44 protein-coding genes, 1 tRNA gene, 1 rRNA gene, 1 other RNA gene and 1 pseudogene are annotated in these 54532 nt (G+C 67.8%); 28 read left to right on the forward strand and 20 right to left on the reverse strand.

Going from position 1 to position 54532, the window contains the following annotated elements; all coding sequences use genetic code 11:
• Positions 1 to 114: 114 nt before the first annotated feature.
• Positions 115 to 2502: a TonB-dependent receptor gene (locus ABIC44_RS15775; RefSeq protein ID WP_354296497.1), complete on the reverse strand. Its 2388-nt coding sequence runs from the start codon at positions 2500 to 2502 to the stop codon at positions 115 to 117.
• Between the two features lie 329 nt (positions 2503 to 2831).
• On the reverse strand, positions 2832 to 5090 hold the full coding sequence (locus ABIC44_RS15780) for an NADP-dependent malic enzyme (protein ID WP_307100826.1): 2259 nt from the start codon (positions 5088 to 5090) through the stop codon (positions 2832 to 2834).
• A 133-nt stretch (positions 5091 to 5223) separates the two neighbouring features.
• Here ABIC44_RS15780 and ABIC44_RS15785 point away from each other — a divergent pair, with 133 nt between their 5' ends.
• Genes ABIC44_RS15785 through mutS form a run of 3 tightly spaced genes read left to right on the forward strand, consistent with a single transcriptional unit; the run spans position 5224 to position 8257 of the window.
• Positions 5224 to 5409, forward strand: coding sequence for an antitoxin (locus ABIC44_RS15785; protein ID WP_309700884.1), 186 nt, complete (start codon positions 5224 to 5226; stop codon positions 5407 to 5409).
• On the forward strand, positions 5388 to 5672 hold the full coding sequence (locus tag ABIC44_RS15790; RefSeq protein ID WP_307100830.1) for a type II toxin-antitoxin system RelE/ParE family toxin: 285 nt from the start codon (positions 5388 to 5390) through the stop codon (positions 5670 to 5672). Before ABIC44_RS15785 ends, ABIC44_RS15790 begins: the two co-directional genes overlap by 22 nt.
• A gap of 14 nt (positions 5673 to 5686) precedes the next feature.
• Positions 5687 to 8257, forward strand: coding sequence for a DNA mismatch repair protein MutS (gene mutS, locus ABIC44_RS15795; RefSeq protein WP_354296526.1), 2571 nt, complete (start codon positions 5687 to 5689; stop codon positions 8255 to 8257).
• Between the two features lie 374 nt (positions 8258 to 8631).
• On the opposite strand, the gene ssrA is transcribed toward mutS, so the two are convergent.
• Positions 8632 to 8980: a transfer-messenger RNA gene (gene ssrA / locus ABIC44_RS15800) on the reverse strand.
• Positions 8981 to 9016: 36 nt separating this feature from the next.
• On the opposite strand from ssrA, the gene ABIC44_RS15805 reads away from it, so the two are divergent.
• Positions 9017 to 9448, forward strand: a complete 432-nt coding sequence (locus tag ABIC44_RS15805; RefSeq protein WP_309700882.1) for an RrF2 family transcriptional regulator — start codon at positions 9017 to 9019, stop codon at positions 9446 to 9448.
• 152 nt (positions 9449 to 9600) lie between these two features.
• Here the strand turns inward: ABIC44_RS15805 and mscL are convergent, their stop codons facing one another.
• On the reverse strand, positions 9601 to 10053 hold the full coding sequence (gene mscL / locus ABIC44_RS15810; protein ID WP_307100834.1) for a large conductance mechanosensitive channel protein MscL: 453 nt from the start codon (positions 10051 to 10053) through the stop codon (positions 9601 to 9603).
• Positions 10054 to 10161: 108 nt separating this feature from the next.
• Between mscL and ABIC44_RS15815 the strand changes: the two genes are divergently transcribed.
• Genes ABIC44_RS15815 through ABIC44_RS15830 form a run of 4 tightly spaced genes read left to right on the forward strand, consistent with a single transcriptional unit; the run spans position 10162 to position 12862 of the window.
• The gene (locus ABIC44_RS15815) at positions 10162 to 10755 is read left to right on the forward strand and encodes a LemA family protein (RefSeq protein WP_307100835.1); all 594 of its coding nucleotides are present in this window, start codon (positions 10162 to 10164) and stop codon (positions 10753 to 10755) included.
• A gap of 10 nt (positions 10756 to 10765) precedes the next feature.
• A complete protein-coding gene (locus tag ABIC44_RS15820) occupies positions 10766 to 11665 on the forward strand; it encodes a TPM domain-containing protein (RefSeq protein ID WP_354296498.1) in 900 nt (299 codons plus the stop codon).
• 1 nt (position 11666) lies between these two features.
• Positions 11667 to 12332: a TPM domain-containing protein gene (locus ABIC44_RS15825; protein WP_354296499.1), complete on the forward strand. Its 666-nt coding sequence runs from the start codon at positions 11667 to 11669 to the stop codon at positions 12330 to 12332.
• Positions 12329 to 12862, forward strand: a complete 534-nt coding sequence (locus tag ABIC44_RS15830) for an NUDIX hydrolase (protein ID WP_354296500.1) — start codon at positions 12329 to 12331, stop codon at positions 12860 to 12862. The genes ABIC44_RS15825 and ABIC44_RS15830 overlap by 4 nt, the downstream gene beginning before the upstream one ends.
• A gap of 440 nt (positions 12863 to 13302) precedes the next feature.
• Here ABIC44_RS15830 and ABIC44_RS15835 read toward each other — a convergent pair whose 3' ends face one another.
• The 3 genes from ABIC44_RS15835 to ABIC44_RS15845 form a co-directional block, all read right to left on the reverse strand.
• The gene (locus ABIC44_RS15835) at positions 13303 to 13584 is read right to left on the reverse strand and encodes an ETC complex I subunit (protein ID WP_261269007.1); all 282 of its coding nucleotides are present in this window, start codon (positions 13582 to 13584) and stop codon (positions 13303 to 13305) included.
• A 12-nt stretch (positions 13585 to 13596) separates the two neighbouring features.
• On the reverse strand, positions 13597 to 16047 hold the full coding sequence (hrpB, locus tag ABIC44_RS15840; protein WP_354296501.1) for an ATP-dependent helicase HrpB: 2451 nt from the start codon (positions 16045 to 16047) through the stop codon (positions 13597 to 13599).
• Positions 16048 to 16361: 314 nt separating this feature from the next.
• A complete protein-coding gene (locus ABIC44_RS15845) occupies positions 16362 to 17372 on the reverse strand; it encodes a polyprenyl synthetase family protein (RefSeq protein WP_309700871.1) in 1011 nt (336 codons plus the stop codon).
• Positions 17373 to 17480: 108 nt separating this feature from the next.
• Between ABIC44_RS15845 and ABIC44_RS15850 the strand changes: the two genes are divergently transcribed.
• Both ABIC44_RS15850 and ABIC44_RS15855 read left to right on the forward strand, forming a co-directional pair.
• Positions 17481 to 17759: a chorismate mutase gene (locus ABIC44_RS15850; RefSeq protein WP_307100847.1), complete on the forward strand. Its 279-nt coding sequence runs from the start codon at positions 17481 to 17483 to the stop codon at positions 17757 to 17759.
• A 1-nt stretch (position 17760) separates the two neighbouring features.
• On the forward strand, positions 17761 to 18432 hold the full coding sequence (locus ABIC44_RS15855; RefSeq protein WP_354296502.1) for a nucleoside/nucleotide kinase family protein: 672 nt from the start codon (positions 17761 to 17763) through the stop codon (positions 18430 to 18432).
• A gap of 232 nt (positions 18433 to 18664) precedes the next feature.
• On the opposite strand, the gene ABIC44_RS15860 is transcribed toward ABIC44_RS15855, so the two are convergent.
• Entirely contained in the window at positions 18665 to 19258 is a 594-nt protein-coding gene (locus ABIC44_RS15860; protein ID WP_354296503.1) for an NADPH-dependent FMN reductase, read from the reverse strand.
• A gap of 371 nt (positions 19259 to 19629) precedes the next feature.
• Positions 19630 to 20553, reverse strand: a complete 924-nt coding sequence (locus ABIC44_RS15865; protein ID WP_354296504.1) for a hypothetical protein — start codon at positions 20551 to 20553, stop codon at positions 19630 to 19632.
• Between the two features lie 143 nt (positions 20554 to 20696).
• On the opposite strand from ABIC44_RS15865, the gene ABIC44_RS15870 reads away from it, so the two are divergent.
• From ABIC44_RS15870 to ABIC44_RS15900, 7 genes are all read left to right on the forward strand, one after another.
• Positions 20697 to 22742: a carbon starvation CstA family protein gene (locus ABIC44_RS15870; RefSeq protein ID WP_354296505.1), complete on the forward strand. Its 2046-nt coding sequence runs from the start codon at positions 20697 to 20699 to the stop codon at positions 22740 to 22742.
• Positions 22739 to 22921 (forward strand): YbdD/YjiX family protein, encoded by a 183-nt coding sequence (locus ABIC44_RS15875; protein WP_354296506.1) that lies wholly within the window; start codon positions 22739 to 22741, stop codon positions 22919 to 22921. Before ABIC44_RS15870 ends, ABIC44_RS15875 begins: the two co-directional genes overlap by 4 nt.
• A gap of 541 nt (positions 22922 to 23462) precedes the next feature.
• The gene (gene secE, locus ABIC44_RS15880; protein ID WP_007407051.1) at positions 23463 to 23660 is read left to right on the forward strand and encodes a preprotein translocase subunit SecE; all 198 of its coding nucleotides are present in this window, start codon (positions 23463 to 23465) and stop codon (positions 23658 to 23660) included.
• A gap of 10 nt (positions 23661 to 23670) precedes the next feature.
• The gene (gene nusG, locus ABIC44_RS15885) at positions 23671 to 24207 is read left to right on the forward strand and encodes a transcription termination/antitermination protein NusG (RefSeq protein WP_007407052.1); all 537 of its coding nucleotides are present in this window, start codon (positions 23671 to 23673) and stop codon (positions 24205 to 24207) included.
• A 327-nt stretch (positions 24208 to 24534) separates the two neighbouring features.
• Positions 24535 to 24966, forward strand: coding sequence for a 50S ribosomal protein L11 (gene rplK, locus ABIC44_RS15890; protein ID WP_007407063.1), 432 nt, complete (start codon positions 24535 to 24537; stop codon positions 24964 to 24966).
• 4 nt (positions 24967 to 24970) lie between these two features.
• A complete protein-coding gene (gene rplA, locus ABIC44_RS15895; protein ID WP_261268994.1) occupies positions 24971 to 25663 on the forward strand; it encodes a 50S ribosomal protein L1 in 693 nt (230 codons plus the stop codon).
• 138 nt (positions 25664 to 25801) lie between these two features.
• Positions 25802 to 26542 carry a FadR/GntR family transcriptional regulator gene (locus ABIC44_RS15900; RefSeq protein ID WP_354296507.1) on the forward strand — a complete coding sequence of 247 codons (741 nt, stop codon included), beginning with the start codon at positions 25802 to 25804 and terminating at the stop codon, positions 26540 to 26542.
• 148 nt (positions 26543 to 26690) lie between these two features.
• On the opposite strand, the gene ABIC44_RS15905 is transcribed toward ABIC44_RS15900, so the two are convergent.
• Positions 26691 to 27587 (reverse strand): sugar kinase, encoded by an 897-nt coding sequence (locus ABIC44_RS15905; RefSeq protein ID WP_354296508.1) that lies wholly within the window; start codon positions 27585 to 27587, stop codon positions 26691 to 26693.
• Positions 27588 to 27730: 143 nt separating this feature from the next.
• Here ABIC44_RS15905 and uxuA point away from each other — a divergent pair, with 143 nt between their 5' ends.
• The 3 genes from uxuA to ABIC44_RS15920 are packed head-to-tail and all read left to right on the forward strand — an operon-like array spanning position 27731 to position 31772.
• The gene (gene uxuA, locus ABIC44_RS15910; RefSeq protein WP_354296509.1) at positions 27731 to 28924 is read left to right on the forward strand and encodes a mannonate dehydratase; all 1194 of its coding nucleotides are present in this window, start codon (positions 27731 to 27733) and stop codon (positions 28922 to 28924) included.
• Entirely contained in the window at positions 28921 to 30333 is a 1413-nt protein-coding gene (gene uxaC, locus ABIC44_RS15915) for a glucuronate isomerase (protein WP_354296510.1), read from the forward strand. Before uxuA ends, uxaC begins: the two co-directional genes overlap by 4 nt.
• Entirely contained in the window at positions 30330 to 31772 is a 1443-nt protein-coding gene (locus ABIC44_RS15920) for a mannitol dehydrogenase family protein (RefSeq protein ID WP_354296511.1), read from the forward strand. The genes uxaC and ABIC44_RS15920 overlap by 4 nt, the downstream gene beginning before the upstream one ends.
• Here the strand turns inward: ABIC44_RS15920 and ABIC44_RS15925 are convergent.
• The 5 genes from ABIC44_RS15925 to ABIC44_RS15945 form a co-directional block, all read right to left on the reverse strand.
• The gene (locus ABIC44_RS15925) at positions 31706 to 33502 is read right to left on the reverse strand and encodes a family 43 glycosylhydrolase (protein ID WP_354296512.1); all 1797 of its coding nucleotides are present in this window, start codon (positions 33500 to 33502) and stop codon (positions 31706 to 31708) included. The genes ABIC44_RS15920 and ABIC44_RS15925 overlap by 67 nt on opposite strands.
• On the reverse strand, positions 33499 to 34179 hold the full coding sequence (locus ABIC44_RS15930) for a DUF6445 family protein (protein ID WP_354296513.1): 681 nt from the start codon (positions 34177 to 34179) through the stop codon (positions 33499 to 33501). The genes ABIC44_RS15925 and ABIC44_RS15930 overlap by 4 nt, the downstream gene beginning before the upstream one ends.
• Before the next feature lie 26 nt (positions 34180 to 34205).
• A complete protein-coding gene (locus tag ABIC44_RS15935) occupies positions 34206 to 37211 on the reverse strand; it encodes a TonB-dependent receptor domain-containing protein (protein ID WP_354296514.1) in 3006 nt (1001 codons plus the stop codon).
• Positions 37212 to 37385: 174 nt separating this feature from the next.
• A complete protein-coding gene (locus tag ABIC44_RS15940) occupies positions 37386 to 38930 on the reverse strand; it encodes a tryptophan halogenase family protein (protein WP_354296515.1) in 1545 nt (514 codons plus the stop codon).
• The gene (locus ABIC44_RS15945) at positions 38927 to 39928 is read right to left on the reverse strand and encodes a LacI family DNA-binding transcriptional regulator (protein ID WP_354296516.1); all 1002 of its coding nucleotides are present in this window, start codon (positions 39926 to 39928) and stop codon (positions 38927 to 38929) included. The genes ABIC44_RS15940 and ABIC44_RS15945 overlap by 4 nt, the downstream gene beginning before the upstream one ends.
• Before the next feature lie 177 nt (positions 39929 to 40105).
• Here ABIC44_RS15945 and ABIC44_RS15950 point away from each other — a divergent pair, with 177 nt between their 5' ends.
• Complete coding sequence (locus tag ABIC44_RS15950) at positions 40106 to 42394, forward strand: glycoside hydrolase family 3 N-terminal domain-containing protein (protein WP_354296517.1); 2289 nt, start codon at positions 40106 to 40108, stop codon at positions 42392 to 42394.
• A 183-nt stretch (positions 42395 to 42577) separates the two neighbouring features.
• A pseudogene (locus ABIC44_RS15955) lies at positions 42578 to 43695 on the forward strand (DUF2252 family protein).
• A gap of 66 nt (positions 43696 to 43761) precedes the next feature.
• Here ABIC44_RS15955 and ABIC44_RS15960 read toward each other — a convergent pair.
• On the reverse strand, positions 43762 to 44361 hold the full coding sequence (locus ABIC44_RS15960) for a DUF2076 domain-containing protein (RefSeq protein ID WP_354296518.1): 600 nt from the start codon (positions 44359 to 44361) through the stop codon (positions 43762 to 43764).
• A gap of 179 nt (positions 44362 to 44540) precedes the next feature.
• Between ABIC44_RS15960 and ABIC44_RS15965 the strand changes: the two genes are divergently transcribed.
• Together ABIC44_RS15965 and ABIC44_RS15970 are read left to right on the forward strand one after the other, a co-directional pair.
• Positions 44541 to 45029, forward strand: coding sequence for a cupin domain-containing protein (locus ABIC44_RS15965; protein WP_354296519.1), 489 nt, complete (start codon positions 44541 to 44543; stop codon positions 45027 to 45029).
• Complete coding sequence (locus ABIC44_RS15970; protein ID WP_354296520.1) at positions 45026 to 45961, forward strand: SMP-30/gluconolactonase/LRE family protein; 936 nt, start codon at positions 45026 to 45028, stop codon at positions 45959 to 45961. The genes ABIC44_RS15965 and ABIC44_RS15970 overlap by 4 nt, the downstream gene beginning before the upstream one ends.
• Positions 45962 to 45968: 7 nt before the next feature.
• On the opposite strand, the gene ABIC44_RS15975 is transcribed toward ABIC44_RS15970, so the two are convergent.
• Both ABIC44_RS15975 and ABIC44_RS15980 read right to left on the reverse strand, forming a co-directional pair.
• Positions 45969 to 47474 carry an FAD-dependent oxidoreductase gene (locus tag ABIC44_RS15975; RefSeq protein ID WP_354296521.1) on the reverse strand — a complete coding sequence of 502 codons (1506 nt, stop codon included), beginning with the start codon at positions 47472 to 47474 and terminating at the stop codon, positions 45969 to 45971.
• A 31-nt stretch (positions 47475 to 47505) separates the two neighbouring features.
• Positions 47506 to 48075: a Dps family protein gene (locus ABIC44_RS15980; RefSeq protein ID WP_307100895.1), complete on the reverse strand. Its 570-nt coding sequence runs from the start codon at positions 48073 to 48075 to the stop codon at positions 47506 to 47508.
• A 195-nt stretch (positions 48076 to 48270) separates the two neighbouring features.
• On the opposite strand from ABIC44_RS15980, the gene ABIC44_RS15985 reads away from it, so the two are divergent.
• The 4 genes from ABIC44_RS15985 to ABIC44_RS16000 all read left to right on the forward strand — a co-directional run bounded on the left by ABIC44_RS15985 (position 48271) and on the right by ABIC44_RS16000 (position 53993).
• Complete coding sequence (locus tag ABIC44_RS15985) at positions 48271 to 49623, forward strand: alpha/beta hydrolase (protein WP_354296522.1); 1353 nt, start codon at positions 48271 to 48273, stop codon at positions 49621 to 49623.
• Positions 49620 to 51167: a GMC family oxidoreductase gene (locus ABIC44_RS15990; protein ID WP_354296523.1), complete on the forward strand. Its 1548-nt coding sequence runs from the start codon at positions 49620 to 49622 to the stop codon at positions 51165 to 51167. The genes ABIC44_RS15985 and ABIC44_RS15990 overlap by 4 nt, the downstream gene beginning before the upstream one ends.
• A gap of 117 nt (positions 51168 to 51284) precedes the next feature.
• Entirely contained in the window at positions 51285 to 53330 is a 2046-nt protein-coding gene (locus ABIC44_RS15995; RefSeq protein ID WP_354296524.1) for a M13 family metallopeptidase, read from the forward strand.
• A gap of 66 nt (positions 53331 to 53396) precedes the next feature.
• Positions 53397 to 53993, forward strand: coding sequence for an antibiotic biosynthesis monooxygenase (locus tag ABIC44_RS16000; protein ID WP_354296525.1), 597 nt, complete (start codon positions 53397 to 53399; stop codon positions 53991 to 53993).
• A 150-nt stretch (positions 53994 to 54143) separates the two neighbouring features.
• Here ABIC44_RS16000 and ABIC44_RS16005 read toward each other — a convergent pair.
• A tRNA-Met gene (locus ABIC44_RS16005) sits at positions 54144 to 54220 on the reverse strand.
• A 58-nt stretch (positions 54221 to 54278) separates the two neighbouring features.
• A 5S ribosomal RNA gene (gene rrf, locus ABIC44_RS16010) occupies positions 54279 to 54393 on the reverse strand.
• Positions 54394 to 54532 lie beyond the last annotated feature (139 nt).

Consider the following 54532-nt stretch of genomic DNA (forward strand, 5'->3'; position numbering starts at 1 on the left):
CTGACCGGCCTCCTGTCGCCGGTGACGATCTTGAATCAGACTTCAAGCCGCTTGGGAATCCCCCATCGATTCAAGACGCTCGGAATTTGCTCTAGAGGCTAGAGCGGGGTTCTATCAGAATCCCTTCTTCAGCGTCACGAACCACTGGCGCGGCGCGCCGGCGAGCAGCGTCTGGTTGTCGCCGCTGGCGGTGAAGCCGTTGGTGCCGATAGTCGAGATATAGCGCTTGTCGGTCAGGTTGGTCACGCTGCCCTCGATCGATAAGCCGCCCCAGGCCTCGGGGAAGCGATAACCGATGCTGGCATCGACCAGCACGCGACCCGCCACCGACTGGTCGTTCAGATAGGTGAAGTAACGCTTCGACATATAATCCGCGCCGACCCGGCCGAAGAACCGGCTGTCGTCATAGACCAGCTCGCCCTTGACCATGTTCTGCGGCGTGTCGACGACATAGCGGCCCTTTTCGGCCAGCAGGTTGCCCGAACCGTCGCGCACCGTCTGCTGATAGGTCGCATGATTGTACGAATAGCTGGCCAGCGCCGAGAAGGCCGGGGTCAGGCGGTAGAAGGCCGAAACCTCCGCGCCATAGCTTTCCACGCCGCCGACATTGTTCAGCGTCGGCGGAATGCCCTGGATCGCGGTGCCGACCGAATAGGTCAGCAGGCGATCGGAGAAGTCGATATAATAGCCGACCGCCGACAGTTGCAGCCCGCCGGTGCGATAACGGAGGCCACCCTCGGCCGTCTTGGACTTTTCGGGGCGCACCGTGTTGGCGACCGCATTGAACGCCGCCTGGCTGATCGAGAAGGGCGGCGCGGTCGCGGCGGCGACGAAGGCGCGCATATTCTCGGTATAGCTGGCGAAGACCTCCGCCTGGTTGCCCAGGTGCAGCACCGCGCCGATCTGCGGCAGGAACCAGTCCTGGCTCTTGATCCGGCCGCGCGCCAGCGTACCCGCCAGCACATTGGCCTGGTTGCGCACGCGCATCCCCTTCCAGCCGCCATTGATGGTCAGCTGGCCGATGTCGAGTGTGTCGCCGACCGAATATTGCAGCGTCTCGGTGTCGTACTTGCCGTTCCACGCGGTCGACATCGGATTGCTCTGATAGTCCAGCGCGTTGCGGTTCGGCGTTGCGGTATCGGTCATGCCATAGAGGCGACGCGCCTGGTGCAGCGTGTTGCTCTCATACCAGCCGGTCAGCGCCAGCGTGTTGGCGCCGGTGGCCAGCGCCAGCTTGGCGATGGTCCCTGCACGGTCGAGGCTGTACTGGGTCGTGCGGAAGGACAGCGGCGCGGGGTTGGTGATCGGCGTGCCGTCGGCATTGGGCGCGCCCAGCGTGGTCGGGCTGTAGGGCGTGATCCACGACCCCTGCCCCTTGTTATGATGATAATAGCTGGTCGAGGTCAGCGACAGGCTGTCGGTCAGCTTCGCGTCGAAGGTCACGCCGCCCAGATAGTCGCGACGCAGACCCGCCGCGTCATAATAGCCGTCGTCCAGCGTGATGCCGCTCGGCAGGCCGATCCCGACCCCGGCATAGGGCGCGGAAAAGCCGTTCAGCGATCCGTTCGCCTTCTGATAGGCCGCCGCCGCCGCGCCGTTGGTCGCCTGCTTGGCATAGAGAATGGCCAGCGGATAGTTGTTGCTGATATTGTCGTTGAAATAGCCGCGACGCTTGATGATATCGAGGCTCAGGTCCTGATAGTCGTTCTCGCGACGGTCGGAGAAGTTGAAGAAGCCGGTGATCGAGCCGCGATCGCCGAAATCCTTGACGATCTTGGCGTTGGCCTGATGCTGACGCTGGCTGCCATAGCCCTTCCACTTGTCGGTGGTCAGATAGGCATAGCTCAGATAGCCCTTCAAGCCGCCGCCCAGGTCGCCGCTGTCGACACGGATGAAGGCGCGCGCGGTATCGTTGCTGCCATAGGTGCCCGACGCGGCGATCCCGGCGGTGTCCGACGGGGTGCGGCTGGTGAACTGGATGGTGCCGCCCAGATTGCTGGTCGAGGCGGTGCCCAGCGCGCCCGCGCCCTGCGCGACGCTGGTCGAGGCGATATTCTCCGAGATGATCGCGCGGCTGATATGCAGGCCGTTGGTCGGGCCATAGCTCATATCGCCCAGCGGCACGCCGTCGAGGGTGAAGCCCAGCTGGTTCTGGTTGAACCCGCGCAGCGAGATCTTGGTCGACCATTCATAGGCGCCGAAGGGATCGGCCGACTGGAAGTTCACGCCCGGCAGCTTGGAGATCGCCTTGAGCGGCGACGTGCCGGGGGTCAACCGATCGAGGTCGGCGGCGGTGACGGTCTGGACCTGGCGGCTCTGGCCGAAGCCCAGCACCACGACATCGCCCGAGGCGGCGGTCTGGTCGTCGGCCGGGGTGGTGGAATTGGCGGCGACGGGATCGCTGGCCGCGCCGGTGACGACGGCCTGTGCGGGCAGGGTCTGCGCGGATACCGCAGGCGCGATCAGGGCGATCGGCGCGACGCTCGCCAGCAACTTCAACATATATTCTTGCCCCCAATGGCATTGTTAACCGATGGGGCGGGCGCATGGGGCCGGGGCGTGACAGTGTAACGACAGCGTAATGACCGGAATGTGACGGCCTGCCGTTGTGGCTTTGCAGTCACGTACTTTTCCTCCCCTGCAAGGGGAGGGGGACCAGCGAAGCTGGTGGAGGGGTGTCACCACTTGCGAGGATGGCGGAACCTCGCACAGCGGGACACCCCTCCGTCAGGGCTTCGCCCTGCCACCTCCCCTTGCAGGGGAGGAAAAAAGGGGGCCGGACAACCCGCGTTGCCCAGCCCCCCTTTCCTGCCCTCAAGCCGAAGCGAAGATCAGCGCGCGATGCCGCCCGCCGCCAGCACCGCCAGCGTGACCAGGTCACCTGCGGTCGAGGTCATCGGCGCGATCTGCACCGGCTTTTCCATGCCGATCAGCATCGGGCCGATCATGCTGTCGCCGCCCAGTTCGCGCAGCAGCTTGGCCGAGATATTGGCCGATTGCAGACCCGGCATGATGAGGACGTTCGCCGGGCCCGAGAGGCGCGAGAAGGGGAAGTTCGCCATCTGCTTGGGATTCAGCGCGACGTCGGGGGCCATGTCGCCTTCATATTCGAAACCGACCTGCCGCTTGTCGAGCTCCGCCACGCCGTCGCGGATATTGTCGATCCACTGGCCCTCGGGATTGCCGAAGGTCGAATAGGACAGGAAGGCCACGCGCGGCTCATGCCCCATGCGGCGCGCCACCGCCGCAGTGCGCTCGGCGATGTCGGCCAGTTCCTCGGCGGAGGGGCGTTCGTTGACCGTGGTGTCGGCGATGAAGACGGTGTGGCTCTGTCCGACGAGCAGGTGGATGCCGAACGGCACCTTGCCGTCGACCGGATCGATGACCCGGCGGATCTCGCGGAAGCTCTGCGCATAGGTGCGGGTGATGCCGGTGATCATCGCATCCGCCATGCCCAGTTGCAGCATGACCGAACCGAAGATGTTGCGGTCCTGGTTGATCAACCGCTCGGCATCGCGCTTCAGGTAACCGCGCCGCTGGAGCCGCTCATAGAGGAAGTCGACCATCTGCGGCACCATCTCCGAGGTGCGGCTGTTATGGACTTCATATTCCTTGGGGTTGGTGACGCCCAGCGCGGCCAGACGGTCATAGACGTCGTCGCGCCCGACCAGCACCGGAATGCCGTAGCCACCCTCCTTGAACGCGATGGCGGCGCGCAGCACGACTTCCTCTTCGCCCTCGGCGAACAGCACGCGCTTGGGGTGCGCCTTGGCACCCTCATAGGCCAGCGTCAGGACCGAGGTGGTCGGGTTGAGACGCGCGCGCAGCTTCTGGCGATAGGCGTCCATGTCGAGGATCGGCCGCGTCGCCACGCCCGAATCCATCGCCGCCTTGGCCACTGCCGAGGGGACCAGCTCCATCAGGCGCGGATCGAACGGCGCGGGGATGATATATTCGGGGCCGAAGCTGTGCTGCGTGCCATAGGCCAGCGCCACTTCCTCCGGCACGCGCTGCCGCGCCAGTTCGGCGATGGCGTTGGCGGCGGCGATCTTCATCTCGTCATTGATGCCGGTCGCGCGCACGTCGAGCGCGCCGCGGAAGATGAAGGGGAAGCCGATGACGTTGTTGACCTGGTTCGGATAGTCCGACCGCCCGGTCGCCACGATCGCGTCGGGACGCGCGGCCTTGGCGAGTTCGGGGCGGATTTCCGGCTCCGGATTGGCCATCGCGAAGATGATCGGCGAGGGCGCCATGTCCTTGACCATCTCGGGCTTGAGCGCACCCGCCGCCGACAGCCCCAGGAACACGTCGGCACCGTGCAGCGCTTCGGTCAGGGTGCGGCGGTCGGTGACGGCGGCGTGCGCCGACTGCCACTGGTTGATGTCGTCGCGGCCCTGATAGATGACGCCGGTGCGGTCGCACATGATGACATTGTCGTGGCGGACGCCCATCGCCTTCATCAGCTCGGTACAGGCGATCGCCGCCGCGCCCGCGCCGTTGACCACGACCTTGATCTCGTCCAGCCGCCGCTTGGTCAGCAGGCAGGCGTTGATCAGCCCCGCCGCGCAGATGATCGCGGTGCCGTGCTGGTCATCATGGAAGACCGGGATGTTCATCCGCTCGCGCAGCGTCTGCTCGATGATGAAGCATTCGGGCGCCTTGATGTCTTCCAGGTTGATGCCGCCGAAGCTCGGCTCCATCAACTCGATCGCGTCGATGATCCGGTCGACATCCTCGGTCTTCAGCTCGATATCGATCGAGTCGACATCGGCGAAGCGTTTGAAGAGCACCGCCTTGCCCTCCATCACCGGCTTGGAGGCCAGGGCACCCAGATTGCCGAGGCCCAGGATCGCGGTGCCGTTGGAGATGACCGCGACCAGATTGCCCTTGGCGGTATAGTCGTACGCCGTGGCGGGATCGTCGGCGATGGCCAGCACCGGCACCGCGACGCCGGGCGAATAGGCCAGCGCCAGGTCGCGCTGCGTCGCCATCGGCTTGGACGCGATGATCTCGATCTTGCCGGGCCGCCCCTCGGAATGGAACAGCAGGGCCTCGCGCTCGGAGAACTGATCGGTGGGTTCGTCGGTCATGCGCGCGGCCTTCGATGCTGTGGATACTAAGGACGCTACGGCTCTTGAAGGTTTCGGACACGGCTGACAACCCTGTCACGCAGCCCTTTCGCCGCCCTAGGCAAGTCCGGGCATCAGCCTTATACGTTCATCCATGGAGCATGAGCCGGGCATTTTCGAGCAGCGTGACGAGGCGGCGGAAGCGCTGTCGCTGGAACGCGCTCGGGCGGATTACGCCGCCGGGCGCTATCATGACCACGCCACCGTTTCCGCCTGGCTCCGCACCTGGGGAACCCCGAACCGCAAATCGTTTCGCGAATGGCTCAAGTCGTCTGGCTGAACGAGGCCCTCGACCAGCTCGATCTCATCGTCGCCTATCTGGAAGCCTTTGATCCCGAGGCCGCCGCTCGAATCGCGCAGCGACTCGTGGATCTCGGCGAAAGCCTGCGAGACTTTCCTCGCCGTGGCCGTCCCGCGGCGGATGGCACCCGCGAGCTGGTGACGGTTCCCCCTTACATTCTCAGCTATGACGTGAACGGCGACATCGTATCGATCGTCGGCATCCGCCATGGTGCACGCAATCTGGATTCTCGCCCCCAATGACCACCCCCACCCCGATGATGGCCCAGTATCTGACGCTGAAGGCCGAGGCCGAGGATTGCCTGCTCTTCTATCGCATGGGCGATTTTTTCGAGCTGTTCTTCGACGATGCGCGGATCGCCTCGGGCGTGCTCGACATCGCGCTGACGTCGCGCGGGGAGCATGGCGGTGAGAAGATCCCGATGTGCGGCGTGCCGGTCCATGCCGCGACCGCCTATCTGCAACGGCTGATCAAGGCCGGGCACCGCGTCGCCATCGCCGAGCAGACCGAGACCCCCGCCGAGGCCAAGGCGCGCGGCGGGTCCAAGGCGCTGGTCGCGCGCGGCATCGTGCGCGTCGTCACGGCGGGCACGCTGACCGAGGAAGCGCTGCTCGACGCCAAGTGCGACAATTGGTGCGTCGCGATCGGCGAGGCGGGCGGCGCGGTGGCGCTGGCCGCCGCCGACATCTCGACCGGGCGGTTCGTGGTGATCGACGTGAAGGCGGATGCGCTGGGCGCCGAACTCGCCCGGCTGGCCGCCGCCGAGGTGGTCGCGGCCGAGAATGCGACCCATGCCGAGGCTGCCACCACGCTACGCCCTTCCGCCACGTTCGACAGCGGCCAGGGCGAGGATCGGCTCAAGCGGCTCTACGGCGTCGCGACTCTGGACGGGTTCGGGCAGTTCAGCCGCGCGGGGCTGTCGGCGGCGGGCGGGCTGGTCGCCTATCTCGACCACACCGCCAAGGGCGCGCTGCCCTTCCTGCGCCCGCCGGTACTGATGCAGGCGGCCGGGGCGATGGCGATCGATGCGGCGACGCGCGAGAGCCTGGAGCTGACCCAGACCGCGAACGGCCAGCGCAAGGGCTCGCTGCTCGACGCGGTGGACCGGACGGTGACGGGCGCAGGCGCTCGCGCGCTGGCCGGCGATATCGGCGCGCCGCTGATGGACCGCGACGCGATCGAGGCCCGGCTCGACCTCGTGCAGCATTTCCATGACGATGCCGCGCTTCGCGAGCGGCTGCGCGCGGCGCTGCGGGCGCTGCCCGATATCGGTCGTGCGATCGGGCGGATCGCGGCGGGGCGCGGCTCTCCGCGCGATCTGGGGCAGTTGCGCGACGGACTCGACGGGGCCTGGGCATTGTCCGAACAGTTGAGCGACGGCCCTCCCCTGTTGCGCGAGACGACGCCGCGCCTGCGCGGGCATGGCGAATTGATCGACCTGCTGCGCCGCGCGCTCGTCCCCTCGCCCCCCATCGAGGCCAGCGAAGGGGGCTATATCGCGGCGGGTTATGACGTCGCGCTCGACGATCTGCGCGACGCGGGGGCAGGCGGCCGCCGCGCCATCGCCGCGCTGGAGGCGGAGTTCCGCCAGAAGACCGGCATCACCGCGCTCAAGATCCGCCATAACGGCGTGCTCGGCTATCATGTCGAGGTGCCCGCGCGGTCGGCCGATGCGCTGATGAAGCCGGATTCGGGCTTCACCCACCGCCAGACGCTGGCGGGCGTGGTCCGCTTCAACACGCCCGAGCTGCACGAGGTCGCCAGCAAGGTCGCGCAGGCCGGTGCTCATGCGCTGGCCGCCGAGGCCGCGCATCTGGAGGAGCTGACCGCCGCCGCGCTGGCCTCGCGCGAAGCCATCGCCGCGACGGCGGACGCACTCGCCCGGCTCGACGTGGCGAGCGGGCTGGCCGAACGCGCGGTCGAGGGCGGCTGGGTGCGGCCCGAACTGGTCGACCATAGCTGCTTCGACGTGACGGGCGGCCGCCATCCGGTGGTCGAGGCGGCGGTGGCGCGCTCGGGCGAGCGGTTCGTGGCCAATGACTGTTCACTGTCGGAGGCTTCGCGGCTCTGGCTGGTGACGGGCCCGAACATGGGCGGCAAGTCGACCTTCCTGCGCCAGAACGCATTGATCGCGGTGCTGGCGCAGGCCGGCTCCTATGTCCCGGCCACCCAGGCGAAGATCGGGCTGGTCGACCGGCTGTTCAGCCGGGTCGGCGCGTCGGACAATCTCGCGCGCGGACGCTCCACCTTCATGGTCGAGATGGTCGAGACCGCCGCGATCCTGGCGCAGGCGACCCCGCGCAGCTTCGTCATCCTGGACGAGGTCGGGCGCGGCACCTCCACCTATGACGGCCTCGCCATCGCCTGGGCGGTGGTGGAGGCGATCCACGAGGATAATCGCTGCCGGTGCCTGTTCGCGACCCATTATCACGAATTGACCCGGCTGGCCGAACGCTGCGAGGCGCTGTCGCTGCACCATGTCCGCGCGCGCGAGTGGAAGGGCGAGCTGGTCCTGCTGCACGAGGTGTCCGAAGGCCCGGCGGATCGCTCCTATGGCTTGGCCGTCGCACGCCTTGCGGGCATGCCGCCGATGACGGTCGCGCGGGCGAAGGCGGTGCTTGCCAAGCTGGAGGCGGGCCGCGCCAAGACCGGCGGGCTGGCGGCGGGGCTGGACGACCTCCCCCTCTTCGCCGCCGCCGCGCAGGCCGAAGAGGAACAATGCGACGCGATCCGGGCCGAGGTGGAGAAGCTGGACGTCGACAGCCTGTCGCCGCGCGAGGCGCTGGATGCGCTGTACAAGTTGAAGGCCCTGGCGCGGGAGGGGTAAGCCTTCTTCCCGTGCCCCGGCGGAGGCCGGGGCCCAGTTGCGGTGCATTTCCGAAGGCGCAAATGGGTCTGCCTCCCCCGCACCGTCTGGCGCACCATCGACTGGGTGGAACCTGGGCCCCGGCCTCCGCCGGGGTGCGGGAATGGAGGCATTCCCACCCCCGTTCAGCCTGAGCGAAGTCGAAGGCCACGCCCCATCGCCTCACCGCGAGCGTCGCCCGTGCACTTCGACTTCGCTCAGTGCGAACGGACGTTGGGAGGGCAGCCGACCAGCAAGCATCCACCCGCCGCCTACCCCAAGGCCCAGGAAGATTCGGCTCACCCGAAAATTCGGAAAGTGGGGAGCTTCTGTTGCCCGGTGCTCCCCGTACCGCTGGAATCCGATTCTGTTGCCCGGTTCGGTCCAACCGCGCTATTTTGGAGTAATCTCAGGCCGTGAGGCCCTCAATTACGCCGCAATCGCGAGTGCTTCGTTATCGTTGGCACTTGTGTGTATGGGCCGTTGCGGTGGTCCCATTCCGAACGAAAACAGCGCTTTTCAACACACGTCGATCCTGGTTCGGCCCCGTCAGAAACGGTGTCCAAGTACACCACCTTTTATGGTGGAGCCGCCGGGTACTGCCCCCGGGTCCGCTGCGTCTATTACTCGCCGCAGTTTATCGTCATAGCCGGGTGAAACCCGGCACGAAGAGATATAGTTAGCCATGCGCGTTTACGCAAATGCCTTTCGCTCGCCCCATTTTGGGTCCATGGAAGCGCCATGTTGACCCAGCGGTCCCGTTATGCGTTGCGCGCGATGCTGTTCCTTGCGGAAATGCCCGTCGAAGGGCCGCCGACCTCGATGACGCGCATCGCGGCCGAGGCGAATGTGCCGCGCAAGTTCCTGGAACTGATCCTCGCCGATCTGAAGGGCGCGAACCTGCTCGACAGCCAGCGGGGCAAGATGGGCGGATACCGCCTTGCGCGCCCGGCGCATCTGATCTCGCTGGGCGACATCATCCGCACGATCGAGGGCCCGCTGGCGCTGGTCCCCTGCGTCAGCCGGACCGCCTATCGCCCCTGCAACGACTGCAAGAGCGAGGCGGACTGCGCCATCCGCCATGCTATGATGCGCGTGCGCGACGAGACGGCGCGGATTCTCGACGGTACCAGCCTGGCGGATGCCACCGCCAGGAAGCTGGCGGCGGCGTAAGGCCCCCTAACCGCGCCACCCCGGCGAAGGCCGGGGTCCAGTTGCGGTAGAAATCGCGACGATGGGACGCCTTTGCCTCCCATGCAACGGCGTCCCGCACCACGAACGTGGTGGCACCTGGGCCCCGGCCTTCGCCGGGGTGAGGTGGTAGATCAGGAACGCCGCGCGCGCAGTTCGTCGCGGATCTCGCGCAGCAGCGCGATATCGGTCGGCTCGGCCTTGGGCTCTTCGGCCGCCTTGGCCTTTTCCTTCTCGAAGAGCGTCGTCGCGCGGTTCACCGTGCGGACCAGCAGGAAGATGATGAAGGCGACGATGACGAAATTGACCGCCTGGGTCACGAACGCGCCGTAACCGAGCAGCGGCACCCCCGCCTTCTTCAGCGCGGCATAATCGGTCAGCGAGCCCGTATAGCTGGCGGGGATCGGCCCCATGCGCAGGAAATAGCTGGAGAAATCCAGCCCTCCGAAAATCTTGCCGATCACCGGCATCAGCACGTCGTCGGTCAGCGAGGTCACGATCTTGCTGAACGCCGCCCCGATGATGACCGCCACCGCCAGGTCGAGGACATTGCCCCGCGCGATGAAGGCGCGAAATTCTTTTAGCATCGCCAACTCCCTCCGTTCGATGAGCGTTACGCCTATCGTCGCTTTTCCCCTTCGCCAAGCGGGGTCGGCGTCTTATATGGATCGGACAGTTGACGGAGGAATATTCGAATGCGTCGTCCCGTTCTTGCCCTGACCCCGGTCGTGATGGCCGTCGCCCTGTCCGGCTGCGGCATGAACAGCGTGCCCACGGCGGAGGAAAATGCGAAGGCGAAATGGGCCGACGTCCAGGCCGCCTATCAGCGCCGCGCCAACCTGATCCCCAACCTCGAAGCGACCGTGAAGGGCGCCGCCGCGTCCGAAAAGGCGATCCTGACCGATGTGGTCAACGCCCGCGCCAAGGCGACCTCGGTCCAGGTCAGCGCCGACGACCTGTCCGACCCCGCCAAGATGCAGCAGTTCGCACAGGCCCAGGGCCAGCTCAGCGGTTCGCTCGGCCGGCTGCTCGCCAATGTCGAGGCCTATCCGAACCTGAAGAGCCAGGACAATTTCCAGACCTTCATGAGCCAGCTCGAGGGCACCGAGAACCGCATCAACATCGCGATCCGCGACTATAACGGCGCGGTGCAGGAATATAACACCCGCATCCGCACCTTCCCCGACGCGATCGGCGCGAAGGTCTTCTACGGCGCCAAGCCGATCACCCCCTATCAGGCGACGACGCCGGGGGCGGAGAATGCGCCCAAGGTGAATTTCGGCAGCTGATCGGGCACTCATGACCCGGTTCACCCGGTTGCTTCGCCCGGTCCTCGGGCTCTGGCTGATCCTCTGCGCCGTCCCCGTGATGGCGCAGAGCTTTCCCAAGTTGGACGGCCTGGTCGTCGATGCGGCGAACAAGATCGACCCCACCACCAAGGCGCAGCTCGAACAGAAGCTGGAGGCGCTGCAAAAGGATACCGGCCGCCAGCTGGTGGTCGCCACCATCCCCGATCTTCAGGGTTATCCGCTCGAGGATTATGGCTATCGGCTGGGCCGGGCCTGGGGCGTCGGGCTGAAGGATGCGGACAATGGCGCGATCCTGTTCGTCGCGCCCAATGAGGGCAAGGGCCAGCGCGGCCCCCGGCTGGAGGTCGGACGCGGGCTGGAGCCGATCCTGACCGACGCCTGGTCGTCGCAGATGATCCGCACCCTGATGATCCCGCGCCTACGCGAGTCGAGCGACATATCGGGCGCGCTGAATGCGGGCGCGGACGCGGTGATCGCGCAGCTTCGCGCCTCGCCCGAGGAAGCCCAGGCCAAGGTGGCCGAGGCGGCGAAGCAATTCGACCGCCAGCACCGACGCGGCGGCGGCGATTCCAACGGCTTTCCGATCCTGATCGTCCTGGTCATCTTCATCGGTGGCTTCGTCCTGCTGTCCATCCTGCGCCGCAAGCAGGGCCAGCGTTTCCACGATGACGATGACGACGATCGTGGCGGCGGCGGCGGACGACGCGGTGGAGGCGGCTGGCCGATCATTCTCTGGGGTCCCGGCTGGGGCAGCGGTGGCGGATCGGGCGGCGGCTGGAGCTCGGGCGGATCGTCGGGCGGCGGCAGCGACGGATCGTGGTTCGGCGGCGGCTTTACCGGCGGCGGCGGCGGGGATTTCGGCGGCGGCGGCGCTTCGGGGGATTGGTGAGATGTTGAGCGAAGCCGATAGCGATCTGGTCACCGCCGCCGTGGCGCGCGCCGAGGCCGCGACCGATGCGGAGATCGTGACCATCGTCGCCCCCCGATCGGACGAGTATCGCGACGTGGCGCTGTGGTTCGCCGCCGCCGCGATGCTGCTGGTGCCGCTGTTCGCCGCGCTGTTTCCGGGCCTGGGCCTGAAACTGCTCGCGCTGGTGCATGACGGATGGAGCGAAGCGGGCGAAGATCTGGTCCTGGGCGTGCTGATGATCGCGCAGATCCTGGTCTTCGCGGTCGTCGTCGCGGCGCTGGGGCCGGTGAAGCGCCGGATCGCGCTGGTCCCGAAAGGCATCCGCCATGCCCGCGTCCGGGCCCGCGCCGTCCTGCTCTTCCGCGTCTCGGCCGAGCGGCGGACCGACAGCCGCTACGGCGTGCTGCTCTATCTTTCCGAAGACGAGCATATGGCGGAGATCGTCGCCGACTCCGGCCTGACCGGCAAGGTGGGACCGGAAACCTGGGGCCGCGCCATGGCGGTGATGCTGCCCCATGTCGCGAAGGGCCATGTCGGTGAGGGGCTGGGCGCGGCGGTCGAGCGGATCGGGCTTGTGCTCGCCGAGCATTTCCCCAAGACGGCGGCCGATACCAACGAATTGCCGGACAGACCGATTTCGCTATGACCGATCCCCGTATGGACGCCCCCCTCGAAACCATGGCCGAGGGACGGTTCCTGGCGCTGCGCAAGCGCGGCACATGGGAATATGCCGACCGCCCCCGCGACATCCGCGCCGCCGTCATCCTCGCGATCGACGGCGACCATATCCTGCTGGTCGAACAGTTCCGCGTGCCCCTGGGCGCGCCCTGCCTGGAAATGCCCGCCGGGCTGATCGGTGACGAAACCGAAGGCGAGGCGGTGCTGGACGGTGCGGCGCGCGAGCTGGAAGAGGAAACCGGCTATCGCCCTTCGCGGATCGAGGCGCTGGGCGAATTCTGCTCTTCCCCCGGCATGACGTCGGAACGCTTCACCCTGGTCCGCGCGAGCGGCTTGGTGAAGGTCGGCGAAGGTGGCGGCGATTCGGACGAGCAAATCGTCGTCCACCGGGTAAAGCTGTCGGAGGTTCCGGCCTTCATCGCCGAACGCCGTGCGGCGGGCGTGGTGATGGATGCCAAGCTGCTCTTGCTGCTGGGGGGCGGCATCCTGGGTTTTTGATTTCACGCGAAGCCGCGAAGGCGCGAAGAGAAGAAGGTTGGTTCGCGCGGAGACGCGGGGATGTCGTATTCGCGGCAGCGAAATATCTCTTCAACCAGCCGTTTGTGGTGCGCATCCGATGCCGCCGGACACGTCACCTCCGCGCTCTCTGCGCCTCTGCGCGAACCCATTCCGACAATCTTCGCGTCATCGCGGCTTCGCGAGAACTCATCGCGACACGCCGCAACGGACGGGAAGGCGCCAAGAAATTTGTTCGCGCAGAGGCGCGGAGGGCGCAGAGAGGGATTGCTCGCGGAAGCGACACGCCGCTCCAACAGATCGGTCGTGATGCGATCCCGATGCCGCCGGGCGCAACACCTCCGCGTCTCCGCGCGAACCAACCTTCTCAAGCGCTGCGCGCGAAAGAAAAGCGCCCCGGCCTTGACCGGAGCGCTCGAACCTCAACGGAAATTGTCGGCGTAGCTTTGGAGCTTCAGCGTCTTTTGCGGCGTCGGCACGACATGATGGTCGAGCCCCTCGCGCTGGCAATAGGCGATCGCCTCTTCCAGCGTCGCGAAGGTCAGGCGAACCTGCTCCCGCGTATCGCCGCTTCCGGCCCAGCCGGTCAGGGGATCGGGCTTTTTCGCCTCGGTGGATTCGAATTCGAGTTGCCAGCGATCGGTCCGGTACTTGCCGGATTGCATCGCGTTCTTGGGGCGCTGGAAGATGCGAGCAGTGGCCATAATCCACGTCCCTTATCGCGAACCGGCGGCTCTTGCATCCGCCTTTTTCGTGCGCAGCGTCGCGGAGGCCGCTGCGGGGTCATCGGGCCAGGGATGGCGGGGGTAGCGGCCGCGCATTTCCTTGGCCACCGCGCTCCAGCTTCCCGCCCAGAAACCGGGCAGGTCGCGCGTCGTCTGGATCGGGCGACCGGCGGGCGAGGTCAGGCTGAGGACCAGCGGCACCCGCTCGGTGCCGATCACCGGATGCTCGGCCAGGCCGAACAACGCCTGGACGCGCAGCTCCACCCTGGGGCCACCTTCCGCCGCATAATCAATCGCATGGCTGCTGCCCGCCGGGCTGGTGAACTGGGCGGGCGCCATCGAATCGATCCGCCGCTGGTCGTTCCAGTCGATCAGGTTGCGGATCGCCTCGGTCAGCGCGCCGGGGGCGACCGCATCCAGCCGCCTCTTGCCCGCCACCAGCGCGGGCAGCCAGTCGTCCAGCCGCGCGATCAGCGTCGCATCGTCCAGCGCCACCCCGGCATAGGCCGCCCGCGCGCGGTAAGCCCCCGCCCCGTCGCTCCACGGCAACAGCGACAGGCCGTGCGTCCGCACCCCCTCGACCAGCGCCTCGGCGATCGCCTCGGGGGAAGCGCCCGAATCAGGTCCGCTCGACAGGCGAAGCCCGCCCAGCCGCCGTTCGCGCAACGCCTCGACGCCGCCGGTCGCGGGGTTGAAGGTGACGGTGCGCCGGGTCTCGATCCGATCGGCGAACAGCGCCTCGACGGTGGCGAGATCGAGCGGCGCGGCGGACAGGATACGCGCGCCCGACGCCGCGCCCTGCGTCTCGCCGACCGCTAGCCATTCCGAACTCGCCAGCCCCGAGGCAGGATCGAGCCGAAAGCCCCTGCCCCCGACGCTCGCCCAATTCTCGCCGGTCGAGTCGCGCCGCCGCGCGACCCGGTCGGGATAAGCCAGCGCCAGACAGACGCCCGCAGGATGGTCCCACGCCTCGCGCTCGACCGGGCTGGGGGCCAGGCTGGTCCAGCGCTTCGCCATCTGGCGCGCCGCCTCCGCCTTGGGACCGCGTTCGGTCCGCCAGCGGCGCAGGCGTTGTTCGACATCGACATCCTGCCCCCCGATGCCCCGCTCGCCCAGCAGCACCGCGACCTCGGCGGCGACGGAGGCCAGCCCGCGTTCGCCGCTGCGGATCAGCATATGCGCCAGGCGCGGCGGCATCGGCAGCGCGGCGATCGCCTTGCCATGCGCGGTCGGGCGGCCGGTATCGTCCAGCGCCTCCAGCACGGTCAGCCGTGCGCGCGCCTCGGCGACGGCGGCCTCGGGCGGCGGGTCGAGCCAGGGGAGCGCGCGCGGGTCGCCCACCCCCCAGAGCGCGGTGCCGAGCAGCAGCGCCGACAGGTCCGCCTCCAGGATTTCGGGCGGGTCGAAGCGCGGCAGCCCCGCCGTGGCCGCCTCTTCCCACAGGCGATAGGCGACGCCGGGCGACTGGCGCGCGGCGCGGCCCGCACGCTGGGTGACGGCGGCCTGGCTGGCGCGCTCGGTGACCAGCCGGGTCATCCCCGCCGCGCGGTCGTAGCGCGGGCGGCGCGCCAGCCCTGAATCGACCACGATCCGTACCCCGTCGAGCGTCAGGCTGGTCTCGGCGATCGAGGTGGCGAGGACGATGCGCCGCCGCCCCTCCGGATCGCGCCGGATCGCCGCACGCTGCGCCGCCGGGTCGAGCGAGCCGTGGAGTTCATGGACCGCGATTCCGGCGGGCAGGCTCGCCAGCCGCTCGGCGGTGCGCGCGATCTCGGCGGTGCCGGGCAGGAAGGCCAGGATGTCGCCCTCCGCCTCATCCGCCAGCGCGCGGCGGATGGCGGCGGCGACCGAATCCTCGATCCGCGCCTCCGCCGCCCGGCCGAGATGGCGAAGCGTCAGCGGATGGCTTCGTCCGTCACTCTCGATGACGGGCGCGTCGCCCATCAGGCTGGAGAAGCGGCGGCCATCGAGCGTCGCCGACATCGCGACCAGCCGCAGGTCGGGACGCAGGCCCGCTTGCGCATCCAGCGCCAGCGCCAAGCCGAAATCACCGTCGAGGCTGCGTTCGTGGACCTCGTCGAACAGCACCGCCGAGACGCCCGCCAGCTCGGGATCGGCCTGGATGCGCGCGACGAAGATGCCCTCGGTCACCACGGTCACGCGGGTCGCGGCGCTGACCCTAGTATCCATGCGGGTGGCATAGCCGAAGGTGCGGCCGACCGGCTCCCCGGCCAGCGCGGCCATGCGTTCGGCGGCGGCACGGGCGGCAAGGCGGCGGGGGGAGAGGAGCAGGACCTCCCCGGTGCACCAGGGCTGGTCGAGGAGAGCGGGCGCGACGGCGGTGGTCTTGCCCGCGCCCGGCGGCGCGACGAGGACGGCGTTGGGAGCGGCCGCAAGCGCGGTCAGCAGGTCGGGCAGGACGGCGGTGACGGGTAAGGTCATGGCGGTCGCGATACGGGGTTTGGAGGGCGGGGTGAAGGACTTCGACCCTTCTAGCCCCACCTTCCGTTCAGGCTGAGCGAAGTCGAAGCCCATGCCTGGGCATTTGCCTAGCGGACAGGCTTTCCCTTGGCCTTCGACTACGCTCAGGCTGAACGGGGGGTGGGATGCCTTATCCGCAAAGCCGTTCCCCGGCGAAGGCCGGGGCCCAGGCTCCACCAAGCCGGAGGCGCGCCACGCAACGCGGGGGAGGCAAACCGCCCCGCGCCCTTAGGAATCCACCGCGACTGGGCCCCGGCCTCCGCCGGGGAACGGCCTCAATATGCCCGCGCGACCGCGAACTCGACCGCTTCGATCATCGCCGCCTTGGCGGGGCTATCGGCAAAGCCCTTGATCGCCTCGATCGCCAGCCCGCCATAATGGCGCGCGCGCGCCATCGTGTCGTCGACCGCACGGCTCTTGCGGACCAGCGCGATGGCATGGGCGAAGTCCTCGTCCGAGGTGCGCCGCCCCTCGACCGCGTCCTTCCAGAACTGGCGCTCCTCGTCATTGGCGCGGGCATAGGCCAGGATCACCGGCAGGGTCATCTTGCCCTCGCGGAAATCGTCGCCCGCATCCTTGCCCATGGTTCCGGCGTCGGAGACATAGTCGATCGCATCGTCGATCAGCTGGAACGCGATGCCCAGATTGCGGCCATAGGCCTCCAGCGCCAGCTCCTCCGCCTCGGGCCGCTCGGCGACGACCGCCGCGATGCGGCAGGCGGCGGCGAACAGCGCGGCGGTCTTGGCATCGATGATCGAGAGGTAACGCTCTTCGGGCAGGCCCACCTGCCGCACCGCGGTCAGCTGGTTCACCTCGCCCTCGGCGATCACCGCGGAGGCGCCCGACAGGATGTTCAGCACCTTCAGGCTGCCCGCATCGACCATCAGCTGGAAGGAGCGGCTGAACAGGAAGTCGCCGACCAGCACGCTCGCCGGATTGCCCCAGATGATGTTGGCCGTCCGCCGCCCGCGCCGCAGGTCGGAGCCGTCGACCACGTCGTCGTGCAGCAGCGTCGCGGTGTGGATGAACTCCACCGCCGCGGCCAGCACATGGTGGCTGGTCCCCTGATAGCCGAGCAGCTGCGCGCTCGCGAGCGTCAGCATCGGGCGCATCCGCTTGCCCCCGCCCGCGATCAGATGACCGGCCAGTTGCGGGATCAGCGGAATCTCCGACCGCATCCGGTCGATGATCACCTGATTGACCTGATTCATGTCGTCGGCCACCAGCCGGATCATCGTGTCCAGCGAGGGCGCGGGCTTGGCGAGGCGGGTGGCGGTTACGGTCATGGGCAGGTAAGAGCCTCTGGCGACAACGCTTGCCGAACGCAAGCCTAAGCGCGAAAGGACGCGCGCGAAATTGCGCGAGCCCACGCGCCAGAGGGAGACACGTCCACCATGTCCGACACCGTGCTGACCGGCTATCGCCAGTCGATCGACAATATCGATGCCGCGCTCGTCTTCATGCTGGCCGAACGGTTCAAGGTGACTCAGGCGGTCGGCGAATATAAGGCGAAGAACGGCCTGCCCCCCGCCGATCCCGGTCGCGAGGAAGCGCAGATCGCCCGGCTTCGGCAACTGGCGATCGATGCGCAGCTGGACCCTGAATTTTCCGAGAAATTCCTGCGCTTCATCATCGACGAGGTGATCCGCCACCACGAACGCCTGCGCGGCTGACATGGCCTTTCTCCTGGCGATCGAAGGGGCCGATGGCGCCGGCAAGGCGACCGCGACGGCGGCCGTCACCGAGCGGCTGAACGCGGCGGGCCTGTCGGCGGCGGCGCTGTCCTTTCCGCGTTACGGCGACACGATCGGCGGCTGGGCGCTGGGCGAATATCTGGCAGGGCGCCTGCCCCATGCCGCCGCCCCCGAGACGGCGGCGACGCTCTATGCGCTCGACCGATTCGAATCGCGCCCGCACCTGATCGCACTGGCCGAGCGCCACGACGTCATCGTCTTCGACCGCTATATCGCGTCCAACATGGCCTATCAGGCGGCGCAGGTGCCCCCCGAACAGGCCGAGGCGCTGTTGCAATGGATCGAACGGCTGGAAACGGTGCAGTTCCGCCTGCCCGCGCCGCATCTGTCGGTCTATCTCGACACGCCGCTGACCGTCGCGCGCGACCTGATCGCCCGCAAGCGCAAGCGCAGCTACACCGACGAGACCTATGATGCCTATGAGGCCGATCTGGGGCTCCAGGCGCGGGTCCGGGCCAACTATGCCGCGATGGCGGACGGCGCGATGCTGGGCGAATGGGCGACGGTGTCGACCGTGGCGCATGGGAATTTGCGCGATCCGGCGGAGATCGCCGACGAGATTACCGCGCTGGTGACGGGACGGCTGGGGTAAGCTCTCATTGCGCGCGAAGGCGCGAGGAGAAAGAGGAGGGTTCGCGCGGAGGCGCAGAGAACGCGGAGATGTCGTACGCTTCGGGTGACGCAGCCCTTCTTCCTCATATGATCGAAAAGAGGATTGCGCGCGGGCGCACGCGATCGATCTATCTCGGCGTCCTCCGCGCCTCCGCGCGAAATCAAAATCTTTGCGGCTTCGCGTGACCAAAATTTGTGTGCGCTAGCGCCCCTCAATTCGACGCGCGAATCGTCCCTGCCAGCGGTGCGAAGCGAGCGACCTGCTGGCCGACCAACCGCAATTGCCCCTCCACCGAGGCATCGTTGATCCGGCCCTCCTCATCGAACCGCGTCTGTTGCGAATTCACCGCCGCCGCAAAGGGCGTCGGCCAGCCGCGCAGCGCATGGACGATCGAGCGCAGCGCCGCGATGGTCGAACCCGTCGCCTGCCAGCCATAGGCGGTCGCGATCAGCCCGACCGGCAGATCGGCCAGATAGGGGCGTTCGTCCTTCGCCGTCTCTTCGAGCAGGTCGAGCGCGTTCTTCACCAGCCCCGAGATGCTGCCATGATAGCCCGGACTGGCGATGATGATCGCCGAGGCCTGGCGCACCGTCTCGACAAACACCTGCTCCGCCTCGGTCCGCTCCGCCGCGCGCGGATTGTAGAGCGGCAGGCGCGCCAGGTCCTCGCCGCCGAAGACATGGGTGCGGAACCCCTCGTCGGCGGCGGCCGTCATCGCGATGCGAAGCGCACGCTCGGTCGAGGAGACGCTGCCGATCGTGCCGCCGATGCCGACGACGAGCGGGGAGGAGGAAGGACTGACCATGTCCGCCTTTCACCCCGGACCGGGCGGCTGGGCAAGGGGTAAGTTTGACCACGCCTTGCCGATCGCGATGGGCGAGGTGTCGCCCTATCCCGAGCGACCGGGGACAGAGCATCGCGATCGGCTCCGTCCCCGGGCTCAACCTCGCCTGGCATAGATCGCACGGGAGGGCACTGTCGCCTTTCCAAAATGCGGGGGAATTACGGCGAAACGCTTTTCGCTTCGATGCGCGAAAGGATCGGGGGAACGCGATTTGCCGCGACGGCTGGCGCGCCGGGCCGCGCATGACCCCATTTACCGGCCTGGGGCGACTGGGCGGATTCGCCCGTGATCTACGAACGGGAACGGTGGACGCGGGCGGCGCTGGACCTGGGTTAGGGCTTCCGCTTTAGGTTCTGAACCGGAACGGCGGGCGGCGAGGCGGTGACGGGGCCGAGCCAGTAGACACCGTCATAGTCCGGGTCCGGCTGCTCCCCCGGCAAAGCGCCCAGCGCAACGAAGGGTTTGCGCTTTAGATCGGCGTCGGCCCCAACAGAATGAGCGGCACATTCGGAGTCCTCGGCATTGTTTCCGTTCGCCCGCAGTTCGCATGTCCAGGTCGTCCCACCGGCCACTTTCATATTCAGCGTGAGGAGGGGAACCGACCTGCCCAGCCGCATTGCCATGGGTTCGTAGGCGGGGGATGAATAGGTGACGGGTTGTTTACGGGCATGGATGTTGCCTGCCAAAACCAAGACATGGTCGTAGGGGTGGCGGGCTGCGGCTTCACGGATATTCTCCGCCTGCGAAGCATCGTGTTGTCCCTGCAGACTGGGCAGATTCGCCAGTTTGCGGGCTTGCGCCTTATCCTTCACACCGCTGAACGCCACGATATCGATCTTGCGGCCCGCCTGAGACAGGCTGTGAAGCTGCACGAGCATGGCCAGCATCGCTTCGCTAGCGACACCGTCCTCCCGCCCGGCCCATCCCGATTTGGTCAGCGCCGGGACAAAGGCCGTATCGGGCAAATCCCAGGCCTTTTGATAGTCGCCATCCACGAGCGAGAAATGCTCGACCGCGACCAGAATCCGTTCACCCTTTGCCGCCAGCGCGCAGGCCAGACTGCCGACGAAGGCAGGCGACTCGCGCGTGCCGTGCACCTCGCCGAACACCACGATCCGTGCGCCCCGCGCCGCCACTTGGTCCCATCCCGGTGGCAATTGGCAAGAAGTGGCGTCGGGGGCGGAACGCGTCTGCCCCGGCGTCCATGCCGCCAGCGCGACTCCCAGCCCCAGCATCATGACCGCCTTGCGCATCATCCCTCCCCCGGTCGGTGCATGGCGAATGTGGCACGATGCAGCACAAGCCACAATCAGCCTTGGCCGCGAACTTTTTCAGGGGTGGCGCCCCCATGCCAGCCGGTTAGAAGGGAATTAAAATCATAAAGAGGATCGGACAGGGCATGACGAAACACCTCCCCTGGATCGCGCTGGCGATCGTCGGAGCGGGCGCGCTGGGCGTGGTGGCGACGGTGCGCGGCGAGCCGATCAACGCGCTGTGGATCGTCGCGGCGGCGGTGTCGGTCTATCTGATCGCCTATCGTTATTATGCGCTGTTCATCGCGCGGGTGATCGGCATCGACCCCAGCCGCCCCACCCCCGCCATTCGCCGCGCCGACGGGCTGGACTATGTCGCGACCGACCGGACGGTGCTGTTCGGCCACCACTTCGCCGCGATCGCGGGCGCGGGACCACTGGTGGGGCCGGTGCTGGCGGCGCAGATGGGCTATCTGCCGGGCACGCTGTGGATTCTCGCGGGCGTCGTGCTGGCCGGGGCGGTGCAGGATTTCCTCGTGCTGTTCCTGTCGATGCGGCGCGACGGGCGCTCGCTGGGCGAGCTGATCCGCATGGAGATGGGGCCGGTCGCGGGCACCATCGCGCTGTTCGGCGCCTTCATGATCATGGTCATCATCCTGGCCGTGCTGGCGCTGATCGTCGTGCGTGCGCTGGCGGAAAGTCCCTGGGGGCTGTTCACCGTGGCGGCGACCGTGCCGCTGGCGATGCTGATGGGCGGCTATACCCGCTGGGTGCGGCCGGGGAAGATCGGCGAGGTGTCGATCATCGGCTTCATCGGCCTGATCCTCGCCATCGTCTATGGCCAGTCGATCGCCGAGTCGGCCGTCCTCGCGCCGCTGTTCACCTTCACGCCGGTCCAGCTCTGCTTCCTGCTGATCGGCTATGGCGCGGTCGCCTCGATCCTGCCGGTGTGGCTGCTGCTGGCGCCGCGCGATTACCTCTCGACCTTCCTCAAGATCGGCGCGATCGTGGCGCTGGCCATCGGCATCGTCATCATGGCGCCGCCGCTGAAGATGCCTGCCCTCACCAAGTTCATCGACGGCAGCGGGCCGGTCTGGGCGGGGCCGCTCTTCCCCTTCCTGTTCATCACCATCGCGTGCGGCGCGGTGTCGGGCTTCCACGCGCTGATCGCCAGCGGCACCACCCCCAAGCTGATCGCCAGCGAGAAGGACGCGCCGTTCATCGGCTATGGCGCGATGCTGATGGAGAGCGCGGTGGCGATCATGGCCTTGGTCGCCGCCTCGATCCTCGATCCGGGCGTCTATTTCGCGATGAACGCGCCTGCCGCCGTGCTGGGCACCGACCCGGCCAGCGCCGCCGCCGCCGTGACCGCGATGGGCTTCCCAATCTCGGCCGATACGCTGGCGCAGGTCGCGCGTGACGTGGGCGAGCATACGATCATTTCCCGCGCAGGGGGAGCACCGACCCTGGCCGTGGCGATGGCGGAAATCTTCAGCCACCTGTTCGGCGGACAGGCGATGAAGGCCTTCTGGTATCACTTCGCCATTTTGTTCGAGGCGCTGTTCATCCTGACCGCCGTCGACGCAGGGACCCGCGCCGGGCGGTTCATGCTCCAGGACCTGATCGGGCTGGCCGTCCCCAGCTTCCGGGGATCGAGCAAGGTCGCGCCGGGCCTGATCGCGACGGCCCTGTGCGTCGCGGCCTGGGGCTTCTTCCTCTATCAGGGCGTCACCGATCCGCTGGGCGGGGTGAACACGCTGTGGCCGCTGTTCGGCATCTCCAACCAGATGCTCGCCGCCGTGGCGCTGATGCTGGCGACGGTCGTGCTGTTCCGCATGAAGAAGGACCGTTACGCCTGGATCACGGTGGTGCCGACCGTCTGGCTGCTCGCCTGCACGTTGACCGCCGGGTGGCTGAAGATCTTCTCCGCCGACCCGCGCGTCGGCTTCCTGGCGCATGCCGACAAGTTCGCGAGTGCGGCAGCGGAGGGCAAGGTCCTGCCCCCCGCCAAGACCATGGCGGAGATGGGGCGGATCGTCTTCAACGACCGGATCGACGCGGGGCTGTGCGCGATCTTTCTGGGCGTGGTGCTGGCGATCCTGGTCTATGCGATCCGCACCTGCCTGATCGCGCGGCGGATCGACCGGCCGAGCATCAGCGAAATCCCGCCCGAAATGGCGGCGGCCGAATGAGCTGGCTCGCCCGCCTGCGCGAGATCGGCAATGCCATGGTCGGGATGCCTAGCTATGAGGCCTATCGGGCGCATATGGCGGCCAGGCATCCCGACCGCGAGCCGATGGACGAGGTGACGTTCTTCCGCGAGCGGCAACAGGCGCGCTACGGCGGCAAGAATGGTGGGCGGTGTTGCTGATTCACGCGAAGGCGCGACGGCGCGAAGAGGAAAGAAGGTTGGTTCGCGCGGAGGCGCGGAGACGCGGAGAGAAAGAGTGGGGCATTCCCCCCCTCCGTTCAGCCTGAGCGTAGTCGAAGGCCATGGGATGATGCCCGTCACGCGGGCGGAACGCGCCAGCGTTCGTTGAGCCTGCGGCTCGAAGTCCTTAGGCGTATCCTTCCCTTGGCCTTCGACTACGCTCAGGCCGAACGGAGGTTCGAGAGAGAGGTAACAAGAGCCTGCCGCTGCCCCCTCTGCACCTCCACGCCTCTGCGCGAACCACAAAAATCTCCGCGTCTCCGCGTCTCCGCGCGAACAAGAAACCCTCGCGCCATCGCGGCTTCGCGTGAACCCGAAAGCCCCGATCCGCCGCTACCCTTGCCTTTTGACCAAGCCACGGCTACATCGCGTTCCCATCCGAACAGCGCGGACGGACCTTTCGTCGCAGGCCCCTTGGGTCAGCGACGGCGGCCCCATGCCTCGCTGACAGTATTTCAACGCAGGTGCGGGAACGGCACGAGTGGCGAAGACGACCCCCATCGAATTCTTCAACCAGGTCAAGACCGAGACCAAGAAGGTCGTCTGGCCGACGCGGCGCGAGACGGTGATGACCGGCGTGATGGTGGTCGTGATGACCACGATCCTGGCCATCTTCTTCCTGGCGGTCGACTCGTTCTTCGAGACGCTGGTCCGCACCCTGCTGTCGCTCGCGAAGTAAAAGGGTTCCCATGGCGCGCTGGTACATCATCCACGCTTATTCCGGTTTCGAGGGCAAGGTCCGCGATTCGATCATGGCCGAGGCGACCCGTCTGGGCCTCGACCATCTCGTCGCGCAGATCGAGGTGCCGACCGAGACCGTGACCGAGGCCCGTCGCGGCAAGAAGATCGCGGTCGAGCGCAAGTTCATGCCTGGTTACGTGCTGGCCAAGCTCGACATGAACGACCAGGTCTATCACTTGGTCAAGAACACGCCGAAGGTGACCGGCTTCCTGGGCGCGATGGGCAAGCCGCAGGCGATCAGCGAAAGCGAAGCCACGCGGATGCTGAACTCCAAGGAAGAAGCCGCCGCCGCCCCGAAGCACAAGGTCAAGGTCGATTACGAGATCGGCGACGCGGTCAAGGTGCTGGAAGGCCCCTTCGCCAGCTTCAACGGCGTGGTCGAGGAACTGGATTTCGACAAGTCCAAGGTCAAGGTGTCGGTGTCGATCTTCGGTCGCGCGACCCCGGTGGAACTGGATTTCGAGCAGGTCGAACGCTCGAAGTAAGTTCGGACCATCCGACGAAAACGGGGCCGGGGCGGCGACGCCACCGGCCCTTTTCGTATCCGGGCCCCCATTCCCCGCCCCTCCCAAACCGCCGTTCAGGCTGAGCGAAGTCGAAGCCCACGCACAGCCCTTTCGGCAGGCGGAGTCCCGTGCACTTCGACTTCGCTCAGTGCGAACGGAGGGTGGGACAGAGTCGCCTTGCCTTTTCTACCACTTTTCCCTATGAACCCGCGCTTCCCTAGCATCATGCGACGGAACCCTTGCGGGAGGGTGCGCTGGCGTACGCCACGTGCCCGTCACGACCGCTAGACTCGAAAAGAGAGTGACATGGCAAAGAAGATTACCGGCTATATCAAGCTGCAGGTCCCTGCAGGCGCCGCCAACCCCTCGCCGCCGATCGGCCCGGCGCTGGGTCAGCGCGGTGTGAACATCATGGAATTCTGCAAGGCGTTCAACGCGCAGACCGGCGAAGTCGAGAAGGGCACCCCGCTGCCCACCGTCATCACCGTCTATGCCGACCGTTCGTTCTCGTTCGAGACGAAGACCGCGCCTGCGACCTACCTCATCAAGAAGGCGGCCAACCTGAAGTCGGGCTCGAAGGAGCCGGGCAAGGTGTCGGCGGGCAAGATCGCGCGCTCGAAGCTCGCAGAAATCGCCCAGGTCAAGATGAAGGACCTGAACGCCAACGATATCGAGGCTGCGACCAAGATCATCGAAGGCTCCGCCCGCGCGATGGGCCTCGAAGTGGTGGAGGGCTAAGATCATGGCGAAGCTGACCAAGAAGCAGAAGGCCGTCCAGATCGACTCCGAGAAGCTGCACGGCATCGACGAAGCGATCACGCTGGCTCGTACCAACGCGACCTCGAAGTTCGACGAGACGATCGAAGTCGCCGTCAACCTGGGCGTTGACCCGCGTCACGCCGACCAGATGGTGCGCGGCGTCGTCACCCTGCCCAAGGGCACCGGCAAGACCGTTCGCGTCGGCGTGTTCGCCAAGGGCGCGAAGGCCGACGAAGCGCGCGCCGCTGGCGCCGACGTCGTGGGCGCCGAGGACCTGATGGAAACCATCCAGGGCGGCACCATCGACTTCGACCGCTGCATCGCGACCCCGGACATGATGGGCGTCGTCGGCCGCCTCGGTAAGGTGCTGGGCCCCAAGGGCCTGATGCCGAACCCGAAGCTGGGCACCGTGACCATGAACGTCGCCGAAGCCGTCAAGGCGGCCAAGGGCGGCCAGGTCGAGTACCGCGTCGAAAAGGCCGGCATCATCCACTCGGGTATCGGCAAGGCGTCGTTCCCGGCGGAGGACCTGCGCGCCAACTTCGACGCGCTGGTCGACGCTCTCATCAAGGCCAAGCCGTCGGGCGCGAAGGGCAAGTATGTCCGCAAGATCGCCGTCTCGTCGACGATGGGCCGCGGCATCAAGGTGAACGTCTCGGAAGTTCCGGGCGCGTAATCCTCGCCGCAGCCGTCAGGCTGACGGATCAGGGGGTCGGGACTTCGGTTCCGGCCCCTTTTCGTTGGATCGGCAACCACTTGTGCGGAACCCACACCGCCGGCTTGCAGCGGGCGGTCAGGCCGCATAGGCTTGGCCATGGCAAAAAAGCCCGACAATGGCCGCTTGTACGAGCGGATCGCGCGCGAGATCGGCGCGCAAATCACGGCCGGCGACTATGCGGTGGGCCAGCGCCTGCCGTCCGAGCGCGACCTGGCGCAGGCGCATGCGGTGTCCCGCCCGACGGTGCGGGAGGCGATCATCGCGCTCGAACTCGACGGGCTGGTCGAGGTGCGGATGGGATCGGGCGTCTATGTGACCGCCGCCACCCCGCATGGCGGCGAACCGGGCCAGACCGATATCGGCCCCTTCGAGCTGCTGGAGGCGCGCCGCACGATCGAGAGCGAGGTCTGCGCGCTGGCGGCCACCCGCATCGACGATGCGACGCTGGCCGAATTGCGCACGCTGACCGACGCGCTGCACGATCCCGATCTGGAGCGCGCCGAGCTGGCCGACCGGCGGTTCCACGAAACGATCGCCCGCGCGACGCAGAACAGCGCGATGGTGGCGATGGTCGAGCTGCTGTGGAACGCCCGCGAACGCTCGCCGCAATATCGGCTGCTCAGCGACAAGGCGCATGGTGCGGGCGTCGTCCCCCGGCTGGAGGACCATGTCGCGATCCTCGATGCGCTGATCGCGCGCGATCCGGACGCCGCGCGGGCGGCGATGCGCCAGCATCTGACCAATGTGCTCGACGCGATCCTGGCTGCGACCGAAGTGCACGAGATGGAACAGGCCCGCGCCCGCATCGCCGCGCACCGGGAACGCTACGCAGTCTGATTCCTGATCGCCGCCCCAGCGCAGGCTGGGGCCTTTGGCGCGGGAAGGGAATGCGCCGCCAGAGATCCCAGCCTGCGCTGGGATGACGGAGGGATGGCCGCTATTTGGCACGCGCCACCCCCGACCAGGGCCGACCAGCCCGAAGGCGTCAGCCCGGCATGTCGGCATCGCGCGGCGGGATCGCGCCGGGGCGCATCACCGTCCATCCCGCCAGCCGGTGCCCGCGCAGCGCCGCCTCGGCCGGGTCCAGCCCGTCGAGCCGCGCCGCCAGATACCCGGCATTGAACGCATCGCCCGCGCCGCTGGTATCGCGCGGCGACAGCCGTTCGGGCGGCGGCACCAGTCCGCTCGCCAGCAGGCACCCCTCGGCCCCCAGCTTGACCACGACCTCGCGCGCGCCCAGCCCCTGCCAGCGCGCCTGCACCGCCTCGGCCGAGGTCGTGCCCTCCAGCATCGTCTCGTCCTCCAGCGTCGGCAGGCCGATGTCGCACACCGCGACCGCGCGGCGGCACGCGGCTTGCGCAGTCGGCTGGTCGGGGAACAGCCGGGGGCGGTAATTGCCGTCGAAGGCCACCCGGCCACCCCGCGCGCGCACCCGCTCGGCCAGCGCGATCAGCCGGTCCTGCCCCTCGGGCTCCAGGATCGCCATGGTGATGAGCGAAAAGAGCAGCAGGTCCGCTCCTTCCGCCTCGGCCAGCACCTGGTCGCTGCCGGGCAGCGACAAGGTACGCCGCGCCGCGCTCTGCCCGCGCCAATAGGCGAAGCTCCGCTCGCCCGCCGCGTCGGTGGTGATCGCATACAGGCCCGGCATCCGCGTCGGATCGCTCTGGATCAGCGAAGTGTCGATCCCCTCGCCCGCCCAGTCGTGGCGCAGCGTCGCGCTGAACGGATCGTCGCCCAGCGCGGTGACGTACCGCACGTCGCGCCCCATGCGCGCCAGATGGATCGCGGTGTTCAGCGTGTCGCCGCCATGGCCCAGCCGCCAGTCCTGCGCACCGGCCCGCGACAGCTCGATCATTCCTTCCCCGACCACGACGATCCGCATGAAGCTTCCTCTCCTCTTTTATGCCCTACCGGTCTTGAAAGACTGGCAAGGCCAATTCTACAAAACTGGTCTATCAGAATCATTGCTGCTACCGCATCACCCAAAGCAGCTTGATGTCCGCTGGAGAGGATGGCGACATGTTCATGACCCAGACAATGCGGTGGTTCGGCCCGGCCGACCCCGTACCCTTGTCCCATATCCGCCAGGCGGGCGCCACCGAAGTGGTAACCGCGCTGCACGAAATCCCCAATGGAGAGGTCTGGCCGCGCGCCGCCATCGCTGAGCGGCGGCACATGATCGAGGCCGCCGGACTGGGCTGGACCGTGGTCGAGAGCCTGCCGGTCCACGACGCGATCAAGCGCGGCGAGATGACCGATGCGCTGATCCAGGCTTATGGCGACAGCCTGCGCCATCTGGCGGCGGAGGGGGTGCGTACCGTCACCTATAATTTCATGCCGCTGCTCGACTGGACCCGGACCGATCTCGACTGGCGGTTGCCCGATGGCGCGACTGCCTTGCGCTTCGAATGGGCGGCGGTGGCGGCCTATGACATCCATATGCTGCGCCGACCGGGGGCAGAGGCCGATTACGCGCCCCAGGTCCGCGCCGCCGCCGCCGCGCGGTTCGAGGGCATGAGCGCGGAGGAGCGCCACCGGCTCGAGCGCACGATCATCGCCGGATTGCCGGGCAGCGAGGAAAGCTTCGACTCGCCTGCCTTCCTGCGCGCGATCGACAGCTATGCCGGGATCGACGCCGAACAGCTGCGTGCCAATCATGTCGCCTTTCTGCGCGCGGTCTGCCCGATCGCCGAGGAGGTCGGCATCACCCTGGTCGTCCATCCCGACGATCCCCCCTTCCCCATTTTCGGCCTGCCGCGCGTGGTCAGCACCGCGGACGACCTCGCCCGGCTGTTCGCCGCCGTTCCCTCGCCCGCCAACGGCCTGTGCTTCTGTACGGGGTCGTTCGGCGCGCGGCCCGACAACGACCTGCCCGCCATGGTCCGCCGCTTCGGCGAGCGGATCGACTTCCTCCATCTGCGCGCGGTCGCCTGGGAAGAGGGCGAGCGCAATTTCCACGAGGCCGAGCATCTGGGCGGCGATGCGCGCATGATCGAAGTCGTGCGCGCAGTGGTCGAGCTGTCGCACGACCAGGGCCGCGCCATCGCGATGCGCCCCGATCACGGCCACCGGATGATGGATGACCTTCATCGCCAGGCCAATCCGGGCTATTCGTTGCTGGGCCGGATGCGCGGACTGGCGGAGCTGCGCGGGGCGGAGAGAGGAATTGCCGCGATGCTGGGCCTGACCCGAGACTCCGTGCAGGAGATGGCGGCATGACCCGCCCGCTGCATCTTCATCCCGACCGGCTGTTCCCCGCCGACCCGACCATTCGCGGCATCGCGCGCACCCTGTACGCCGAGGTCGCCGACCTGCCGATCGTCAGCCCGCATGGTCATACCGATCCGCGCTGGTTCGCGACCGATGCACCCTGGCGCGATGCGACCGAGCTGTTGCTGGCGCCCGATCACTATATCTTCCGGATGCTCTACAGCCAGGGGATCGCGCTCGACGATCTGGCCATCCCCAGCAAGGCGGGCCGCCCCGCCACCGATCCGCGCGCGGCCTGGGCGCTGTTCGCCAGCCATTACCATCTGTTCCGCGGCACGCCGTCGCGCATGTGGCTCGACCATGTCTTTGCCGAGGTGTTCGGCATGCCGGTCGCGCTGGAGGCGGCGACGGCCGACCTGTATTTCGACGCGATCGGAGAGACGCTGGCGACCGATGCCTTCCGCCCGCGCGCGCTGTTCGAGCGGTTCCGGATCGACTGCCTCGCCACCACCGAAGGGGCTGACGATGCGCTGCCGCACCACCGCGCGATCCGCGAATCGGGATGGCAGGGGCGGGTCATCACCACCTATCGCCCCGACAGCGTGATCGATGTCGAACATGAGCAGTTCGCGGGCGCGATGCAACGTTTCGCCGAGCTGACCGGCGAGGACGTGCATAGCTGGTCGGGCTATCTGGCCGCCCATGCCAAGCGCCGCGCGGCGTTCCGCGACATGGGCGCAACCGCGACCGATCATGGCCATCCGACCGCCGCGACCGCCAATCTCTCGAGGGCGGCGTGCGAGGCGCTGTTCGCACGGATCGTCGGCGGCACCTGGACCCCGGCCGATGCCGAGCTGTTCCGCGCGCAGATGCTGACCGAGATGGCGAAGATGAGCGTCGCCGACGGCATGGTGATGCAGATCCATCCCGGCTCGTTCCGCAACCACAATGCCGCGCTGTTCGCCAGCCATGGTCGCGACAAGGGCGCCGACCTGCCGATGCGCACCGATTATGTCCATGCGCTCAAGCCCATGCTCGACGTGGTCGGCAACGAACGCGACCTGACCATCATCCTCTTCACGCTGGACGAAAGTGTCTATGCGCGCGAGCTGGCGCCGCTGGCGGGCCATTATCCCTGCCTGAAGCTGGGCCCCGCCTGGTGGTTCCACGACAGCCCCGAGGGGATGCGCCGCTTCCGCGAGATGACGACCGAGACGGCGGGTTTCTACAACACGGTCGGGTTCAACGACGACACCCGTGCCTTCCTGTCGATCCCGGCGCGGCACGACGTCGCGCGGCGCGTCGATTGCGGCTTCCTGGCGCGGCTGGTCGCCGAACACCGGCTGGAAGAGGATGAAGCGGTGGAACTGGCCCATGCGCTGACCAGCGGTCTCGTGCGATCGGCGTACCGGCTGTGAGCGCGCCCCGGTTGAATGCCGCGCAGGTCGCGGCCTTGCCCCAGGCGGTCGCCCGCCCCCACTATGACCGCGATACGCAGCGGATCGGCATCGTCCATCTGGGGCTGGGCGCGTTCCACCGCGCGCATCAGGCGGTCTATACCGACGATGCCATGGCGGCGGGGGATCGCGACTGGGCGATCGCCAGCGCCTCGCTGCGCTCCTCGGGGGTATGCGATGCGCTCGCCCCGCAGGACGGGCTCTATACCGTCACCGATCGCTCGGCGGAGGGCGAGGCCGTCCGCCTGATCGGGGCGGTGCGGGAGGTCAGCGCGGTCGCGAAGGCGCCCACCCGGCTGGCCGCGCTGCTAGCCGCCGCCGATACGCGGGTGGTGACGCTGACCGTGACCGAAAAGGGCTATTGGCGGCGGCCCGGCGGCGGCACCGACCTGTCGGGCATCGCGGCCGACGGCAACAGCATCTACAACCATCTGGCCCGCGCGGTGACGGCGCGGCGCGCGGGCGGACTGGGCCCGCTGACGCTGGTCAGTTGCGACAATCTGCCCGACAATGGCCGGGTGCTGCATGGCGGCGTGGCGGCCTTTCTCGATCATCAGGGACTGGCGGCCGAGCGCGACTGGTTCGAGCGCGAATGGCGCGCGCCCAACACCATGGTCGACCGCATCGTCCCCGCCGTGACCGACGGCGATCTCGACCGGGTCGAGGCGATGCTGGGCCTGCGCGACGCGGCGGCCGTTGTCACCGAACCCTATCGCCAATGGGTGATCGAGGATGATTTCGCCACCGACCGGCCGCGCTGGGACGCGGGCGGTGCGACCTTCGTCGCGGATGTCGCGCCCTATGAGACCGCCAAGCTGCGGATGCTCAACGGCGCGCATTCGGCGCTGGCCTATCTCGGGCTGGAGCGGGGGCATGACTATGTCCATCAGGCGATCGCCGATCCCGTCATCCGCCCGCTGGTCGAGACGCTGATGCGGGCCGAGGCGGCGACCGGCTTCACCCCGGCCCGGGGGCAGGATCTGGATGCCTATGCCGATGCGCTGCTGGCGCGCTTCGCCAATCCGTCGCTGGCGCATCGCCTGTCGCAGATCGCGAGCGACGGGTCGCAAAAGGTCGGGCCGCGCTGGCTCGGCTCGCTGGCGGATCATGCGCGGCGCGGCACCGACATGCCCGCGACGCTCGCCGCGCTGGGGGCGTGGCTGCGCTTCATCCGGCGCGAGCATCCCGCCTCCCCCGATCCGCGCTCGGGTGAACTGGCCGCACTGTGGCAGCGCGCGGGCGAGGCGGGGCTGATCGACGCGCTGTTCGGCGAGCGCGGCCTGCTGGCGAGCGACTGGCATCCGTCCGCGTCGCAGCGGGCGGTGCTGGCGCGTCACATCGGCGCGACCGCGCTGAGCGGCGAGACGCCATTCTCGTTGAACGCCTCGACCGCGACATAATAAGGCTGGCCGCCGGTCAGCGCACGCAAGGGGAGCGTGGCGGCCTTGCCGCCCGCGACCCGGTCCGCGAACAGCTGATAGCTCAGATACAGCCGGTCGGGCCGGATGCCCCAGCGGACATTATAGCCGACCGCACCCGGCACCCGCCGCCAGCGGATCGTCGCATTGCGGCTGTCCGCCTCGCGCCTGGCCTCGACCAGCATGGGCGCGGCGGGGGCCGGACCGTCGGCGTGGCCGAATACCCGCAGGTCGCTGATCGCCAGATGCGCGCCGCCGATATGGCCGTGGACATAGCGGACATAGCGGGTGCGCACGGCCGCAGGGAGCGCGAAATAGGCGTTCGGCCGGTCGCGGCGCGGCGCCTCGGTCCGGGCGAGCGGGTGCCAATGGCGGCCCTCGCGCGAATGCTCCAGCCGGAATTCGGTATAGATGTCGGGCGCATCGCCGAAGCGCCCCGCCTGGTAATCGGCGAAATTGACCTGCACCGCGCGCACCGTCTTCACCGCGCCCAGATCGACGGTCAGCGTCGCGCCCGCCGCCTTGCTGGGTGACAGCCAGAAGCTGCGGGGATTCTCGTCGGTCGCGTCCCCGGCGGGATGGCCCGCCACAGTCCCGCTCGCCACCACGGGCTTGCGATAGGACAGCAGCATCCAGCCGGTGAACAGCGCCTCGGGATCGGTAACGCGGCCGCGCGGCACATAATGCGGGAAGTCGCCGAAGCGGGTCGAGACATGCATCTGGCCATCGGCCTCGAACGCGGCGGGCCATAGCCCGATGCGCCGCTCGAACGTCCAGTTATAGCCGAGCCACGGCGTGCCGGTGTTCCACCAATTGCCATGCGCGTCCTGGAAGCTGTTGCCATGCCCCGCCCCCTGGACGAAGCCGCCGGGCTTGTACCCGACCGGGTTGTAGGGCGCATAGGTGAACGGCCCCATCGGCGACGTCCCGACATAGGTGCCGGTGGCATAGCTGTTATACTCCGTCCCCGGCGCGCCATATTGCAGATAATATCGCCCGCCCGTCCGGGTCATCCACGCGCCTTCCATATAGGGGGTGATCGGCGTGCCGTCGGGCAGCGTCCCGCTATGGTCCTGGCCGAACCGCTCCCAGCCATGATGCGCGGGGTCGAGCCGGATGAAGGCACGACGCGGCGTGCCATAGACCATCTTCCCATCGGCGAAGCGCACCGGCGCGCCATAGATCGGAAAGACGTTGGAGGAGTTCCAATAGAGATACCAACGCCTGTCCTCGTCCTGGAACAGGTCGGGGTCCCAGGGGCCGGGGGGCACCTGCCCCGGCTTGATGCCATCCTCGAACCCCGATCGCACTGCGCCGGGCAGCGGCGGCATGCGACGGACGAAATAGTCGAGCCTGCCGCTCGCCGGATCGCTGGTCGCATAGATCGCGCCCTGGCCGGTCATCGAGGGCATGATGAGCAACCGCTCCCCGTCCGACCGCACGGCGGGCGCGACGATCCCCTCGGCGGGCCAGCGGCTGGGGGTGACGAAGCGCCAATGGATCAGGTCGGTCGACCGCCAATAGCCATCGGCCAACGTCAGGAAGAGATAATAGGCCCCCTTGAACCGCACGATCACCGGATCGGCCCCGGTACGGTAGGAGACGCCCTCGTTCACCTGCTCGAAATTATACCGGTAATCGATGTCGACCGGGTTGGCATATGTCTGGCCGGGGGACTGGATCGCGGCGGCGAGCGCGAGCGACAGGATCATGGTCGCGCCTGCACGAACATATTGGCGGTCAGGCGGCCGATACGCGGATCGGCGCTGAGCGGCATGTCGGGCGGGATAATCCCCGAATGCAGCAGGCTGCCCTGATAGATGACGACGCGGTCGACCCTGGCCTCGACCATGCCGATCCGCTCATAGGCGGTATCGCTGCCTGCGATATAGCCGGTCCGTGCTGCCCCGGCACGACGCGCGGTGGTCAGGAAATCGTCGCGATTGGCCGCGTCCACCCGCTCGATATTCGTCGCGCGCTGGCGGTAGAAGGCGGTGCCGCTGCCCGCCGTGTCGGACAGATAATGGAGCACCGCCAGATAGCCCGGATCGGTCGAATCGAAATGCGGCATACGCTGCGCCGGAGACAGGGCATGGGGCGCAGCGGTGACCATCGAGAAACTGGCCTCGATCCAGTCGAACCGGTCCACCGCGAACGCGCCGCCGATAAAGGGCGCCACCGCTTCGAGCAGCGCGGTGGCATAGCCATGGCCTGCGCCATCGGCCGGTGTCAGGACGCGCCGGACACCGGGATAACCATTGCCCGATGCTGGCGGAAACGGTGCCAGCGCCGCCGCCATGGCGACGATTGCCGGGACATCACCCATCACGTCGTCGACCACCACGACCGGGCTTTGCGACGCGCCGATGCGGAGGAGGCGGGGCGTCATGACGATACCGCCTCCCTGTGCGTCGGTCAGAACTTGTACCGCGCGCCGACCTGGAAGGAGCGCGGCACGCCGATCGTGTCGTTCTCCCGCTTGGTCGGGTTCACGCCCGATCCGGCACCCCAGGCGGTGTAGGTCCGGTTGACCGAGTCGAACAGGTTGAACGCCGCGAAGTTGACTTCCAGGTCATGCCCCCAGGGCATGTGGAAATTCTTCGAGATGCGCGCATCGACCGAGGCATAGCCGACGATCTGGTCGGGCCAGAACACGCCGCCGAAATTGCCATAGGCGTTCGCATTTTCCGGCGGATTGGCCGGGAAGATCACCTGGCCGAAGGACGGGCCCGAGCTGAAGGTGCCGGTCAGCGAGATCTTGGTGTCCCACGGCCCCTTGGCGATGCCGGTGCCGACGAAGCGCCACTTCTCGACGCCCGCGACATAGTTCCAGCCATAGGCATCGACGCGCGGGCCGTTGTAGAATTCGTCGCCCTGCAATTCCTGCGCGACGTTGCTCTTGGCCTGCTGCACCGTCAGTGTCGCGGTGAAGCCCCATTTGGAGCCCGTCACGAACGGCTTTTCGGCGGTGAAGTAGATGGCGTTATATTCCGCCTTGCCCGCATTCGACCCGATGTTCAGCTTGCCGCTATAGCCGGGCAGGATGCCCGAGGCGGGGAAGAGATCCTCGATCCACTGATCGCCCTGGCTGGTATATTGGCCGCTGGGCAGGCGGTTGCCGCGCACATATTTGAAGATGTTGTGGCTGCGGATGTGGCTGAACGTGACCGAGGTCTGGACGACGCCCAGCCGCTTGCGGAAGCCGAAGTTGAACTGGTCCGAATAGGGCAGCCGGGTGTTGTTGTTGAGCAGCCAGACATCGCCCCCCACCCCGGTCGCGGTCGCCGCCGCGCGCAGCGTATCGACATTCTTGTAGCCGCTGTTCCAGGCCAGCGTCGCGGGCGGCAGCGCGCCGCCATTGCCCGCGCGGATGCTGGCGCAGGTCGGCTGGCCGGGACCGTCGCAGAAGCTGAGCGTGACCGTCTGCTGATAGAGCGCCTTCACCGTCTCGATGCCCGAGGCGATGAACAGCGGCCGGTCGTAATAGCGCCCCGCGCCCGCGAAGAAGATGGTGTCGCGGTCGCCGTTCACGTCATAGGAAATGCCCAGGCGCGGCTGGAACGCCTTCCAATAGGGTTTCCGGTTGCTGCCCGTGGAGATGTAATCCTCCGGGTTGATCCCCGCCGCCTGCCAGGGCTGGTAATTGCGCAGCGCATTGGCGATTTCGGCGGGGGTGACGAACTTGTCGTTCTTGGCGTTGGTCTCATAGTCCCAGCGCAGGCCCGCATTGATGGTGATATGGTCGTTGACCGTCCAGTCGTCCTGGATGAACAGGCCGATCTGCGTGTCCTTGGCGGTGGCGGGACGCACCGGCACGACCGAGATGGCCGCCTGTTGCGGGGTCGAATTCTCGAACGAGGTGAAGGTCGACGGCGTGAAATAATAGGCGCCGTTGCCCAGATTGTCCTCGGAGCGCGACAGGTCGTTCAGCGACACCTTGACGCCCGCCTTCACGACATGGCGATCGCCGAAGAAGGTCACATTGTCCTTGAACGTCCAGGTCTTCTGGTTGTCGATCTGCTCGAACCCGTTGGTGCCGAGCTGCGCCACGGCGGCGCCGGGCTTGCCCAGCACGATCTCGGGGCCGGTGCCGGTGCGCGGCGTGCCGTTGAAGACGCTGTTATAGGCGATCGTCGCCTCGTTCAGCCAATGGTCGCCGCGATGATTCCATTCGAGCTGGTAGAGATCGATCTTCGACTCGAGCAGATGGCCATGCGAAGGCACCGCGATGCCGCCAAAGTCCGCCAGATTGCTCTCGCGGCGGAAGAAGCCGCTGAAATTGACGGTGTCGGCATTGGACAGGAACGCGGTCAGCTTGCCGAAATAGAGGCGCTGGCTGAAGTCCTGCGGATAGCTGCCATTATACTGGCTGGCGATCGCCTGCGGCACATTCTGGGTCGGGTCGGAGGAATTGGTCTGGCCGAGCAGCACCGCCGCCGACGGCGATTTCTGGTCGGTCGCCTCGAACGCGCCATAGATGTGCAGCACGTCCTTGATGATCGGGCCGCCCAGATCGGCGCCATATTGCTTGCGGTCGTAATTGCCCTGCTGAAGCTGGCCGTCGATATTGTTGGCATGGCCCGGCCGGTCGAAATATTTGGTGCCATAGAAGGATTTGGGCTGCCACTCGCCGAACAGCGTACCATGGTAGGAGGTGCCGCCGGTCTTGGTCACGGCGGTGATGACCGCCGATCCCGCCTGATCATACTCCGCCTTGAAATTCTGGGTGTCGACCTTGAACTCCTGCACCGCCAGCTGCGGGAAGGGGTTGCCCTGGCTGAAATTCTGGCCCGCGACGCCGCCGTGATTGACCTGGTTCTTCAGCGACAGGCCGTCGATGAAGACGTTGATGTTGTCGGCGCTGATGCCGCCCGCCTGGACCTGGCGATTGCCGCGTCCCGGCGTCACCGCGACGCCCGGTGCGAGCGCCGCGAAGTTCAGGAAGTTGCGGTCGCTCTGCGGCAGGCTTTCGATCTGCTGCTGCGAGACGTTGGTGGAGACCTCGGCGGTGCGCACCTCCTGGGTGCGGCGGCCGGTGACGACGACATCGCCGCTGGCGACGGCCGCGTCGGCCGATCCGGTGGTGGCGGTGGCGGCAGGCTCGCCGATATCGGCGGTGATGATCTGGCCGACCGGCACCACGACCTCTTCGGGCGGCTGGCCCTGGACCGCGACGCGGTAGGTGCTGGGGCGGATGCCGGGGATGGTATAGTCGCCCGCCGCATTGGTGCGGCCGTTGATGACCTGGCCCGTCGTCAGGTCGGTGATGGTGACCGTCGTCCCGGCCGCCGCGCCCTCGACATGGCCGCGCAGGGTGGAGGTCGCCTGGGCCAGGGCCGGCGCGCTCACGACCAGGGTCGCGGCCATCGCCATCGCCGAAATCCCGCGGACCAGACGCACACGATCGATTCTGGATGCCATTTCAATCCCCTCCATGATCATCCCTTGTGCCCCGCTATGTTCCCCGACAGCCGATGACGCGCATCGACCGCCTGAGCCTTTCAGGACTTGTGTAACCGGTTACTTGGCTGCGTAACCGGTTACAACCACCGTGATCGGGTTCCACCCGATATCGATTTCCCTGTTACGGAAATGTCACAGTCCGGCGGGAAGCGCGGGCGCCCGGCAATGGCGGGCGATAAACGCCTCATGGGTGGGCATGGCCGCCGCGACCTCGGCGATAACCTCTTCGACATCCTTTAGAAAGTCGCTCGCCTGGGCATCGGGGATCATGTCGACCATCGGGTCATGCCGCGCGACCAGCCCCTGCCCCAGCAGCACCTGCACCCAGCTTTCCTCGCGGAACAACTCGGCCTTGCCATGCATGAAGAAGCGCGCCGACGAGCGGAACAGCGCGATCCGTTCGGCCAGGCTGTCGGGCACGTCCATATGCTTGAGATACTGCCAGAAGGGCGTGTCCTGGCGATTCGTCACCTTGTAATGCGCGATGATGAAGTCGCGCACGTCGCGATACTCGAAATCGGTCTGGCGGTTATATTCCTCCCGATCGACCGCATGGAAACCGCGCCCCGGAAACAGCGCGATCAACCGCAGCAGCCCCGTCTGGATCAGATGGATGCTGGTCGACTCCAGTGGCTCGAGAAATCCGCCCGCCAGCCCCAGCGCGACGACATTCTTCTCCCAGGCGCGGATACGTTTGCCGGGGCGGAAGCGGACCGCGCGCGGATCACCCAGCGCGGGCGTGTCGAGATGCGCGAGCAGCGTCGTCGCCGCCTCGTCATCCGACGTGAAGCCGCTGGCATAGACATGGCCGTTGCCGGTGCGGTGCTGGAGCGGGATGCGCCATTGCCACCCGGCGCCATGCGCGGTCGAGCGGGTATAGGGGGTCAGCAGCCCGCCACCCCGGACGCTCGGCACCGCCAGCGCACGGTCGCAGAGCAGCCATTGGCTCCAATCCTCATAGCCGACGCCCATCGCCTCCCCGATCAGCAGGGCGCGCATCCCCGAGCAGTCGATGAACAGGTCGCCGTCCACCGTCCGCCCATCGGCCAGCACGACATGGTCGAGAAAGCCGTCGCTGGCGCGCGCCTTGGCCGCGACGATCCGCCCCTCGATCCGCTCCACGCCCGCCGCCTCGGCACGCCCGCGCAGGTAGCGCGCATAGAGCGAGGCATCGAAATGATAGGCATAGTCCAGGTCCGCCATCGGCGAATAGGGATTGGACGGATCGGGCATGGCGAACCGGTTCATCCGCGCCGCCAGCGTGTTCAGCGCATAATGGTCGAGATGCTTCGCCCGCCCGCGCGCGGCTTCCTTCAGCCAGAATTGGTGACAGTGCAGCCAGTAGAGATCCTGCCCGATCTTGCCGAAGCCATGGATATAGCTGTGCCCCGGTTCGCGCCAGTTGCGGAACTCGATGCCCAGTTTGAAGGTCGCCTGGGTCGCGCGGACCATCTCATATTCGTCGATCCCGGCCAAGCCGTTGAAGGTGCGGATCGCGGGGATCGTCGCCTCGCCGACGCCGATCGTGCCGATCTCCTCGGACTCGATCAGGCGGATCGTATAGGCCCCCAGGAACAGCCGCGACAGCAGCGCCGCCGTCATCCACCCGGCGGTGCCGCCGCCAACGATGGTGATGGTCCTGATCGGCGCATTGGGATTGGGATCGGGATCGGTCATGCCGCCCCCGCCGGGGTGGTCGCGCGGATCACCAGTTCGGTCGCCATGACCTGCGTGTCCGGGGTCAGTCCGCCCCCCTCCAGCGCATCGATCAGCCGCGCCACCGCGCGCTCGCCCATCCCGGCCAGCGGCGCCCGGACGGTGGTCAGCCCCATATAGCGCGCCAGCGGTACGTCGTCGAAGCCGGTGATAGCGACCGTTCCCGGAACATCGATCCCCCCCTCCCGCAACGCGCCGAGCACGCCCAGCGCCATCATGTCGTTCGCCGCAACGATGCCGTCGCACGGCATGTCCCGCGCCAGCAGCGTCACCGCCGCCGCCGTGCCCGAGGATTCATGGAAATCCCCCTCGATCACCACAGCTTCGACATCCGGGGCCAGGCGCGCCATGGCGGCCAGGAACCCGTCCCGCCGCTCGCTCGCATCGACATTGCCCGCCGGGCCCGAGACATGGACCAGCCTGCGCCGCCCCAACCCGATAAGATGCGCGACGCTCGCCGCGATCCCGGCGGCATTGTCGACCCGCAGGGCGGCACGGCCCAGGCCGCGATGGGCGTTGACCAGCACCGCGGGCACTTCGGGGGGCAGCGCCTCCGCCAGCGCCTGTGCGTCGAGCTGCGGGGCCATGACGATCAGCCCGTCGACCCGCCCGCGCATCGCCCGCACCGCCAGCGCCGCGCGCTCCGCATCGGCGTGCATGTTGGACAGGAGCAGATGATAGCCGCGCGCCGTCACCTCGCGGTCCATGCCGCGCACGATCTCGGAAAAGAATTCGCCGTGGAGGTCGGGCAGGACGACGCCGATCGCATGGCTGCGCGACAGCGACAGGCTGCGCGCGCCCGCATGGGGGACATAGCCCAGTGCCTTGGCGGCGGCGAGGACGCGCTCGCGGGTGTCCGGATGGACGCTGCTATGCCCGTTCATCGCCCGCGATACCGAGGCGACCGAGACCGAAGCCTCGCGCGCGACATCGCGGATCGTGGCCGATGACTGCCTCACATCCCTCCCCCAATTCCCGGCGCAGGTCCGGCTCGCTCCATCCCTCACATCGTATCTTGTGCGACGTGTCCAGCCTGTGTAACCGGTTACAAAAGAGCGTCAATGCGAAAGTCGACAGGCGCATGCCGAAGCCCGAAAGGCCACGAGCATCCGCCATATCCTAGGGGAGAATCGCCAATGTCCGACACCAGAATCTCGCGGCGTGCAGCGCTGCTCGGCGCAGGCGCGGTGGCGGCCTGGGCGGCCAGCCCGGCGCGCGCGCTGCTCGCGCAAGGCGACGGCGTCGCGCTGCCCGCCTCGGTCGAGGCGATCCTGGCACGCATGACGCTGGAGGAAAAGGCGGGGCAGCTCCAGCTGAATGCCGCGGCCTGGGGCGGCGGCGTCGCCACCGCGCTGAACCCGCCGTCGAACGGCCCCAGCTTCGAGGGGCAGCTGGCCGATGCGGTCGCGGGCAAGCTGACCGGCGTGTTCAACGGCAATGGCGCGGAAATGGCGCGGCGGATGCAGGGCGCGGTGATGCGCAATTCGCGCCTGAAGATTCCGCTGATCTTCGCCGCCGACGTGATCCATGGCCATCGCACCATCTTCCCGGTGCCCGTCGCCGAGGCGGCCAGCTTCGAGCCCGACCTGGCCATGCGGACCGCGCGGATGGCCGCGTTCGAGGCGGCGGCGGCGGGCATCGACTGGACCTTCTTCCCGATGGTCGACATCGCCCGCGACCAGCGCTGGGGCCGCACCATGGAGGGCGCGGGCGAGGATGTGCTGCTCGGCAACCTGTTCGCCGCCGCGCGCGTGAAGGGCTTCCAGAGCAAGAGCCTGTCCGCCGACGATGCGGTCATGGCCTGCATCAAGCATTTCGCGGCCTACGGCGCGGGCGAGAGCGGGCTCGACTATAATATCGTCGACCTGTCCGAACGCACGCTGCGCGAAGTCTATCTGCCGCCCTACAAGGCCGGGTTCGACGCGGGCGCGATGAGCGGCATGGCCTCGTTCAACGAGATCGACGGCATCCCCTCGACCGGCAATCCCTGGCTGATGAAGCAGGTGCTGCGCGACGAGTGGAAATTCCCCGGTATCATCGTGTCCGACTATACCGGCGACGAGGAGATGATCGCGGCGGGCTTTGCGAAGGACGGCAAGGATGCCGCGCGCCTCGCCTTCCTGGCGGGGGTCGACATGAGCATGCAGTCCAACCTCTATGCGCTGTACCTGCCCGAGCTGGTGCGCGAGGGCGCGGTGCCGCAGGAGGTGCTCGACCGCTCGGTCCGCCGCGTGCTGGCGGTCAAGCAGATGCTGGGGCTGTTCGACGATCCCTTCCGCCGGATCGACCGCAAGCGCGAAACCGCGCGGTCGCGCACCAAGGCGGCGCTCGCCCTGTCGCGCGAGGCGGCGCAGAAGGCGATGGTGCTGCTGAAGAACGATGGCGACCTGCTGCCGCTCGACCCCAACCGCCGGATCGCGCTGATCGGTCCCTTTGCCAGCGGGCAGCACGACCTGAACGGGCCATGGGTCGTTTACGGCGACAACAACCAGGCGATCGACCTGGTGACCGGCCTGCGCGATGCGGGCGCCAAGAACGTGACGGTGACGCCGGGCTCGGGCGTCGAGCAGGCGCTGCCCGGCGGGATCGAGGCGGCGGTCGCGGCGGCGCAAGCGGCGGACGTGGTCGTGCTGGCGATCGGCGAGAGCGAGGTCATGTCGGGCGAGGCGCAGTCGCGCACCTCGATCACCGTGCCCGCGCCGCAGATGGCACTGGCCGAAGCCGTCGCCCAGGCGGTGAAACCGTCCGGCAAGCCCATCGTCGTCCTGCTCAAGAACGGGCGCGGCCTTGCGCTGGAGGGCGCGGTGAAGGACGCGCCCGCGATCCTCGTCACCTGGTTCCTCGGCTCCGAGACCGGCCATGCCATTGCCGACATCCTGTTCGGCAAGGTCGGGCCGTCGGGCCGCCTGCCGCTCAGCTTTCCGCACGAAAGCGGGCAGGAACCCTATTATTACGCGCACAAGGCCACCGGCCGCCCTGCGCCGGAGGGGCCGCGCGTCCCCTACAAGACCCAGTGGCGCACCGCGCCCAACGCGGCGCTCTATCCGTTCGGCCATGGCCTGACCTATGGCAAGGTTTCCTACGGCGCGGCGCAGGTGCCCGCCAGCCTGCCCTGGGACGGGCGGATCACGGTGTCCGCCACCGTCACCAATGGTGGCACCCGCCCCTGCGAGGAGGTGGTCCAGCTCTATATCCGCGACCGCGTGGCCAGCATCACCCGGCCGGTGCGCGAGATGAAGGCGTTCCGCAAGGTCGCGCTCGCCCCCGGCCAGAGCGAGGTCGTGAGCTTCACGCTGACCCGTCCCCAGCTGGAGTTTCTGGGCCGGGACCTGCGCCCCACGGTCGAGCCCGGCACCTTCGACGTGTGGATCGCCCCCTCCGCGCAGGACGAGGGCGCGCATGGGACCTTCGACCTGATCCGCTGACCGGCGCGGCGGGGTATGATGCGGGGCAGGCGTCGCCCCGCCGCCTGCCCAGCCCGCCAGCAACATTTTGTTACTTTCGGCGACGGGCGGCGTTTGAAGCGCATCCCTCCTGTCAGGTGCCCCCGATCGATGCCCCTTCCCGCCGAACGCCACGCCATCCTCGACCATCGCCGCACGCTGAAAATGGCGCGTTCCGCCCATGCCTATGTGCGGGGCAACACCGCGAAATTCTATGAATGGCTGGCGGCGTCGCCGGTCGCGGCGCGGGTGCCGCAGGGGCCCGCCATCTGGATCTGCGGCGATTGCCATCTGGGCAATTTGGGGCCGCTGGCGAACGGCGCAGGACAGGTGGAGATCCAGATTCGCGATCTCGACCAGGCGGTGATCGGCAATCCGGCGCACGATCTGATAAGGCTGGGGCTGTCGCTCGCCACGGCGGCGCGGGGATCGGACCTGCCGGGCGTGGTGACGATGCGGATGCTGGAGGAGATGGTCGACGGCTATGCCGCCGCGATCCGCGACCCCGGCGGCGATCCCGGCGACGAATCGGATGTGGTGCGCAGCGTCGAGCGCGCCGCGCTGGGCCGCCGCTGGCGCCACCTCGCCAGGGAGCGGCTGGACGCGGTCGAGCCGCGCATCCCGCTGGGCAAGAAATTCTGGGAACTCGCGCCCGAGGAACGCGACGCGCTGAAGCATCTGTTCGAGGACGAACGCGTCGCCGCGCTGGTGCTGGCGCTGAAGGGCAAGTCGAAGGAGCGCGAGGTGCGGCTGGTCGATGCCGCCTATTGGATGAAGGGGTGCAGCTCGCTGGGGCTGCTGCGCTATGCCGCGATCGTCGGGCTGAAGGGCGGCAAGGGCCAATGGACCTATGCGCTGGTCGACCTGAAGGAAGCGACCGATCCGCTCGCCCCCGCGGCCGCCCGCGCGACAATGCCGAACGGGTCACCGCCGCCGCCCGCGCGCTGTCACCCCATCTGGGGCAGCGGATGATGCCGGTGCGGATGCTCGACCGCTCGCTGTTCATCCGCGAGCTGACGCCGCAGGATTTGAAGCTGGAGGTCGACCAGTTCAGCCAAGGCGAGGCGGTGCGCGCCGCCCGCCACCTCGCCTTCGTCGTGGGCAAGGCGCATGGCCGACAGCTGGACGATCGGGCCAGGGCCGACTGGCTGGCGATGCTCGACGCCGACCGGGGCGGCGCCGTCGACACGCCCTCCTGGCTGTGGGAGAGCGTCGTGTCGCTCGCGGGGCGGCACGAGGCGGGCTATCTGGACCATTGCCGCCACTATGCGCTCGCCGCCTGAACGACGGCGGACGGCATCGGTCGGGACTGGGCCGGTCGCGACGGGGCCGTCCGCCGAGGCGCGGCGTCAGTAATCGTCCGACGGGTCGAAATCGCCGCCATTGTCCATTCCGCCATCGTCGAAGCGGCGGTCGTCATCGTCCCCGTAATTGTTGATGGTGATATTCTCGGGCCGCTCCATGAAGCCCTGACCGCCGCCGCCGCCGAACAGGCCGCCGCCCTGATGGCCGAACATATCCGACAGGCCCGAAAACAGCATCTGGCCGCCGACCACCCCGGCCGCCGTCGTGCCCGCGCTGCGCAGAAAGCTGCCAAGCCCGCCGCCGCCGGAGAAGACGCCCGGCCGCGCCTCGGGCGGGGGCGGCGCATAGCTGTCCTGCGGCCGCGCGCCCCAGGGGCCGCCCGCGCCCTGCGGCAGGAAGCTGCTGCCGGACGGGGCCGGGGCGTATTGCGGCTGCTGGCGTTCCAGCTCGGCGATGCGCTGTTGCGCGGCGTGGAGCGACTGGTCGGCGACGATCGCATGCTGGACCAGCAAATAGGCCGCATCCGGATTGGACGACAGCGTGCGGGCGATCATCGCCTCGGCCTCGCCATCCTTGGCGCTGGTCCGCGTGGCGGCCAACTCATCGAGGAAACGGGTGAGAAGGGTGCGTTCTTCGGCGTTCATCGGGGCACTCCAGTGATGCGACCGGAACATCGGCCGGGCGTCGGTGGAATCAAGATCGCCGGTGATGGATGACCGATAATTCACCGCACCGGAACGCGGCGTCCACGATTCGGTTGATCCGGCATCGACGCGATCGGCGTGCCCCGCACGGGTCCGCCGCCGCGCATCGAGGGGAGACGATGATGACCGACCTGCCGAGCCGCGTTCCGCTGGACAATGACGGCACCGATGCCGACCGCCCCCCGGTCCTGCCCTTCCTGAACATGTGGACCGCCATCGACGGCACCAGCCGCATCGACCTGTCGCGGATGACCGGGTTCGGGATGAAGAGCGTCGGGGGCAAGGCATCGCCGCAATGGATGCGCCCCTTTCCCGGCGAGGTCGCCGCGATCAACTTCGCCGTCTTGCCGGTCGGCTGGACCGGCGACTGGCACGAAAGCCCCAGCCCGCAATGGGTCATCCCGCTGCGCGGCCGCTGGTTCATCGAGACGATGGACGGCAACCGGGTCGAGATGGGACCGGGCGACATCCATTTCGGCCAGGATCAGGACACCACCGATGGCAAGGGCCACCGCTCCGGCCAGATCGGCGACGAGCCCTGTTTCCAGATCATGATCCAGTTCGCGACCTCGCCCGCCGCGCAGACGCGCGATCCGTTCGGCGCATGACGGGCGATCCTCCCCCCTTGCTGACACCCGCGCGCCTGCGTCCGCCGGGACCGCCCGCGCCGACCGAGGCCGACCCGATCCGCATCCACCATGCCGCCGCGCGGGAGGTGCTGGGCGAGGCGAGGCTCTTCACCCTCTACGATCAGGCGAGCTGGAGCGAGGGGCCGGTCTGGTGGCCGCGCGCGCGGACGGTGGTGTGGAGCGACATTGTCGGCCGCCGGGTGCTCGGCTGGCGTGAGGATGGCGCGGTCGACGTGCTGCTCGACGCCACGCCCTTCATCAACGGCAATGCGGTCGCCGCGGACGGCGGCCTCGTCCATTGCGAGCATGGCCGCCGCGCGATCAGCCGCTCGGACGGCACCGGCATCCCGACGCCGATCGCCACCCAGGCGCAGGGCCAGCGGCTCAACGCGCCCAATGATCTGGCCGTCGCCGATGACGGTTCGATCTGGTTCAGCGACCCGACCTTCGGCCTAGAAAACCCCAGGCAAGGCGTGCCCGGCCGGTCCGAGAGCGGGCGCACCGCGATCTGCCGGATCGGCGCGGACGGGGCGGCGGTACGCGTCATCGACATGGCGCAACCCAATGGCCTGGCCTTCTCGCCCGACGGCCGGACCTTCTATGCCTCGCAGACCCCCGAACATGGCGAGGGCGAGATCGCGATCTTCGCATTCGACCGGCATGGCGACACCCTGTCGAACCGCAGGCTCTTCGCCCGCGTGCCGCAGGGCATTCCCGATGGCTTCACCGTCGACCGGCGCGGCTGGGTGTGGAGCAGTTCGGAAATCGGTGTCGAGCTGTTCGATGCCGAAGCCCGGCATCTCGCGACCATCCCCACGCCGCACCTGTGCAGCAACTGTGCCTTCGACACCGACGAGCGGCGGCTGTTCGTGACCGGCGGGGAAAGCCTCTGGATGCTGACGCTGGGGTAAGCGCGCGCTAGTCGCGCTCCCAGCGATGTTCCTTCTCCAGCGCCAGAACGTCACGCCCGGCGGTCAAGACCGCCCGCTCGCGCCCCTCCTCGGCAAAGGACACCACGAAGTCTCGTCCGGCAACGTCACCGTCGATTGCCCGGTCTTCAGTCGATGCGACATGGCCGACATAGCGCAGGCTCAGGTCGTAATGGCCCGACCAGAAAAACGGCACTTCGGCATATTCCGCTGCGCCCTCGCCCATCAGGTGCCGAGCAAGCCATTGGCCCATGCGCTGTGCTACCACCCAATGCTCGACGCGGATCGGATGGCCCAGCCGGGGATCGGGCACGCTGGCGATGTCGCCGATCGCATGGATGGCGGGATCGGAGGTACGCAAGCAGGCATCGACCTGCACCCCGCCCCCCGCTTCCTCGGCGGCCAGCGTCAGCCCGGCCGCCTCGGCCAGCTCGGTTCGGGGCGTGGCACCGATACCGGCGACCAGCAGATCGCCCTCGACCCGGCTGCCATCGTCGAGCGTCGCGGCATGCCCGTCCCAGCGCGCGACGCGGCGGTTGAGGTGGAAGGTCACGCCCTTGGACTGGTGAAGATCGCGGATCATCGCGCCGACTTCCGGCCCGGCGGTCTTTTCCAGCGGCAGGTCGGAGTCGGACACCACCGCCACCTCCAGACCGCGCGCGACCAGCGAGGCCGCGACCTCCAGCCCGACATAGCTCGATCCGATGACGATCGCGCGCGCCGCGCCTGCCAGCGCGGCGATCAGCCGGTCGGCATCGGCCAGGCCTCGCACGACATGCACATCGTCCCGGTTCGCGCCGTAGAAATCGGGCAGGACGGCGGCCGATCCGGTCGCCAGGACCAGAATGTCATAGGCCACACGCTCGCCGTCACCGAGCACGACCGCCCCGGCATCGCGGTCGATCCGCGTCACCGCCACCCCGGTCCGCACCGTCACCCCCTCGCCCGGCGACGGGAGCGCGGTGTCGTCGCGATCCGCCTTGCCCGCCAGATATTGTTTGGAACAGAAGGTGCGATCATAGGGCGCGCCCGGCTCGTCCGACAGGAGCGTCACCGTCGCATCCGCGCCGTGTCGCGCCAGCATCTCGGCACAGGCATGGCCCGCCCCGCCGCCACCGATGATGACGACCCGGCCGATCCTCCGCCCGGTCTTCGCCGGTGCGGCCTCAACCCGTGGCGCGGGCCCCTCGACCCGGACCCGCCCCTGCTCCTCGACCACCGTGAAGCGGTCGAGCGGAGCAAAGGCAGGTGCGCCCACCGCCTCGCCCGTCTCCACGTCGAAACGGGCATGGTGCCAGGGGCAGCGGAGCGTGCCGTCGGCGACGATCCCGTCGGCAAGCGGCGCCTTCAAATGGGTGCAAATGCCCGCAAGGGCGCAGACACGGCCCCGATGGCGGACCAGGACCACGTCCTGTCCGTCCACGACCCCGGCAAGGATCCGCCCTTCCTCCAGATCGGTGGAGGCGATGCCTTTCGCCAGATCATGGTCCGCCATCGCCTCACCCTTTTCCCGTAGGTCGTCCGGATCAGTCCGCGCGCTGCAATTCGGTCGCGGCGAGATGCTCGCCGATGAACCAGACCTGCGGCTCGCCGGTGCGGATGATGTCGCTGACCAGCAGGTCATTGGTGCCGTCGTCGCCCGATTCATCGGCGGTCTTGGCGCCTTCATGCGCCTGTTCCAGAACGATCTTGTGCGCCTCGAGCAGCCGCGCAAGCATGGTCGGCACATCCTCGCGGCCACGCGGCGGGCGCGGAATCTTGGTCATCTCGGCCACGTCATGCGGCGTCGCGATGCTGATGCCGCCCAGCGCCTGGATACGTTCGGCCACCATGTCGACCAGTTCGGCCTGCTTCTCATAATGGGTGTCGAGCAGCAGATGCAGTTGATAGAAGGTCGCGCCCGACATCTGCCAATGATGCTTCTTGTACAGGTCGCGCAGCATGATCGTGTCAGCCAGCACCTGGTTCAGGATCGACACGCTTTGCTTGCGGGCATTTTCGGACAGGCCGAGGGGAAGGTCTTTCAACGTGCCGAACGGCTGGATTTCGCGATAGTCGATCTTGTACTGCGGCTGCGCTTGGTCGGTATCGGTCACGATGTCACTCCACTCTGCAATGATCTTCGTTCCGAAGCGCTTGTTCCCGCGCAGGGTTCCATGAAATTATCGACAAGACGGCGGGAACAAAAATCGCGGCGATCATGATCCAAATTAATTTCGATACGGTCGGTTTGGGCGGGAACGCTCCGGCTTTTGCGACGTCCAGCATGGGATTTATCCGGGCGAGACCGCATGACCCAACCCATATCGGTTTTTCTTCACGCACTCGGCGCCAGCAGCGGGGAATGGGATCTGGTACGCCGCCAGTTCGGCCATCTGCCCAGCCTCGCGCTCGACCTGCCGGGGTTCGGTGCGCGAAGCGACGAGGGCTATGCCGATGTCACCGCGATGGCGGACGATCTGGCGGACACGATACGCCGCCACCGGCTGACCGCGTGCATCCTGGTCGGGCACAGCATGGGCGGCAAGATCGCCACCCTGGTCGCCGCGCGCGCGCAGGCGGGCGAGCAGGGGCTGGCCGGTGTCGTCGGGGTCGTGCTGGTCGCCGCCTCCCCGCCCGCCCCCGAGCCGATGGACGATGACCGTCGCGCCCAGATGATCGGCTGGGTGTCGGACGGCCCGGTCGGACAGGCCGATGCCGAGACCTTTGTCGACGCCAACACCGCCCGGCCGCTGCCCTCGCCGCTGCGCGAACAGGCGATCGCCGATGTCCGTCGGTCGAGCCGCGAGGCATGGCTGGGCTGGCTGGAGCGCGGCAGCCGTGAGGATTGGAGCCGACAGGCAGGCTCCATCACCATCCCGGCGCTGATCGTGGCGGGCGCGGAGGATGGCGATCTGGGCGAGGATGCGCAGGCCCGGCTGAACCGGCCGCATTATCGCCATGCCGAGATGCGCGTGGTCGAGGGTGCCGCGCACCTGATCCCCTATGAACAGCCCGAGGCGCTGGCCGCGCTGATCGCCGATCACGCCGCCTCGCTCACCGGGTCGATCCTTCCCGCCGGGTTCGTCCATATCCTGGGCTCCGACCGGGTCAGCCGCCGGACCCGCGCCGCGATGCTGGAGCGGACGCGGCCGGTATCCGATGAACAATGCGGCTGGTCGGAGGCGCAGCTGGGCCTGGTCGCGGCGCTGATCGCGCATGTCCTGCCCGACCGGGGGGCCGATCGCGACCTCGCCCGCCATGTCGGTGCGGCGGTCCATGGCCCCGGCGATGGCTGGCGCTTCGCCGACCTGCCGCCGGATCGGGTGGCATGGGCACAGGGATTGGCGACGCTCGACGCGCTGACCGGCGGGTTCGTCACGCTGGACCATGCGGCGCAGGCCGAATGGCTGAAGCGGATCGATGCCGGATATGTCGATATGGCGTCTGGGCCCGACCGGCTCACGCCCGACCAGATGGCCCTGTGGTTCCAGGACGTCCGCGCGGAGATCGTGCGGCAATGGATGGCCTCGCCCGCCGCGATGGCTGCCATCGGCTATGACGGCTTCGCGGTCGGCGGCGATGGCCCCCGCAAACAGGGCTATGCCCGCACCGCCGCCAACGATGCTGAACGCTGGCAGCACGCCACGGAGACGACCGCATGAGCCGCCCCCCTTATGCCGAGCATGACATGGTCGACGCGGTGGTCATTGGCACCGGCGCGGGCGGCGCGCCGCTGGCCGCGCGCCTTGCCAAGGCGGGGCTGTCGGTCGTCGCGCTGGAGGCGGGTCGCGCCTTTCGCCCCGACGAGCATGTCGCCGACGAGGTGGCCGCCAATATCTATTGGATGGAGGAGCGGCTGAGCGGCGGCGCCGATCCCACCGCCTTCGGCTCGAACAATTCGGGCATGGGAGTGGGCGGATCGACGTTGCACTGGGGCGCCTTCTGCCCCCGGCCCGATCCCCGCGACCTGCAACTCCGCACGATGACCGGGCAAGGCGCGGACTGGCCCGTCCCCCATGCCGAGCTGATCGCCTATATTGAGGAGGTGGAGGCGTTCACCGGCGTCTCCGGCCCCGCGCATTATCCATGGGACGATAGCCGCCGCTATGCCTATCCGCCGGTGGCGCGCAACGCGTCGGCCGACGCCATGGCGCGGGGCTGCGCGGCACTGGGCATCACCGCGACCGATGCGCCTGCCGCGCTGGTGTCGCGCGACCGGGACCAGCCCTATTGGGGGCAGCGCCAGGCCTGCGTGAATTGCGGCACCTGCCACCAGGGATGCCGCAACGCGTCCAAGACCAGCATGGACACCAGCTATCTCCCCTATGCCGTCGCGCACGGCGCCGAGATCCGCGCCGGATGCCGCGTGCTGTCCTTCGATCGCGACCATCAGGGGCGGATCGACGCCGTGGTCTATCGCCGGGACGGCGAGGACCGCCGCCAGCGCTGCCGCGCGGTGTTCCTGTGCGCGGGCGGGGTGGAGACGCCGCGCCTGCTGCTGAACCTCGGCCTCGCCAATTCCAGCGGACAGGTCGGGCGCAACTTCATGGCGCATGTCGCCACCCAGGTCTGGGGCCGGTTCGACGCCGAGATGCGGATGAATCGCGGCTATCCCTCCTCGATCATCACCGAGGACATGATGCGCCCCGGCGATGCGGATTTCGCGGGCGGCTATCTGATCCAGAGCCTGGGCGTGCTGCCCGTCAATCTGGCGACCGGGCTGGCGCGGGGCGCGGGCATGTGGGGGGACCGGCTTCAGGACACGCTGCGCCACTATAACCGGATGGCGGGGATCGGCATCAATGGCGAGTGCCTGCCCCATACCGACAACCGCCTGACCCTGTCGGACGAAACCGACGCGTTCGGACAGCGCAAGGCACGGATCGACTTCAGCTATCAGGCGAACGAGCGCGCCATTGATGCGCATTCGCGGCGCACCATGACCGCCATCTGGGACGCTGCGGGGGCCAGCGACATCTTCGCGGTCGACCGCTCGGCCCACACCATCGGCACCTGCCGCATGGGCGATGATGGCGACGAGGCGGTGGTCGATGCCGATGGCCGCAGCTTCGACATCCCCAACCTGCTGATCTGCGACAATTCGGTCTTCCCCAGCGCGCTGGCCGCCAACCCCGCGCTGACCATCATGGCGCTGTCGCTGCGCACCGCCGACCGGTTCCTGGCATCATCGCGGGGACAGGCGTGACGACGGGCGCGGGGCCCGCCAGCATGTCTTCCCTGTCACATTCGGCACGGCCCCTTGACGGGAGCGGGGCAAGGGGTGCTCCATCGGTCAGCAACCCTGTCTGAATCCGGAAACACCATGAAACGCCTCGCGCTCTCGCTCGTCCTGCTCGCCTCCACCGCTGCCGTCGCCCAGACCGGCGCCCTCTCGGGCGTCGACAAGGCGCTGATGGACGGGGCGGTCAAGCCCGGCGACAATTTCGACACTTACGCCAATGGCACCTGGCGCAAGACTGCCCAGATCCCCGCCGACCGCTCCTCGATCGGCGTCGGGCTCGACGTCTCGCTCCGCGCCGAGGCGCGCAACGCCGCGATCATCAAGGGGGCCGCGGCCGTCCGTGGCGCACCGGGCAGCGACGAGCAGCGGATCGCCGACTATTATGCCGCCTATACCGATACCGCCGGGATCGAGGCGCGCGGGCTGAAGCCGATCCAGCCCGGCCTGGCCGCGATCGCCGCGATCCGCGACAAACATGGCCTGTCGCGCGCGATCGGTGCCGCGATGCGCGCCGATACCGATCCGTTCAACAACAACAATTACGCCAGCACCAACGACCTGTTCGGCCTGTTCGTCAGCCAGGATCTCAACCACCCGACACGCAATGTCCCCTATCTTATGCAGGGTGGGCTCGGCCTGCCCGACCGCGACTATTACCTGTCCGACAAGCCCGAGATGGCGGAGATCCGCACCGCCTATCGCGCCTATCTGGGCCAGTTGCTGCAACTGGCCGGGCTGTCCGATCCGCAAGCCCGCGCCGACCGCATCTTCGCCCTCGAACAGAAGATCGCGGCGGCCCAGGCCGACATCATCGCCAGCCAGGATGCGCACAAGGGCGACAATCCCTGGACCCGCGCCGACTTCGCCACCCGCGCGCCGGGCCTGGACTGGGCCGCATTCTGGACGGCGGCTGGCGTGCCCGCGAGCCAGCGCGACTTCATCGCCTGGCAACCCGGCGCGATCACCAAGCTGTCCGCGCTCGTCGCCAGCGAGCCGCTGCAAAGCTGGCGCGACTGGCTCGCCTTCCACATGATCAACCAGATCACCGGCTCGCTGCCCAAGGCGATCGACGACGCGTCCTTCGATTTTTACGGCCGCACGCTGACCGGCACGCCCGCACAGCAACCGCGCGAGAAGCGCGGCATCGCGGCGGTCAACGGCGCGCTCGGCGAGGCGGTGGGCAAGATCTATGCCCGCCGCTATTTCCCGGCCTCGTCCAAGGTCGAGATCCAGCATATGGTGACGAACATCGTCGCCGCCTTCGACCGCCGCATCGCCGCGCTCGACTGGATGGCGCCCGCCACCAAGGCGGAGGCGAGAGCCAAGCTGGCGGTGCTCAAGGTCGGGGTCGGCTATCCCGACCATTGGTGGAATTACCCGACCTTCGCGGTGCGCGCCGACGATCCCGTCGGCAATGCGCAGCGGGCGCGGCTGTCGCTCTATCGCTATCACCTCGCCAAGCTCGGCAAGCCGGTCGATCGCGGCGAATGGTGGATGACGCCGCAGACGGTCAATGCGGTCAACCTGCCGCTCCAGAATGCGCTGAACTTTCCGGCCGCGATCCTGGAGAGTCCCTATTTCGATCCCCGGTTCGACGCGGCGGCCAATTATGGCGCGATCGGATCGGTGATCGGGCATGAGATCAGCCACAGCTTCGACAATCTGGGTGCCGATTTCGACTCGACCGGGCGGCTGCACAATTGGTGGACGCCTGCCGACCTCAAGCGGTTCGAGGGCGCGGGCCAGGCGCTGGTCGCCCAATACAATGCCTATGAGGCCTTGCCCGGGCTCCACCTCAACGGTGAGCAGGAACTGGGCGAGAATATCGCCGATGTCGCCGGACTCACCGCCTCCTACGAAGCCTATCGCGCCTCGCTCGGGGGCAAGCCCGCCCCGGTCATCGACGGGCTGACCGGCGACCAGCGATTCTTCCTGGCCTTTGCGCAGAGCTGGCGGACCAAGATGCGCGACAAGGCGCTGCGCGCCCGAATCGCGACCGACGTCCATGCCCCCGCGCCATGGCGGGTCCTGACGGTCCGCAATCTCGACGCCTGGTATGCGCCCTTCGACGTCCAGCCGGGGCAGGCGCTTTACCTGACGCCCGAAAAGCGGGTCCATATCTGGTAAATGGCGACACGCCCCCATGCGCCTTCGGCATCGCAGGCGCATGGGGCGCGGCATGGCCCGTGACCGATGCCCGGGCAGAAACGAGACGGCCATCCGGACGTTCTCCCCGCCATGCCACTCGATCCCGAAGAGACCGCGACCATCGTGACCAGCCGCGCCATCCGTGCGGGGCATGAGGAGGATTTCGAGCGATGGGCCGCCGAACTGGATCGGCTGGCCCGCGCGAAACCGGGCTTTCGCGCCAGCATCCGGCTGGGCCAGACGGCGGGCTTTCAGCATCTCCTCCTCCGCTTCGACGATCGTGGCACGGCGGAAGCCTGGCGCAACAGCCCCGCCTTTGTCGCGCATGCGGCGATGGCCGATGACTATTCCACCGCGCTTGACCAGATCGGCACCGGCAACGCCGTCCGCTTCGAACTGCCGAGCGACGCCAGCGCCAGCAGGTGGAAGCGTTTCGTGACGACGTGGCTAACGGTCTTCCCGGTCCTCCTGATCGTCAGCCTGAGCGTGCGCATGGTGGTGAAGGAGGCCCCCCTGCCCCTGCAACTGCTCCCCTCGTCCCTGCTGCTCACCGCAACCCTGCAATGGGTGATCCTGCCGCGCCTGCAACGACACACCCGTTTCTGGCTGCTTCAGAACGGCTCCGGCCATCTGAGGACCTGACACACGCGCGGCTTATCGCGAGCGTGACGATCTATCCGGATGAACCGGAAGGTCCCGCAGCGGAGTTGGTTGCGAGCGTAGCGTCGCTGGTGGCGTACGCCATAAACGACAACGCCGCCCGTGAGGGCGGCGTGTCGAGTTCTATAGCGATGGTTGCGGGGGCAGGATTTGAACCTGCGGCCTTCAGGTTATGAGCCTGACGAGCTACCGGGCTGCTCCACCCCGCGACACTGGGTATAGGGGCAAGGACAAGTGAATGGGTTTTGTGTATACGCGGACTATAATGCCTGGCGACGCCCTACTCTTCCACTGCTTGAGCAGTAGTACCATTGGCGCAGTCGGGTTTCACGGCCGAGTTCGGGATGGGATCGGGTGGGACACCGACGCTATGGCCACCAGGCAATAGAGTCCGCGAATACTGACCCCGCTTTGTGGGCGGGGGATTGGGTATAAAATCGATGCGTGCACTGGCTGTATTGATGACCGCACCCTCAGTCTATCAGCCCAGGGCTGATGGTGGGGGTGTGGAGCTCTCAAGC

It is taken from the genome of Sphingomonas sp. 1185 (assembly GCF_040544655.1).
Classification (GTDB): Bacteria; Pseudomonadota; Alphaproteobacteria; order Sphingomonadales; family Sphingomonadaceae; genus Sphingomonas.

Coding starts and splice junctions, on each gene's coding strand:
- ABIC44_RS15775 (WP_354296497.1), bottom strand. CDS start 2,502: ATGTTGAAGTTGCTGGCGAGCGTCGCGCCGATCGCCCTGATCGCGCCT.
- ABIC44_RS15780 (WP_307100826.1), bottom strand. CDS start 5,090: ATGACCGACGAACCCACCGATCAGTTCTCCGAGCGCGAGGCCCTGCTG.
- ABIC44_RS15785 (WP_309700884.1), top strand. CDS start 5,224: ATGGAGCATGAGCCGGGCATTTTCGAGCAGCGTGACGAGGCGGCGGAA.
- ABIC44_RS15790 (WP_307100830.1), top strand. CDS start 5,388: ATGGCTCAAGTCGTCTGGCTGAACGAGGCCCTCGACCAGCTCGATCTC.
- mutS (WP_354296526.1), top strand. CDS start 5,687: ATGATGGCCCAGTATCTGACGCTGAAGGCCGAGGCCGAGGATTGCCTG.
- ABIC44_RS15805 (WP_309700882.1), top strand. CDS start 9,017: ATGTTGACCCAGCGGTCCCGTTATGCGTTGCGCGCGATGCTGTTCCTT.
- mscL (WP_307100834.1), bottom strand. CDS start 10,053: ATGCTAAAAGAATTTCGCGCCTTCATCGCGCGGGGCAATGTCCTCGAC.
- ABIC44_RS15815 (WP_307100835.1), top strand. CDS start 10,162: ATGCGTCGTCCCGTTCTTGCCCTGACCCCGGTCGTGATGGCCGTCGCC.
- ABIC44_RS15820 (WP_354296498.1), top strand. CDS start 10,766: ATGACCCGGTTCACCCGGTTGCTTCGCCCGGTCCTCGGGCTCTGGCTG.
- ABIC44_RS15825 (WP_354296499.1), top strand. CDS start 11,667: ATGTTGAGCGAAGCCGATAGCGATCTGGTCACCGCCGCCGTGGCGCGC.
- ABIC44_RS15830 (WP_354296500.1), top strand. CDS start 12,329: ATGACCGATCCCCGTATGGACGCCCCCCTCGAAACCATGGCCGAGGGA.
- ABIC44_RS15835 (WP_261269007.1), bottom strand. CDS start 13,584: ATGGCCACTGCTCGCATCTTCCAGCGCCCCAAGAACGCGATGCAATCC.
- hrpB (WP_354296501.1), bottom strand. CDS start 16,047: ATGACCTTACCCGTCACCGCCGTCCTGCCCGACCTGCTGACCGCGCTT.
- ABIC44_RS15845 (WP_309700871.1), bottom strand. CDS start 17,372: ATGACCGTAACCGCCACCCGCCTCGCCAAGCCCGCGCCCTCGCTGGAC.
- ABIC44_RS15850 (WP_307100847.1), top strand. CDS start 17,481: ATGTCCGACACCGTGCTGACCGGCTATCGCCAGTCGATCGACAATATC.
- ABIC44_RS15855 (WP_354296502.1), top strand. CDS start 17,761: ATGGCCTTTCTCCTGGCGATCGAAGGGGCCGATGGCGCCGGCAAGGCG.
- ABIC44_RS15860 (WP_354296503.1), bottom strand. CDS start 19,258: ATGGTCAGTCCTTCCTCCTCCCCGCTCGTCGTCGGCATCGGCGGCACG.
- ABIC44_RS15865 (WP_354296504.1), bottom strand. CDS start 20,553: ATGATGCGCAAGGCGGTCATGATGCTGGGGCTGGGAGTCGCGCTGGCG.
- ABIC44_RS15870 (WP_354296505.1), top strand. CDS start 20,697: ATGACGAAACACCTCCCCTGGATCGCGCTGGCGATCGTCGGAGCGGGC.
- ABIC44_RS15875 (WP_354296506.1), top strand. CDS start 22,739: ATGAGCTGGCTCGCCCGCCTGCGCGAGATCGGCAATGCCATGGTCGGG.
- nusG (WP_007407052.1), top strand. CDS start 23,671: ATGGCGCGCTGGTACATCATCCACGCTTATTCCGGTTTCGAGGGCAAG.
- rplK (WP_007407063.1), top strand. CDS start 24,535: ATGGCAAAGAAGATTACCGGCTATATCAAGCTGCAGGTCCCTGCAGGC.
- rplA (WP_261268994.1), top strand. CDS start 24,971: ATGGCGAAGCTGACCAAGAAGCAGAAGGCCGTCCAGATCGACTCCGAG.
- ABIC44_RS15900 (WP_354296507.1), top strand. CDS start 25,802: ATGGCAAAAAAGCCCGACAATGGCCGCTTGTACGAGCGGATCGCGCGC.
- ABIC44_RS15905 (WP_354296508.1), bottom strand. CDS start 27,587: ATGCGGATCGTCGTGGTCGGGGAAGGAATGATCGAGCTGTCGCGGGCC.
- uxuA (WP_354296509.1), top strand. CDS start 27,731: ATGACCCAGACAATGCGGTGGTTCGGCCCGGCCGACCCCGTACCCTTG.
- uxaC (WP_354296510.1), top strand. CDS start 28,921: ATGACCCGCCCGCTGCATCTTCATCCCGACCGGCTGTTCCCCGCCGAC.
- ABIC44_RS15925 (WP_354296512.1), bottom strand. CDS start 33,502: ATGATCCTGTCGCTCGCGCTCGCCGCCGCGATCCAGTCCCCCGGCCAG.
- ABIC44_RS15930 (WP_354296513.1), bottom strand. CDS start 34,179: ATGACGCCCCGCCTCCTCCGCATCGGCGCGTCGCAAAGCCCGGTCGTG.
- ABIC44_RS15935 (WP_354296514.1), bottom strand. CDS start 37,211: ATGGCATCCAGAATCGATCGTGTGCGTCTGGTCCGCGGGATTTCGGCG.
- ABIC44_RS15940 (WP_354296515.1), bottom strand. CDS start 38,930: ATGACCGATCCCGATCCCAATCCCAATGCGCCGATCAGGACCATCACC.
- ABIC44_RS15950 (WP_354296517.1), top strand. CDS start 40,106: ATGTCCGACACCAGAATCTCGCGGCGTGCAGCGCTGCTCGGCGCAGGC.
- ABIC44_RS15960 (WP_354296518.1), bottom strand. CDS start 44,361: ATGAACGCCGAAGAACGCACCCTTCTCACCCGTTTCCTCGATGAGTTG.
- ABIC44_RS15965 (WP_354296519.1), top strand. CDS start 44,541: ATGATGACCGACCTGCCGAGCCGCGTTCCGCTGGACAATGACGGCACC.
- ABIC44_RS15970 (WP_354296520.1), top strand. CDS start 45,026: ATGACGGGCGATCCTCCCCCCTTGCTGACACCCGCGCGCCTGCGTCCG.
- ABIC44_RS15975 (WP_354296521.1), bottom strand. CDS start 47,474: ATGGCGGACCATGATCTGGCGAAAGGCATCGCCTCCACCGATCTGGAG.
- ABIC44_RS15985 (WP_354296522.1), top strand. CDS start 48,271: ATGACCCAACCCATATCGGTTTTTCTTCACGCACTCGGCGCCAGCAGC.
- ABIC44_RS15990 (WP_354296523.1), top strand. CDS start 49,620: ATGAGCCGCCCCCCTTATGCCGAGCATGACATGGTCGACGCGGTGGTC.
- ABIC44_RS15995 (WP_354296524.1), top strand. CDS start 51,285: ATGAAACGCCTCGCGCTCTCGCTCGTCCTGCTCGCCTCCACCGCTGCC.
- ABIC44_RS16000 (WP_354296525.1), top strand. CDS start 53,397: ATGCCCGGGCAGAAACGAGACGGCCATCCGGACGTTCTCCCCGCCATG.